Raw genomic sequence first — 57,671 nt, forward strand, 5'->3', positions numbered from 1 at the left:
GTGCCCGTCACGGCGGTGCGCTTCCAGGGCATCATCCACGACTTCGTGATGCTCAACGCCCTGCGCTCGACGTACGCCGCCGAAGCCGCCATCACGCAGGCGATCAACACCTTGCGCAGGGCGTTCGCGACAGCCTGAGGGCTGCGCCGCAGGGGATCGCGGTCATCGTGCGAGATCGCGATCGCCGCGTCACCGTGGACAGTCGCCGCCGGCTCGCCCACCTCCAACATCGACGCAACGACGACGCCTCCGGCTCCGCCGGACTGCTCGACGTCGCGCTGCGTCATCGCCCATGCCGTGGGCGCCTGCGCGCACGACCTCGGCTCCCTCACGTAGCCGACCGGGGCGGGCGCCCCTTGTCGTGTGGGGTGCCCGTGGCCACACTCGTGGGTGGAAGGTTTTCTCTGGTTCGTCTGGTTCGGGGGACAGGATGAAGCGAACAGTGGTGACCGACACGGTGGGCACCGGGAGGCCCCGGTTACCGACGTGGTTCCAGCGTGACGGTCAGCCGTCACGCAAGGACACCGGCATGGAGGTGACCAGCACATTTGGGTCGGTGCGGGATGTCGGGCCCTCGCTGGCGGAGGCCGTCGACGCCACCGGCGGGCTGCCGGAGGAGTCGGTGCTGTGGATCGCCGCGCAACTCGCCGGTGTCCTGGCCGGGTTGCATCAGACCGGTCGTGGACACGGCGACCTCAGGCTCTCCACCGTGCTGCTCACCAAGCAGGGTGTCCGACTGACCGGTATGGGCGGCCACCCGGTCGGGCCGCACGAGCCGTCCACGGACATGGCCGCCCTGGGCACGCTGCTGGCCACGGCGTACACCGGCAGACGCGGTGCCACCGCCCCCACCGCGTCGCCGGCCCCGGACACCGGCCCGTCCGTCGAACGCGCCCTGGAACCCGCCCCCGAGCCCGCCCTCGAACTCGATCCCGACGTGGGTGTGCTCCCGGTCAGGCTGCGCCAGGTCGTCGCCCGCTGCCTGGCCGAGGAGTCGGCCGCCCCGCCGACCCCCCGCCAACTGCTGGAGACCATCGGCCCGCTCACGCCCACCACGCGTCCCTGGCCTTCGCCGGTGTACGAGTTGATCACCCGCCGGGAGGTGGTCGTACCAGAGGTGGGCGTGCCGGAAACGCTCGTGCCGGAGCCGGTCGTGCCGAAGACGCCCGTCCCGGAGCCGGGCGCGACCTCGGGCACCCGCACCGCGGACCCGACCGACCTGGTTCCGCAGCCCGACCCGTCGTCTGTTCCGTCGTCTGTTCCGCCGACCCCCATCGACGTGCCGCCGACGCCCACGCCCACGCCGGCCTCGCCCCGGTTCTGGCTCGCCGCCCTGGCGGTGTTCGCTCTCGTCGCCGTGATCGCCGTGGCCCTCGTCGTCCTGGCCCCGGGCCGGGACAGCGGTCCCCTCACCCGCGTCACACCGTCGCCGAACGCCCCGACACTCCAGGAACCAACCCCGGAACCGACCTGGAGTGCGGACAGCGAGTCCCCGGAGCCGTCGGTCCCGCCGCAGGACGAGGTGACGGATCTGCCGGAGCCCAGCGCCGAGGCGCCGACGCCCGTCGAGACGCAGCCGACCAGACAGCCCGGCGCCATCGCCGACTGTGCGGGTAAGACCCTCGTCGAACCCATCGAGCTGCTGCTGTTCTGCGGCGACGGCGCAGGCATGCTCGACAACCTGACCTGGACGAACTGGGGAGAGGAGACGGCGACCGCCACCGGGTGGAAGTGGGAGCGGGTGTGCGAGCCCAGCTGCGTCGAGGGCACCGAAGCGCGCTCCCCGGCCACGGTGACCGTCTCGGGGCTCACCGGCGGACGCTATACGTTCATGCAGGTCAGCGCACCGCAATCGCCGATCAGCCCGCTCTCCCACTTCACGCTCGACGAGTTCGGACCGACCTTGAGGGACTGAGGGAGGGCCCGGGCTCGCGCCGTGCACGGTGAGCTCACACCCCCCACGCCGTGAAGGCCGCCCAGTGGACCGGCGAGGCGAAGGGGCACGCGTCCCGGCCGGTCGCGGGCGGGGCCAACCGCCGGGTCAGGGCCGCCAGATGGGGGTGGGCGGCGGTGTACCGGGCGAGGCCGTCCCAGGTGAGACGGCGCAGCCAGGTCCTGGAGTGGCGCAGTGCGGGGGCGGGGAGTTCCCCCGGTGAGGCGGCGGTGGGGGCGAGCAGTTCGTAGAGGCGTGTCATCAGCAGGGCGGTCGCCACGTCGCTCACCTGCCACAGACTGGTGACGACGCAGGCGGCTCCCGCCTGGAGGAAACCGGCCGGGAGCCCGACGAACTCGTCGGGGGTCTCGACGATCTCGTAGTGGCCCGACTGGCAGGCTCCGGCCACCGCGACGCGGCAGTGCGGGAGTTGGCGCCGCACCAGCGTGTCCATGTCCAAGCGGCCGTCGGCGAGCTCCAGTGAGCCGCCCCGGGCGCGGAAGTCCGCGCTGCCGTGACAGCCCAGGTGGAGGTGCGTCGCCTCGGCGAGATGGTCGAGCAGCCAGTTCACGGTGGCGTCGGACCCCAGCGCGCAGACCGTCTCGCCCCGTGGTTCGAACAGCGTCCGGATCTCGGCGAGCTCGCTGCGAGCGCCGGGCAGCGAACCGTCGGGGTCCGTCACGGCCACCAGCCGGGGCGCCGGGGGCGCCGGCCGCGCGGCTGCGGCACGAGAGGCGGCGTACACGCCGGCCGACGGGGTGAGCAGCGCCGTCCCGAGATCGTCGAGCACCTCGTCGGTCTCCGGGCCGAGCGGTACGGCGTTCAGCGGTACGTGCCCCAGCAGCCCGGTCGGCACGACGACGGCCTCGTGCCGAAGATCCTCCGCCAGGAGCCGGGCGACGGGCCGCAGGAGCGGGGCCAGGGCCCGCAGCCGGTCCAGGGCCGCCGGGAGCACCCGGTGGCGTTTGAGCGTCCCGAACTGCTGGACCACGAGCAGTCCCACGCCGGCGTCGGCCGTGTCCACGGTCAGCAGGTGGACGATCGAGGTGCTGCTCACCTCGGGTACGGGGACGGCGCGTACGGCGTACACGTCGTGGACGACGAGGACATAGCTGCCCCAGGGCGCGTTCACCAGGTAGGCGAGCGGCGTGCCGTCGGCGGCGCCCACGATGTCCGCGAGTTCGGTGGTGCGCAGGAACCCCTCGAAGCCGGGGATCGCGCGGATCTCCTCGATCACCGTGCGCACGGCCCGTTCCGCCGCCGCCTGCGCGCCCGCCACGGGCGCGAACCCGGTGGACGGACCGCCGGGCGGGGCCGCGGCCGGCTCCGCGACCAGGGACCCGTACCGCTCGCGTGCCCGCCGGTAGCGGCGGACCAGGGCGGGGTCCACCTGCTCCAGCGCCGCCAGGTCCACCGCGCCGCGCCCGGCCACCACCGACAGTTCGCAGGCCAGCCCCCGTTCGATCGCCTCGACCGCGCGCTCCGGGCGCCCCGCGCGGGCCAGCAGGTACGCGGCCCAGCGGGCGACGCGCTTCGCCTGGGAGAGCACGCTCCGCCGGCCGGCGGCGGTGACCTGGGCGTCGTAGAGCGCGTGGACGGCGGTCAGCATGTCCTGCGCCACGTCCGCCGCGCCGGTCCAGTCCTGGGCCGTGGCCAGCGCGTCGAGTACCTGCCGGGCGATGGACAGGTGCAGGGACGGGGAGACGAGCGGCGGGGCGGCGGCCAGGGCCGCACGGCACAGCCGGAGGCTCTCGGCGCCGCCCGGCCCGTCGAGGAGGTCGGCGACCCGGGCCAGCAGCCAGCGGAGGCGAGCGGTGTCGACGAGACCCGGGTGCGAGGCCTCCAGGGCGAGTGCGGCGCCGGCCGCCTCCCGGGCGCCGTGCGGGTCGGGAGCGTCGCCGGTCAGCAGCACGTCGGCCAGATTGCACTGCAGCCGGGACCACAGCACGGGGTCGTCCCCCGGGCGCAGGTGGCGCAGGGCGTCCCGGTAGCACCGCTCCGCCTCCCGGACGTCGTCCGGCTCGGCGCGCCGGTGCAGCAGCAGCCCCAGGTTGAGCAGGGAGTACGACCAGTTCACCCGACCGCGCTCGGGGGAACGTTCCTCCAGCCCGGCCCTGATGTGGTCGATGCCCGCAGTGAGGTCGGCGGCGTCACCGCCCGGGCGTTCGGCCAGCAGCAGTCCGTAGTTGGTCTGGATCCGCGCCCAGTATTCGGGATGTGCGCGGCGGTCCAGGGCGGTGGCGCGGGCGAGCAGATCGCAGGCGGTCTCCCAGGACTCCAGCCGGTCGCCGTCGTCGCGGAGGTGCTGGGCGGTGGCGAGGTTGTTCGCCACCTGGATCCACTCCAGGCCGCCTTCGGGCAGCCGCTCCAACGCGTGCTCCAACACGTGGAGCGCCTCCGACAGTTCGACGTCGAGGCCGGCGTGCACGGCGCGTACGAGGCGTTCGCCGAGCCGGGCGGCGAGTTCCGTCTCCACCGGCTCCTCGCCGAGCTGTTCGGCGAGCGCCAGCGCCTCGCGGTTGAGCGGGATCGCCTCCAGAGCGTCGGAGGCACGCACCGCGTCGTACATCGAGTACAGCCGGACCCGTAGATCGCCGGCGAAGTCGCCCAGGGACGCGAAGTAGCGCTCCAGGACCGCTCCCGGAGGCAGCTCGCTGTCGCACAGGTCGTCCAGGAGCCGTTGGCGCAGGCGCAGCGTCGGCTCCAGCGGGGTGCCCGCGGCAGCGCTCAGCTCCTTGCGCCCGGCGTCGCGCACCCGTGTGTCCTCGGTGAGCTCCGGGTGGGTGCGGACCAGCTCGGCGAGCTGGTCCGGCAGACTGCCCGTGACCGCGCGCAGCAGCTCGCCGACCTGTGCCTTTTTCAACCCATCGGCCAGGTACAGGAGGAAGGCCCGGTGATTGGCGACCGTCGGAGTCCCATACGACGCCAGTTCGCGGGCGGCCCGCTCGGGATCGGCGAGGTCCCGGTCGAGGTCGCGGGCCAGCACGAACGGCAGCTGCCTGCGCGGCAGCGGGATCACCTGTCCGGCGACGGGGTCGCCGCGGAAGGCCCCGGCGCTCGCGGCCTGCTCCAGCACGGGCAGCGCGGACGTCGTCACGTCCCCCTGGAGCTCCGTGACGGAGGTCGCGTACAGCGCCGGGGCCGTCGTCCCGGGGCGCAGGACCAGCACCGGCGCCTCGATGTGCGCCCGGGCGCCGCAGTCCGGGCAGTCCACCCAGGACAGGCCGGGACCGAAGCCCTCGGGATCGCCGGGGCTCTCCAGGACGTCGGCGCGCTCACGGGCGTCGACGATGCGCCAGGCCGGAGCCCGGCTGGGCCGCTCGCACTGCTCGCACCGCCAGGCGTAGGGCTCCCGCACCGAAACCGTCACGGCCGGCCCCGCGCTACTTGCCGCTGGTGAAGTGGGAGAGCAGTGCCGTCAGCAGGCGGCCCATGGCCGCGTCCCGCAGGGCCCGCTTGTGCACGGTCAGGCTCCATCTGCCGCGCGGATCCCGCTTCACGACGACCTCCGTCTGCAGGAGGGTGACGACCAGGACACCGACCGGGACGACCACGGGGTCGAAGCGGTCGATCGACGACGACGCGTACGCGACGGCTTCGCCGACCACCCCTCCGCCTTCCTCCTGCTGCGCCGCGTACACCAGCGCGGCGCGCGCCAAGTCGCCCTCGGCGACCGGGGGTTGCCCCGGCGGCAGGTACTCCGCCGCATCCGCCGCGTCGACCGCGCCCCGTAACTCCTCGTCCGTCGCGGGCAGGTCCTCGGCCGAGGACAGCAGCCCGCGATCCTCCAGCAGCACCGCCAGCGCCCGGACGGCCTCCGCGTCGGAGAGCGCGTCGATCGCCTTCGTCAGATCATCGTGTGGTGACATGGTCCGATTGTGGCTCTTCGGGCTGCGGTTGTGGGGCTTGTCGGACACATGACATGCAACTGGCGGGCGACGGCGCGGGCGGTGGCGGGGGCCCGGCGACACCGGCGTCGTGCGGGCCCCGGAGAAACCGCTGTTCACCGGCCTGCCGGTGGGGCGCGATCCGGTCACGTTGCGGCCGGGCGTGTCTTGCCTGTGCCGGGTGCCTGGCGCACGCTGGTCCTATGGGTGTGCAGGACGGCCCCACGCTCATCACCTCCGTGCAGCGGGCCTTCCGCCTGCTGGAGGCGGTGAGCGCGCACGACAATGGCGCGCCGGCGAAACAGCTGGCACGCGAGACTGGGCTGCCCCTGGCCACCGCCTACCACCTGCTGCGGACCCTGGTCCACGACGGCTACCTGCGGAAACTGCCCGACGGCGGGTTCATCCTGGGGGACCGGCTGCAGAACCTGCACACCACGGGCCGGGGACAGGCGCTGCTCAGCCGGGTCCGCCCCACCCTCGCCGCGCTCCGTGACGAGCTCACGACCGCCGCCTACCTCACCTTCTACGAGGAGGGCGAGATCCGGGTCGCCGAGATCGTCGACGGCCCCCGGACGCCCCGCGTCGACCTGTGGGTCGGGTTCGAGGACGCGGGCCACGCCACCGCCCTCGGCAAGTCCGTGCTGCGCGAGCTGGACGACGAGGCCCGCAAGGACTACCTGTCGCGTCACCCCCTCGCCGACCTCACGCCGAGGACCATCACCAGCGCCCCCGAACTGCTGCGGCGACTGGACGCCTCACCCGTCGCCCCGGCCGTCACGGACCTGGAGGAGTACTCCCTCGGCACGGTCTGTGTCGCCGTGCCCGTCTACAGCGGCGACACCCTCGGCTCGCTCGGCGTGTCCCTGCGGGCCGACCAACTGCCCAGGCTCGAGGAGATCCGGGCCCGGCTGATCCCGACCGCGAGCCGCGTGACCAGGGGTCTTTCCCTCACCGGCTGATCGTTCACTATCTGAAAACCTGCTCCTTGTGAGTGGACGGGCCGACCACGTTTCATAGGATAAGCGGACATTTCATGAGCGGCCGACATGCAGGTCGGCCCGGCGCACAGGTGAGGACTGCGGACGAGGCATGAGTCAGGCCAGGAACCATGGCGGCGACCACTTCCCGACGCGGCTGTTCGGATACCGAGGGGCAGGCGCCCTACTACCCGTCCTGATCGTTTTCGTCGTCGTGCTCGCCGACCTCCTCGGCGGGGCGGGGATGATCTGGCTGCCCCTGCTGGCGGCCGGACCGGCGCTGGCCGCCACCACCAACGGGCCGCGCGGAGTCCTCTGCGTCGGCCTCCTCGCCGCGGCCCTCGGCGCGGCGCTCGGCACCCGGGACGGCGCTCCCGGCCATGAGGTCGGAGCCGTCCTGGCCGCCCTGGTGGCCGTCACACTGGCGAGCGCCCTGGCCGGCGCACTGCGCACCCGCCGGGAACGGGTCCTCGCGGCCGTCCGGTCCGTCGCCGAGGCCGCCCAGCACGCGCTGCTCAGGCCGGTCCCGGCCACCGTCGGCCCGTTCGAGGTGGCCGTCCGCTACAGCGCCGCCGCCGCGGAGGCCCGGATCGGCGGCGACCTCTACGCGCTGGTGCCCACCCCGTACGGCGTACGGCTTATCGTCGGCGATGTGCGCGGCAAGGGGCTGCCCGCCGTCGGCACCGCAGCGCTCGTGCTCGGCGTCTTCCGCGAGGCCGCCTACGACGAACCCGATCTCCTGGCCGTCGTCGACCGCATCGAGCGCAGCCTCGCCCGCAACCTCGGCGCCGACGACTTCGTCACCGCCGTGGTCGCCGGACATCCGCGGCCCGGCCAACTGGAACTGGTGAACTGCGGTCACGCGCCCCCGCTGCTCATCGGCGCGTCCGGCAGCGTCACCGCGGTGGAGGCCACCCACCCGGCCCCGCCCCTCGGCCTGCGCGCCCTGACCGACCAGCGGCCCAGCCTCCAGGTCCTGCCCTTCGCCGACGGAGACCAACTGCTGCTCTACACGGACGGGGTCATCGAGGCCCGCGACCGCGACCGCGAGTTCTACCCGCTCGTCGAGGGCCTGGCCCGCCACCTGTCCGACGAACCGGCGCGCACCCTCGACGCGATCCACGACGACCTGCTGGCGCATGTCGGCGGCCGACTGCACGACGACGCGGCGCTGCTGCTGATCCGCAAGCCGGCCGTCGCCGACCCAGCCGTTCCCCAACAGGCGCTGCCCGGAAGGCTGTTGGGGGACCAGGCTGCGTGACCGTTGTGGCGGATGTTGCAGACTGGGTCCATGACACGCATGCGGAAGATCGCCGCCGCGCTGTTGGCCACCTCGGCCGCGCTGCTCGCGATACCCCCCACCGCCTCGGCCGCCTCCGTCCCGCAGGGACCGGAGCACATGTACGGAACACCCGGCACCTTCGTCAGGGAGAGCTTCGACCGCCTCCCGCTCGGCCCGGTCACGGCGGGCCGCGGCTGGACGACCGACACGTCCAACGGTTCGCTGACCATCGAACCCAGCACCACCGGCCACGGCCGCGAACTGCGGCTCCACACCGAAGGCAACGGCCGCGCCTTCCTCGTCCTGAACGACCTCGCCCCCGCCGGCAACAGCTTCTGGGCCCGGCTGCGGCTGCGCGTGGACCGGTTCCCCACGGCCCCCGACTGGGCGCACTGGACCGTCGCCGAGGCCTCCGGCTCCGACGCCCCCACGCTGGTACGCCCGTTGGGCGGCCAGTACGCCCCCACCGACCGGGGCAACTTCTGGGGCGTCGGCTCCGATCTGGGCCCCACCGGTGACTGGACGAACTGGAAGACGTCCGCGCCCGCCACCGCCGGCGCCTGGGCCTGCGTCGAGTTCCATCTCGACGCGACCGACAACCGCGTCACCGTCTACCAGGACGGCGTCGAGCAGTCCGACCTGACGGTCTCCACGAAGAATCACGGCGGCACGGCCGACGACTTCGTCTTCCCGACCTTCGACAAGCTCAAGCTGGGCTGGCAGCTGTACCAGGCGAACCCGACCCCCTCCGCCTACGACGTCCGCATGGACGACGTGGCGCTGAGCACCCGGCGCGTGGGCGGGTGCGCCTCATGACCCGGGGCCTGTCGCGCCGGGCACTGCTGGGCGGGACGGTCGGCGGCCTGGCCCTCGCCGCCGCCCTGACCGGTTCGGCCGCAGCGGCTCCCCAGACCGGACGGCGGGGGGCCGTCGGTTCGGAGCCGTACGTTCCGCTGGCCGTGGGCGCGGGCGGAGGCCCGGCCGGTACGGACCGGGTCCATGTGCTCAAGATCGGTCCCGACACGGCGCACACGGTGCTGGTGATGGTCCCGGGCCAGTTCGGGGCCGCAGGCGACTTCCGGCTGGTGGCCCGGGACCTCGTCGCCGCCGTGCCCGGGGTTCAGGTGTGGGCCTTCGACCGGCGTGAGGAGAACCTCGCCGACCGCTCCGGCTTCACCACCGCGGACCCCGTCGGCTACTACCTGGACGGCCACTACCGCTCGCAGGACCCCGCCGCCTCCGGCTACGCGGCGGGCTGGGGCCTGGCCCGCACCCTGGCGGACCTGGACACGGTCGTATGCGCCGCCGCCCGCGGCGGCCGCCGGGTCGTGCTCGGCGGCCACTCCTGGGGCGCCACCACCGCGATGACCTACGCGGCCTGGGACTTCGACGGCCGCCCCGGACACCGGGACCTCTCGGCCCTCGTCCTGGTCGACGGCGGGGTGCGCGGGGCGTTCGACGGGACGGGGGAGCCCGTCCACAACACCCCCGACGAGGTACGGCAGCGCCTGGCGGCCATCGACGGCGGCGCCGTCTTCGACCTGACCCTGAGCGGCGTCGGAGTGGGCTCCCGGGCGGAGAGCACCCAGATCTGGTACCAGCTCGCGGGCTGGTACGCACGCCTCGACCCGGCCGGCCGCTCGGTCCTGCAACCCCGGCTGCCCGACGCCCTGCGGCCGCCGTACCCGGTGACCAACGCCGCTTTGCTGGGCATCTTGGCGGACGCGGGATTCGGCTGGCCCAACTCCATCACCGTGCACTCGGGGCGCCTCGCCGACAGCGGTGACGTACGCGGGTGGATCGACACCGGCATCACACCGATCAGCCGGGTCGCGACGGCCTACGCGGGCGGCCCGGAACCGGCCGTGTGGGAGTGGTACTGGCCGGCCCGGCTGTCGGTGGACCTCGATGTCGCCGACCCCTACGCGGACACCGACCTGGCCCGCTCGCTCGGTCTGCGGCTGCGGCACACCGAGTCCCTCGACACCCCGCTGTACGCCTTCCAGACGAGCTACGCCCAGGGCACCATCGTCTCGGCCGCCCGCGAAGTCGTCGCCGACTCCCGTATCCCCTACGGCACTTACGCCACGGACGACGGGATGAACCACCTCGACCCGCTGTTCGCGGACACCGCGCACAACACCCTCACCCACACCCTGGCGCCGTTCCTCGCCGAGCTGAGGTAGGACACCGCGCATCGGCGGGGCATCGCGTCGATGCCCCGCCGATGACCGGCTCCGGCTGTTCGCCCGCGGGGCGGTCGCCGTCAGAACAGGAAGCTCCCGTAGGGGCCGTTGAGTATCTGGTTCTTCTGGCTCTGGTTGAAGTGGGTGTTCGGGTAGTCGTAGAAGGACGCGGACATCGGGGTGCCGTCGGTCGAGGACGAGTCCGGCAGGCCGAAGGCGTGGCCGAGTTCGTGCACCATTCCGCCGTACCAGCGGTTCATCGACTGCCCGCTGGTGCCGGCGGCGCCGTCGGCGTCGTGTCCGCTGAGGACGACCCAGCCGGGGCTGGCGCCCCCGCCCGCGCCCTCGCCCTCGGCGCTGATCTCGCCCACGTTGAGCCAACGGCTGTCGGGGTTGTTCAGGCCGAACTTCCGGGCGAGTTCGTTCTGCATGTTCGTGACGGCCCACCAGTAACGGTCACCGCCGTTGGGCGTGTTCTCGTACCAGCTCCGCGGCTGGTCACCGTTGACGACCTCGACCACGGGGTTGTTGAGCTTGAAGGTCTTGCCGAGCTCCTGCTGGTAGTAGCGCTGCGCCTCCCGCATCACGCCGGCGATGCCGTCGGGGTATCGCTGGTCGAACGGGACGTCGGAGGGCTTCAGCCAGTACACCCGGACGGTCTTGGTCGGGGGCGTGGTGGGGGTGCCCCCGCCGCCGGCGAAGTTGGGCAGCCGCCACGTCCGCGACGCCGCGTTGGTGCAGGGCACCTGGACGAGGCCGGTGTTGCCTGCGGAGGAGTCGCCCGACGGGGCGACGCACTTGCCGGAGTGCACCGCCTGCACGCTGAACACGTTGTTCGTCCCGCTGACCGTCACGGGAACGAGCCGGAACTTCTGGCTTGCTCCGGTGCCGCACGTCCGCTGAACGATCGTGGCGTTGTCGGCGCCGGACGCTCCGTTGACGTCTACGCACTTTCCGCCGGCCGACGTGCCGATGCCGTACTGGTCGGTGGTCCCGCTGACCGGGGTGAAGGTGAAGGTCTGGTTGGCCTCGCCGTGGCAGGCCCATTGGATGAGCTGGATGCCGTCGGCGGTGGAACTGCCCGGAACGTCCAGGCAGTTGCCGCCGTTCTGGTTGACCGCGGTGGAGGTGAACGCCGTCGCGGCGTGGACGGGCGGCGCGCTCGCGACGGTGCCCATGACCGAACCGATCAGGACAGCCAGCACGGCCGGCCAGAGGGACAGGAACCGAGATCGTCTCATCGGACTACTCCCCTGAGGGTGCGGTCAGCGGGACGCCGAGGGCCACCGGCGTGCCGAAGTTCGGCGTGCCGTCGGCGTTCCAGGTGAACTTCTGCGCCCTGGTCGTACGGTTCATGTCGCAGCCACCGCCCGCGGAGTTGTTGGCGTGGTAGACCATCCAGTCCTCGGTCCCGTCGGGCGACTTGAAGAACCCGTTGTGACCGGGACCGTAGACGCCGTTGGCGTTGGAGCGCTGGAAGACCGGGTTCGGCGACTTCACCCACGACGAGGAGTTGAGCGGGTCACCGCCGTTGTAGGTGAGCATGCCGAGCTTGTAGTCGGGCGTGGAGCAGTGACTGGCCGAGTAGACGATGAACGTCTTGCCGTTGCGCTGGAGCACCTCGCCGCCCTCGTTGACCGCACCGCCCACCGTCTCCCAGCTGTACGTCGGCGTCGACAGCACCCGGCGGGTGCCGCTCGCGGTCCACGGGTTGGACAGCGGCCGGATGAACATCGGCTGCGAGCCGTTGTAGAAGGTGCCGAGCAGATACAACTGGCCGTTGAGCTGCAGAATGCTCGGGTCCAGCTCCCAGGTGTTGTCCTGCGTCGGGTCGAGCAGGTCGGCCTTGAAGCTGTAGGGCCCCATCGGGTCGAGTCCGGCGCTCTCCAGCACGTGGATCCGCTGGGTGCCCAGGTCGTACGGCTCCCGCCCGGCCGTGTAGTAGAAGTACCAGCGCTTCCCGTTGGGACCGTCGAGCAGGTGGAACTCCGGCGCCCACATCGTGCCGGCGCCGTTGGGCCGGCTGAGGTTGAAGATCACCTGGTCGGTGGCCGTGGCGAGCCCGGCGAGGGTGCTCGCCTTGCGCATGGTGACCGTCGAGTTCCAGGTGGTCGTGGCCAGGTAGTAGTACCCGTTGTAGTACGTGAGCCACGGGTCCGGGCCGTGCTGGGAGAGCGGGTTGGTGAACGTGTGCGGGCTGGTGCCGCCGCCGCTGAACGCGGGCAGCCGCCACACCCTGCCGTTCGCGGCGGCACACGGCAGCTGCACCAGGTTGGTGTTGGACGCCGAGGACCCGCCGCTCGGCGCGACGCACTTGCCCGAGCCGACCGAGACCAGGTTGAAGGTCTTGTCGGCGCCGGAGACGGCCACGGGCACGAGCCGCCACTGCTGGTTGGCCTCGCCGTGGCAGGGCCACTGGATGATCGCCGCGTCGTCGGCCGTCGAGGCGCCGTAGACATCGACGCACTGACCGGACTGCGTGGTGATCGTGTAGGTGTCACTCGTCCCGGAGACCAGGGTGTAGCCGAAGCTCTGGTTCGCGCCGGAACTGCAGGCGAACGCCCGCAACTGGGTGCCGTTGGCGGTCGAACTGCCCGGCAGGTCCAGGCAGTTGCCGCCGTTCTGGTTCACGCCGGTCGAGGTGAACGCGACGGCGGCGGACGCGGGCGGCGCCACGAGGAAGGCGACCGCCACGGTGAGCAGGGCGATGAGTGCGGACAGGCATCTGGAACGGGTCACGGTCCGTACACCTTTGCTTCGAGGAGGCCGACGGAGTTGGTGCCGTTGCCGGTGAGCAGCACCCGCAGCCGGGTGGTGCTCGTGGCGGTGAAGGTGACGGCGTTGTACTGGTTCTTCACCAGCGGATAGCCGCTCGCGCCGGGCACGTCGACGTAGGCGCTGCCGTTCCAGTACTGCAGCTTCCAGGAAGCCGGCATGTCGATGCCCTGATCGTCGTCGAAGAAGTACACCTCGGCCTTGTTCAGGGTCTGCGCGGCGGGCCAGGTCAGCTCGGCCCACTGCTGTCCGGTCTCCGGCCAGGTCCCCCAGCGCGGGTTCACCGTGTCGTTGGACGACGGCGGGTCGATCCCGTCGTTCACCGCGGCGACGCTCTCCCAGGAGGAGGTGTACGACGCCGAAGCCGTCGCCGAGGTCGCCAGGTTGGCCGGTGGCTGCGGTGGCTGGACCCCGCCCCGGTTGAACACCTTGACCTCGGTGAGGCCCGTCTTCGCGCCGGAGGCGTTCGTGGCCAGAACCCGCACCCGCTGGGCGTTGATCGCGGGGAACTGCACCAGGTTGTAGTTGGCGCGCGGTACGGCGGGACTCTTCGTCTGGCCGGGGACGTTCACCCAGGAACTGCCGTCGTAGTACTGGATGGCGTACGCGGAGGGCGCCCGGTAGGTCGCACTCGCCGGACGGCTGTCCTTGAAGTACAGGCGCACCTCGTTCAGCGTGCGGGCGGCGCCGAAGTTCAGCTCGTACCAGTCCTGGCTGTTGGCGGATCCGCCCGCACCCCAGAACGGCTCGTTGGTGGGGTATCCGTCGACCGCGCCGGCGGTGCTGCTGCCGGATCCGGTGTACGACGCCGTCGCCGTCGCCCCGGTGGCCAGGTTGGTGGGGGCGCCGGTCAGGTCCACGCCGGCCTTGGCGAGCATGTCGACCATCCGCGGGCTGTTCTGCACGACCTGGTTGGGGGCCTGCAGGCCGGCGACGGCCGTGTGGTAGGTGACCGTGCCGCTCGTGGTCACGTCCCCGGTCGCCGGGTCCCAGGTGAACGGCACCAGCGAGCTGACGGTCGCGGCCCGGTTGCCGTTGACGTAGATCGAGTAGCCCTCGGGGACACCGGGGTAGCGCACCACTCCGTCGGCCGGGTCGTCCCAGACGATGCTCAGGTCGGCGTTGCGGTAACGCAGGTTGTTGACGGTGAAGTGGTCCCAGCCGATGTTGATCGGGGAGAGCTCGACCTTCGCGTCGTTGCGGGGCCGCAGCCCGGCGACGTCCTCGACCACCGTCCAGTTGCTGCTGCCCAGGATGTTGTGGTGGATCCAGGAGCGGTAGTCGATGCCGCTGCCGTTCCAGTCGGCCCAGAACTCGTTGGCGTCCGGCCACTGGGTGTTGCCGCCGATGTACTGCGCCCAGGTGTTCCAGTAGAGCAGCTTCTTGTAGTCGGTCGCGTTCATCCAGGAGTTGGGGTAGTTGCGCAACACCGACGAGTAGAGCCGGAACTGGACGGTGGAGTTGATGGTGGAGAAGTTGTTGGAGCCCGGGTTCCCGGCGTCGGCCGCCGCCTTCTTGTCGACCTGGTTGGCCGTGTAGAAGGGGAAGACGGGGTACTGTGCCGGGTCGTCGTACAGCCGCAGCGCCTGCTTGTACGTCGCGGTGTTGGGGACGGCCCCGACCGAGAACGGGTAGTAGTTGTTGATCTCCTTCCAGGGCACCCACTCGTTGGTCGACTTCAGTCGGTGCTCGAACAGCTGCCGGTTGGGGTTCCACAGCACGTTGACGATGGCGTCCTTGATCTGCGTCGCGAGCGTGCGCATCTCGGTCGCCTTGGCCGTGTTGCCGGTCGCCTCGTAGGCCTGGGCCGCGGCGAGTGCGCCGCTGTACTGGTAGGCGGACTCCGCGCGGTCCATGTTGCCGGGCTTCCAGTGGAAGGAGACCGCGTCGGCGTCGTTGCCCGTCAGAGCGCCCCAGTCGTACTCGATGAGCTTGTTGTTGTCGTGGTCGTAGTAGGCGAGCTGGCCCTTGACGTCACCTTCCGCATAGTGCGCGAGGTTGCCGGCGATCGCGGGCTGCCCGCCGTGGATCTGGTAGCTGCGCCAGGCGGCCTCGGCGATGTACTGGGTGTAGCTGTTCGACCAGTTCTCCGGGTCGCCGGGGTTGTCGAGGAACCGGCCGCCCTTGGACACCTGGCCGACGCTCAGCCAGTCGCCGTAGGCATAGGCCGGGTTGCGCAGGTACTTGAGGTCGTCGATGTGCATCGGCTGGGTGAGCGCGATCGCGTTGTTGTAGCCGAGGACGCCCTCGGTCGACGTCGGGAACTGGAAGGTCTGCCCGGGGATGTCGGCGTCGAGGTTGTTGAAGCGCATCAGCCACCAGCGGTAGTAGATGTTCTTCTTGATCGCGCCTTCGGGGACGTCGATGTACGGCACGTTCTGCGCCCACCACAGGTTGTACGCCCTGACATGGGTGGCGAAGGCGGTGGCGTTGGAGTAGCCGGCGTAGGCGTTGTACTCGGTGAGCGACTCGGGGATCTCGTCGGTGACGAAGCCCATCACCACCTTGGCGGTGACCGTGGCGCCGGCCGCGATCGTCACCGAGCGGTTGAGTCCGCCGTTGGCGGCACTGAAGCCGTCGCCGGTGAGCCGGGGGCGGATGGTCGTGAGGTTGTTGTAGGCGTTGACCTGGCCGGTCAGCTCACTGCCGGAACCCGAGGCGGCGTACGGCGAGGTCGCCCGCAGCTGCAGGGTGGTGGAGGCGCTGCCGTTGTTCTTGATCGACAGGTTGGTCACGGCCACGTTGTTGTCGGTGATGAACTTGGTCTGCGTGACCGCGACCGAGCCGGCTGTGTGCACGCTCTTCCAGTAACTGGGCGCCTGCCAGCGCTGGGAGACCTGTTCGGTGAACGTGCCCGGGCTGATCGCGACGGTGTAGGCGTTGTTGTCGTTGATGCTCTCCCAGTAGGCGACATGACCCCCGAAGCCGAGGACCGAGGGGTCGTGGGTCTTCATGAACAGCGCGCGCCCACGGCTCATCAGCCAGGGCCCGGCGGGGTCGTTGCCGGAGCGGGCCAGCAGACGGTCCATCCAGAAATCGGTTCCCGAACTTTCCGCGTCGTAGATGCTCCGCATCATGTCGCCCGGGGTGTAGGCGACGGGCGGGGCCGGGATCGCGGGACCGTTGAACGTAGGGAACCCGATGGTCTGCGCGGCGGCGGCCGGGTTCACGGAACAGACGGAACAGAGGATGAGCACGAGGGCGACGAGGAGGCGCTTCATGAGGTGCTCCCTCTCCGGTTGAGGGCAGTGGGCGGCGGGTGGTGGGCAGCGAGCAGCGAGCCATGTCATGTGCCTGACATGCGCGCAAGGAAACTCACCTAAAAGGTTTTCGCAACGTAGGAGCGAGCTGATGAGGTGTCAAGAGATGGCGTCAACCCCCGCGCCCCCCCCGCCCACGCCGTACAGCGCGACACGCCCCGGGACGACACGGCCCGTGACGACGCGGCCCGGAACCTTCGGCGCTCGGGGCACCACAGCCAGGGACGGCGTGGCCCAGGATGACAGCCCGGGGTGGTGCGGATCGGGGCCACGCGGCCCGGGGTTGTGCGGCTCGTGACCCGGCCTGGGACTTTCGGCGCTCGGGGCGCCACGGCCAGGGGCGGCGTGGTCCGGGACAGCAGCCCGGGGTGGTGCGGATCGGGGTCACGCGGCCCCGGGGCCACGCGGCCCGGGACACCACTGCCTGGGACGGCACGGCCTGGGACTTTCGGCGCTCGGGGCGCCACGGCCAGGGGCGGCGTGGTCCGGGATAACAGCCCGGGGTGGTGCGGATCGGGGCCACGCCGCCCCCGGGGCCACGCGGCCCGGGGGCGACACGGCTCGGGATGGCGTGGTCCGGGACGGCGTGGCTCGGGACGAGTGGTGGTCAGGACGCCGCGGGTCGGGACGGCGCCGCTCTGGACGACGTGGCTCAGGACAGCGGTGCCGTCGAGCCTCGGATGATCACACGGCAGCGCACGGTCTCCACTCCTGAGCGCCGGCCTCCGCCGATCGCGGTGAACAACGCGTGGGCCGCCGCCCGGCCGACCTGCTCCAGGTTCATGTCGACGCTGGTCAGCGGCGGGCGCGAGGAGGAGGTCAGAACCTGCCAGTTGTCGAAGCCCATGACCGCCACGTCCTCCGGCACGCGGTGACCGCGCTCGCGCAGGACGTCCATGACGCCCCGGGCGATCTGGTCGCTGCCGCACAGCACGGCGTCGACGTCGGGATGCCGGTCGAGCAGCAGCGCGGTCGCCGCCCGCCCCCAGCCCTCCGACCAGGCCCCGAAGCGCGGCTCGCCGACCAGCGCCAGACCCGCGTCGGCGAGCGCGGCCCGGGCGCCCTCGGCCCGCTCCTGCGCCGCGAGGTACCCCGGGTCGCCGGTGATGTGCGCGATCCGGGTACGGCCGCAGGTCAACAGGTGCTCCACCGCGATCCGGCCGGCGTCGACGCTGTCGGGGACGATGGACAGATCCGCCGGATCCTCCGACGGCGCGTACGCGTAGACCACGGGGACGGGCAGCTCACGGCCCAGGGACGGGCGCGGGTCGGTCCGGCTGCCGACCACGATGAGCCCGTCCACGCGGCGCCCGAGCAGCGCACGCACATGGTGCTGCTCCCGGATCGCGTCGCCGCGCGCGTCGCACAGGAAGACCGCGACCTCGCCGGCCCCGAAGGCGTCCTCGGCGCCCATCAGGATCGGGATGCTGAACCGGCCCTCCAGGTCGCTGGTGAGCAGGCCGACGGTGCCCGACCGCCCGACGAGCAGCCCGCGGGCCAGCTGGTTCGGCCGGAAGGCCAGCCGTTCGGCGGCCTCGATCACCCGCTGCCGGGTCTCGGCGCGCACCTGGCTGCGGCCGTTGAGGGCCTTGGAGGCGGTGGCGATCGACACGCCGGCGAGCCGGGCGACGTCGCTGAGTGTGGCGGGATGCGAACGAGAGGGGCCGACGGCCGGTGTCATGGATGTTCTCCTGTCTCGCGTCGCGTGCGTCGTAAACCGTACGCGAGAAGTTTCGGCCGGGGTGCGTCCAGGGAGTTTTCACAGGTTTCGGTGGAGCCCGTGCAGCAACTTCTGCAGCCGCTCAGTGCAAGGGGATTGACGGGCAGTGAGCCGAGTTCTAGCTTTCAGAAAGCCTTTTCGGTTCCTTTTCGTCGCAGAGCCCACACTCAGGGGGATCGCCATGAGGAGCACGACCGGACCACGTAGACCCATCCGCCGGCTCGCCACCGGCGTCGTCGCGCTCCTCGCCGCCGCGAGCCTGGTCACGGCCTGCGGGTCGGGGGACGGCGGCTCGGACAGCGGGGGAGGGGGCAAGCCGGCGGACGCCACGGGCGTCGACGACGGCGCCACCCTGACGATGTGGACCCGCGCCGCGACCCGGCCGCAGAGCGAAGCACTGGTGAAGGCCTACAACGCGCACCACAAGAACAAGATCGAACTGACCGTCATCCCGACCGACGACTACCAGGCCAAGGTCGGCGCCGCGGCCGGCTCCCACGACCTCCCCGACCTCTTCGCCTCCGACGTGGTGTTCGTGCCGAACTACACCACCAGCAGGCTCTTCGCCGACCTCACCGCGCGCATCGACGCGCTGCCGTTCGCCGACAAGCTGGCCCAGTCGCACATCAAGGCCGGCACGTACGAGGGCAAGAAGTACGTCGTCCCGCACACCCTCGACCTGTCGGTGCTCTTCTACAACAAGGACCTCTACCGACGGGCGAAACTCGACCCCGCCAAGCCGCCCACCACCCTCGCCGAGTGGGACCGGCAGGCCCGGGCCGTGGACGCGCTGGGCGGCGGCGTGGACGGCACCTTCTTCGGCGGCAACTGCGGTGGCTGCGGTGTCTTCACCTGGTGGCCGTCCATCTGGGCCGGGGGAGCGGAGGTGCTGAACGAGAAGGGCACCGAGGCCGAGCTCGACTCCGCCACCGCCAAGAAGGTCTACGACACCTACCGGGGATGGGTGAAGGACGGCATCGTGGCCCCCGGCGCGAAGGACGAGACCGGCACCACCTGGACCGGCGTCTTCCCGAAGGGGAAGGTCGGCGTCATGCCCATGCCGTCGACGACCTTGGGCCTGATGCCCAAGAACCTGGACCTCGGCGTCGCGCCCATCCCCGGCCCCGACGGCGGCAAGTCCACCTTCGTCGGCGGCGACGCCATCGGCATCTCCGCCACCAGCAAGAAGGCCGACCAGGCCTGGAACTTCCTCGCCTGGTCCCTGGGCGACGACGCGCAGGTGAACGTGGTCGCCGCGCACAAGGACGTGGTGGCGCGCACCGACCTCGCGTCCAACAAGTACTCCGCCGCGGACCCCCGCCTGGTCGCGATCAACCAGCTCGTGGCGGACGGCCGCACCCCGTACGCGTTGAAGTTCGGCCAGACCTTCAACGACCCCAACGGGCCCTGGCTGTCCCTGATGCGCGACGCCGTCTTCGGCGACGGCACGTCCGTCGAGAAGGACAACAAGGCCGTCACCGCCTCCCTCGCCGACTGAAACGGCACGGCGCCGGACGCACCGGACCCCGGCACGACCCCTCCCACGTCACCCGGCAGAGGAGAGCCATGCAGGTCAAGGCGCCCGACCGGGCGACCGCCGAGCACCAGGCCCCGGCGGCACGCCCGGCCCGCCGACCCCGAACAGCCGCGCCCCGGTGGCGCTCCCGCAAGATCCAGGGCCTCGGGTACGCCGCCCCCACCGCCGTGTTCGTCGCCGTCTTCTTCCTGCTGCCCCTCCTCCTCGTCGGGCAGATGTCGCTCAGCGACTGGCCGCTGCTCGCCAGCGACCAGGGCGCCAACGCCCCCGAGAACTACACCGACATCGGCGACAGCCCCCTGTTCTGGCCCGCCGTCCGCTTCACGCTCCTCTACACCGTGATCGTCACGGTCATTCTGCTGGGCCTGGCTCTCCTCCTCGCCCTGCTCGTGCAGGAGTCCCGACCCGGCGCGGGCTTCTTCCGCACGGTCTACTTCCTGCCCGGCGCCCTCGGACTCGCCTCCGCGTCCCTGCTCTTCTGGGGCCTGTACAGCCCCACCACCGGCCCGCTCAGCCGCACGCTGGAGAAACTCGGCCTCGTCGACGACCCGGTGTCCTTCCTCGGCACGCCGACCTCCGCGCTGCTGTCGACGGTGTTCCTCGTCGTGTGGAAGTTCGCCGGTTTCTACATGCTGATCCTGCTCGTCGGCCTCCAGCGCATCCCGCACGAGGTGTACGAGGCGGCCCGGATGGACGGCGCGAGCCGCGGCCAGATCTTCCGCTCCATCACCCTCCCGCTGCTGCGCCCCTCCCTCGCCCTGTCCCTGCTCCTCTGCGTGAGCGGATCACTGCTCGCCTTCGACCAGTTCTTCGTCCTCACCAAGGGCGGACCCGACAACAGCACCGTCACCGTCGTGCAGTTGATCTACCGCGAGGCGTTCCAGCGGCTCAACCTCGGCACCGCCGCGGCCCTGTCGATCGTCGTGCTGGCCGCGCTGCTCCTGCTGAACGTCCTGCAGTTCCGCGGGCTGCGCCGCGCCGACGAGTCATGACCCGCTCGCGAAAGGAGACACCGGTGCTCACCCGAGCCCTCGGCCGGACGCCCCACTACGTCGTCGCCGGCGGACTGGCCGTCATCTTCCTCTTCCCGCTGCTGTGGAACGCCTGGGCCTCGGTCAGCGCCCAGCCCGGCACGGCCCAGGAGTCCGGCTACGGTCTGGGCAACTACCGCACGCTGCTCGACTACGACGCCGGCCTGTGGCGCTACCTCGGCAACAGCACCGTCGTCGCCGCGCTCACCGTCGCCCTGACCCTCGGGGTCTCCCTGCTCGGCGGCTATGCCTTCGCCCGCTTCGACTTCCCCGGCAAGAACCTGCTGTTCCTGCTGACCCTGGCCATCCTCATGGTCCCGTACGCCACCCTCCTCATCCCGCTCTACGTGCTGCTCGGCAGGCTCCATCTGCAGAACTCGCTGCTCGGGCTGAGCCTGGTGCTGGCCATGTTCCAACTGCCGTTCGCCACCTTCATGATGCGGATCGCCTTCGAGGCGGTCCCGCGCGAACTGGAGGAGTCGGCGCTCGTCGACGGGTGCGGCACGGCCGGCGCGCTGCGCCGGGTGCTCCTTCCCGCGGTGCGGCCGGGACTGATCACCGTGGGCCTCTTCGCCTTCCTCGCCGCCTGGAACGACTTCATCGCGCCGCTGATCCTCATCTCGGACAGCGAGAAGGCGCCCCTGCCGCTGGCCGTCGCCAACCTGCGGCAGCAGAGCATGGGCGCCGTCGACTACGGCGCCACCGAGGCCGGCGTGGTGGTCCTCGCCGTGCCCTGTCTCCTGCTCTTCCTGCTGCTGCAACGGCACTACGTGCGGGGCTTCATGTCGGGCGCGCTCAAGGGCTGACCAACCGGATGAAAGGCATCAATGGGTGAGCGAGAACAGAGAGTTGTCGACGATGCTGCCCGTGGCACCGACCGCAGGGCGGTTGCGCCCGCTGGGCCTGGACGAGGTCAGGATCACCGGAGGCTTCTGGGCCCGGCGCCGGGAGACCAACGCCACCGCCACACTCGACCACTGCCGTGACTGGATGGAACGCGTCGGCTGGATCGGCAACTTCCGGGCCGCCGTCGAGGGCAGGATCCAACGGGACCGACGGGGCCGGGAGTTCGCCGACTCCGACGTCTACAAGCTCCTCGAAGCCATGGTCTGGCAGCCCGGATACGACCTCGACCCGATGCTCACGCAGTCCATCGCCGCCGCGCAGGAACCGGACGGCTATCTGAGCACCGCCTTCGGCCGCCCCGGTCAGCAGCCCCGCTACAGCGACCTCGAATGGGGCCACGAGCTGTACTGCTACGGGCACCTGATCCAGGCGGGCGTGGCCCAGATCCGCACCGAAGGCGAAGGCGAGCTGGCGAAGATCGCCCGGCGCGCCGCCGACCATGTCTGCACCGCCTTCGGCCGGGGCGGCATCGAACGGGTCTGTGGGCACCCGGAGATCGAGACGGCCCTGGTCGAACTGGCCCGGGCGACGGGAGAGGAGCGTTACCTCGACCAGGCCGCGCTGTTCGTGGAGCGCCGCGGCCACGGCACCCTCGCCGACCCCGAGTTCGGCCGCGCCTACTACCAGGACGACCTGCCCGTCCGGCAGGCCACGGTGCTGCGCGGCCACGCCGTCCGCGCCCTCTACCTCGCGGCCGGCGCCGTCGACGTGGCCGTGGAGACCGGCGACGAGGACCTGCTCGCCGCCGTCGTACGGCAGTGGGAGGCCGCCGTCGCCCGGCGCACCTACCTGACCGGCGGCATGGGCTCGCACCACCGGGACGAGTCCTTCGGCGACGACTTCGTCCTCCCGCCGGACCGCGCCTACTCGGAGACCTGCGCCGCCGTCGCCTCCGTGATGCTCAGCTGGCGACTGCTCCTCGCCACCGGCGAGCCACGCTTCGCGGACCTGGCCGAGCGGACCCTGTTCAACGTCGTGGCGACCTCGCCGTCCGAGGACGGCCGGGCCTTCTTCTACGCCAACACCCTGCACCGGCGCCGCCGCGGCACCGTACCGTCCGCGGACGCCGACAGCCCGCGCGCCGAGTCGAGCCTGCGCGCCCCCTGGTTCGCGGTGTCGTGCTGCCCCACCAACGTGGCACGAACGCTGGCCCTGCTCCCCGCCTACCTCGCGACGGCGGACGATCACGGCATCCAACTCCACCAGTACGCCGACGCGGAGATCACCACCTCCCTCGCGGGCGGCCACGGCGTCGCGCTGAGCGTGCGCACCGACTATCCGTCGGGCGGGAGCGTGACCGTGCGGGTCGACCGGTCCCCGGACCGCCCGTGGACCCTGTCGCTGCGCGTCCCGGCGTGGACCGCGGGCGCCGCCGCCCGGCTGGTCGACCCCGACGGCGTACGCCGTGCCGTCGCCCCGGGCACGGCCACCGTCACCCGGCTCTTCCGGCCCGGCGAGGAGATCCGGCTCGAACTGCCCATGGCCCCGCGCTGGATCGGGCCCGACCCGCGCATCGACGCCGTGCGCGGCGCCCTCGCCGTCCAGCGCGGCCCGCTGGTGTACTGCGCCGAGTCCGTGGACCTGCCGGACGGCCACGAGGTCGACGCCGTACGGGTGGATCCGTCCGCCGAGCCGCAGGACGGGCCCGACGGCACCGTCGTGGCCCCCGGCGAACTCGCCGCCGTAGCAGCAGAACCGCCCGAGGACCCCTGGCCGTACCAGCCGCTCGACCAGGTCGCCGAGCCCGCCGCCGAGCCCGCCGGCATCGTGCTGGTGCCCTACCACTCCTGGGCGAACCGCGGGCCCTCGACGATGCGCGTGTGGCTGCCGACGACGACCCAACCGCCGACCGCGCCCCCCGGGAGGTAGCCCGTGCACGGACCGGGAAGAAGACGGCACCGCCGCAGAGCCCTCGCCGGCGCGCTGGCCCTGGGGCTGCTGGCCTCGCTCGCGGCCGGCTCGCCGGCCGGCGCGGCGGACAACTCGGCGATCGGCTACCCGGTCTACTCCGGGTCCGCGCATCCCGTGCCGGAACTGCCCGCCGGCTTCAGCACCCACGGCACCCTGCGCGCCCAGTACGAGGCCGACCGAAGAACCGGGAACGGCACCGACTTCTGGATGGACCGGATGCTGGCCCGCAAGGGCGAGGACCCGTCGGGCGACTGGCTGTTCACGCGGGGCCGGGCGGTGTTCATGAAGGAACACGACCCCGCCCTCCTCGGGTTCGGCGGCAAGGTCGCGTACTGGGAGAGCATCGACGACCGGTCCGCCTACACCGTCGACCTGACCGTGGACGGCGAGGATCTCACCCTCCACGAGAACGTCGACGCCCGTATCCAGACGCCCAGTTACTGGCGCAGCGAGTTCACTCACGAGGCCACCGGGCTGAAGGTGACACAGACCAAGTTCATCACCGACGCCGACGTGGCCGTGACGAACCTGGCGCTCACCAACACCGGCTCCGCGCGCCGGGAGGTCACGCTGCGCGCCTCGTCGCCGTACGCCACGAGCGCCGAAGGCCGTGAACTCGTCGGCGCGGCGCCCGCGAAGAACAACCTCACCACGGTCTTCCCCCGTTTCAGCGGCGACGGCATGGCCCCCGCTCCCGACGGCGAGAGCCTGACGCGCACCCTCAGCCTCCGCGCGGGCGCCACCGCCACTGCCAAGGTCCAACTCGGCTTCGTCACCGAGGAGATCGCCGCCTCCCGGTCGGCGTACGACGCGGTGCGCAGGGCGGCGCCCACGGCCGCCTTCCGCGCTCATGTGCAGAAGTACAACCGCTGGTGGGCCGAGAACCTGCCCTACCTCGACTCGCCCGACGACAACATCGACAAGACGCTCTACTACCGCTGGTGGCTGCTGCGTTACAACTACCTGGACGCCGACATCCCGGGCAACGACTACCAGTTCCCCACCTCCATGGAGGGCGTGCTCGGCTACAACAACGCCATCGCCCTGACCGTCGGCATGTTCGTCGACGACCTCAAATACCTGCGCGACCCGAGCTACGGGTACGGGCCCTGGGTGTCGGCCGGCGAGGTGTCGAAGAACGGCAAGTACACCGACAACCCGGGCGACCCGGAGAACTGGTCCAACAGCTACACCCAGTACATCTCCGAGGCGGCCTGGCGCTCCTACCAGGTGCACGGCGGACCGGACGGCATCGTGAAGAACCTCGCGCGGTACGCGGAGCAGGACGTCCGCGGCCAGCTGGCGAGCTACGACCACGACGGCAACGGACTCATCGAGTACGACTGGGGCGCCATGACCGGCAACGACGCCGACGCGGTGTCGTTCCACTGGAAGCCGGGCAACCTGGACCGCACCGAGTCGGCGTACGTGTACAGCAACGCCACGGCCGCGGCGAACGCCTACGACCTGCTCGGCGAGCGGGCGAAGGCGGACGAGCTGCGGGGGATCGCCGGCCGGGTGAAGGACGCGGTGCTGAAGTACCTGTGGGATCCGAAGGACAAGCTGCTCAAACACCGGCACGTGGCCACCGACACCCTGGTGCCCTGGAAGGAGATCAACAACTACTACCCGTACAGCGTGGGCCTGATGCCCACGGCGGACGAGGACCCCCAGTACCTGGAGGCCCTGCGGCTGTGGGCCGACGCCGGGCAGTACCCCGTCTTCCCGTTCTTCACCGCTGACCAGGCCGACAAGGCGGAGGCCGCGGAGCAGGGCCACCCGGGGAGCAACAACTTCTCCGTCATCAACTCCACCGTCACCTTCCGCTTCCTCTCCTCCGTGCTGCGCAAGTACCCCAACCGGTACATCGACAGCACCTGGTACAAGAAGCTGCTGTCCTGGAACGCCTGGGCCCAGTACGTCGACGGCGACAACCGGTGGCCCGACCAGAACGAGTTCTGGGCCGACGGCAGCGCCGACCCGCAGAAGATCGGCTACCGCTCCTGGATCCACCACACCATCCTCGGCACCACCAACTGGACCGTGATCGAGGACGCCATGGGCTTCCGCCCGCGCACGGACCGCAAGGTCGAGCTCTCGCCGATCGACGTCGACTGGGACCACTTCGCCGTCACCGACATCAACTACCGGGGCACCGACGTGGCCGTCCTGTGGGACGAGCCGGGCGACGGGAAGCGGCCGTACGGCAAGCAGGTCCCCGAGGGCTACTCCCTCTACCTCGACGGGAAGCTCGCCCTCACCGCCGACCGTCTCACCCACCTCGTCTACGACCCCGTCACCCGCAAGGTCACCTTCCCCGACGGGGGAGGAGCCAAGGCCCGAACCACCGGTCTGCGCACGGCCGTTGCCGCACCGCAGGACGTCCGGTACGGCCCGAAGGACCGGGTGACGGACGTCTTCGCCAAGGCGGGCCGGGACCTGACCGGCGCAGCCAAGGAGAACCTCGCCGCCGGAGCCACCGTCCGCGCCTCCCACGAGGAGCAGGGGCACGGAGCGGCAGGCGCCGTCGACGGCTTCACGATCAACGAGCCGTTCTGGGGGGCCCGCGGTTCAGGTGACTCCGAGGACTGGTACGAGATCGACCTCGCACGGCCGCGCAGGGTCGACGACGTCAGGCTCTACTTCTACAGCGACAAACGGCCCGGCGGCTACGCCGAACCCGCGCTCTACACCGTGCAGTACCAGGACGGCGGCGGGCAGTGGACGGACGTGGCCGGACCGGTCAAGTCACCGGCCCATCCCCGGGCCAACCTCAACCAGGTGCGCTTCAAAGGGGTGACGACCGGCAGACTGCGGGTGCTGCTGCGTCACCGCGACGGTCACAGCAGCGGGCTGAAGGAGGTCCAGGCGTTCGCCACCGGCGTCCGACTCCCGGCCGCCCGCAACCAGCCCCCGTACGTCGAAGCCTGGCGCGACACCGCCTACAGCCGCCCCGGCCAGGCACGGCTCACGGGAGTCGTCGAGGACGACGGCCTCCCGGCGAGGAAGCTCTCCGCGTCCTGGCGGGCGGCGGACGGCCCCACGGACGGCGCGGTCATCTTCGAGGACCCGCAACGCCCGACGACCGTCGCCCGCTTCACCAAGCCGGGCGTCTACACCCTCGAACTCACCGCCACCGACGGCGCGTTGCAGTCCTCGAAGAAAGTCGTGGTCAAGGCGACGGGATTGGCCGGCGGGCAGGTGAACGTGGCGCAGTCCGCGACGCCGTCCGCGTCCTACACCTCGGGCTGGGAGTCGGTGGCAGCCATCAACGACGGCCGGGAACCGGCCTCCTCGTCCGACGCCCCGCGCTGGGGCAGCTGGCCGCAGAAGGACACCCAGTGGGTCCAGTACACCTGGGACGCTCCGGTCCGTGTGAACGGCTCCGACATGTACTTCTTCCGCGACGCACAACCGGGCGCGGACGACGGGGTGGGAGTCCCCGCCTCCTGGGTCATCGAGTACCGGGACGGCGACACCTGGCGCGAGGTCGCCTCGCCCAGCGGCTACGGCACCGACGAGGACCGCTACAACCGGACCGCCTTCGCGCCCGTCACCACCACCGCGGTGCGGGCCCGGCTGACCGGCCACGCCAACCTGGCCCTCGGCGTGCAGGAGTGGAAGGTGTACGCCGAGCCGCCCGAGTCCGTGCGCGAGGTCCATGTCCCCACCCTCCACGGCACCGTCCCCCGACTGCCCGGCCAGGTGACGCTCGTCTACGCCGACGGCTCGACCGCGCGCTCTCCCGTGGCCTGGCCCGCCCTCACCGAGGACCAGGTGGCAAAGGGCGGCACCAGCGTCCGGGTCACCGGGCTCGCCGACCTGACCGCGCTGCCCGTCACCGCGACCGTGTGGGTGCGGCAGACCGACGCCGTCGAGATCACCGCCCTCGCGGAAGAGCACCTCACCACGCGGGCCGGCACGGCGCCCGCCCTTGCGGACACCGTCGTCGCCACCTACAACGACGGCTCCAAGGACAGCCGGGCCCCGGTGACCTGGGACCCGGTGGAACCGGACCGGTACGCCCGGCCGGGGACCTTCGAGGTGAAGGGAACCGTGACCGGCACCACCTACCGCGCAACGGCCACCGTCACCGTGATCGCCGCCCCCTCATGAGGGCGCGGTCACGCACGCAACCGTCCATGCCCATGCCCACCGACGCCCCCACGATCGGAGCCCGAGCATGTCCCAACCCCCCACCCGCCGCCACCTGTTGAGGCTGGCCGCCGGGACCGCGGCCGCCGTCCCGCTCCTGCACGCGACCGAGGCGGCGGCCCAGGCCGACTCCCTCGCCGCGCCGACCGGCACGGCCGCGGCGCCTGCCTTGGCCCCCGCGGCCCCGCCGACCTGGGCGGTCCAGCCCTTCGCGCTGGACCAGGTGACCCTGGGCGACGGCGTCTTCCGCCGTAAGCGCGACCTGATGCTGGACTTCGCCCGGGCCTACCCCGCCGACCGCATCCTGGCCGTCTTCCGGGCCAACGCCGGCCTCGACACCCGCGGCGCCCAGCCGCCGGGCGGCTGGGAGACCTCCGACGGCAACCTGCGCGGCCACTTCGGCGGCCACTTCCTCACCCTGGTCTCCCAGGCGTACGCGGACACGCGTGAGGCCGCGCTCAAGACCAAGCTCGACTACCTCGTGGCCGCGCTCGGCGAGTGCCAGCAGGCGCTGGCCGACCACGGCTCGCCGAAACCGAGCCACCCCGGGTACCTGGCCGCCTACCCGGAGACCCAGTTCATCCTGCTGGAGAGCTACACGACCTACCCCACCATCTGGGCGCCCTACTACACCTGCCACAAGATCATGCGCGGTCTCCTGGACGCGCACACCCTGGCCGGGAACGCGCAGGCCCTCGCCATCGCCTCGAAGATGGGCGACTGGGTGCACAGCCGGCTCGGCCGACTGCCCAAGGCGCAGCTGGACCGCATGTGGTCGATCTACATCGCCGGCGAGTACGGCGGGATGAACGAGGTGATGGCGGACCTGTACGCCCTCACCGGACGCGCGGAACACCTCGCCGCCGCCCGCTGCTTCGACAACACCGCCCTCCTGGACGCCTGTTCCGGCGGTCGGGACATCCTGGACGGCAGGCACGCCAACCAGCACATCCCCCAGTTCACCGGCTATGTGCGGCTCTTCGACCACACCGGGGACGAGGAGTACGCGGCGGCGGCCCGCAACTTCTGGGGCATGGTCGTGGGCCCCCGGACGTACAGCCTGGGCGGCACCGGCCAGGGCGAGATGTTCCGGGCCCGCGGCGCCATCGCGGCCACCCTGGGCGACAACAACGCCGAGACCTGCGCCACGTACAACATGCTCAAGCTGAGCCGGCAGCTGTTCTTCCACCAGCCGGACCCCGCCTACATGGACTACTACGAGCAGGGCCTGACGAACCACATCCTGGCCTCCCGCCGGGACGCGCCCAGCACGGACAGCCCCGAGGTCACCTACTTCGTCGGCATGGGACCCGGAGTGGTGCGCGAGTACGACAACATCGGCACCTGCTGCGGCGGCACCGGAATGGAGAACCACACCAAGTACCAGGACTCGGTCTACTTCCGCTCCGCGGGCGGCGACGCGCTGTACGTCAACCTGTACCTCGCCTCGACGCTGCGGTGGCCGGAACGCGGGCTCGTCATCGAGCAGACGAGCGCCTACCCGACCGAGGGCGTGCGCACCCTGACGTTCCGTGAGGGCGGCGGCAGCCTGGACCTGAAGCTGCGGGTGCCGTCCTGGGCCACGGCAGGGTTCACCGTCACCGTCAACGGGGTCCGGCAGCAGGTCCAGGCGACGCCCGGCAGCTACCTCACCCTGAGCAGAACCTGGCAGCGCGGCGACCGGGTCACCGTCTCGGCCCCCTACCGGCTGCGCATCGCACGGGCGCTGGACGACCCGACCGTCCAGTCGCTGTTCTACGGGCCGGTCCTGCTGGTCGCGCGGAGCCAGGCGACGTCGTTCCGGCAGTTCTCCTTCTACAAGGACTTCACGCTGCGGGGCGACCTGGCCGACGCCGTCCGCCCCGAGGGCCGCCCCCTGCACTTCACCACGCACGGCCTGACGCTGGCCCCGTTCCACCTCGCGGACGACAGCCGCTACCACGCCTACTTCAGGCGCGCGGAACCGTCCGTCGTGTTCGGCACGACCGACTCGGGCGTACCGAACCGCCCCCGCGCCGACGGCCTGACCTTCCTCGACGTCCTCTGGGGACAGGCGCCGTTCGCGAGCACCGCCCGCTTCGTGGGCGCGGTCCGCACCCTCGCCGACACCTGGCTGTCCGGCGGTCTGTTCACCCGGGCCGAACGAGACCGCGTCGTCGCGGCCGCCGGCAGCGCCCGGCTGAAGCGCTGATCTGGAGGGAGACGCACGTCACAGGCGGCCGAACCCGGCCGCCTGTCACATTTCCCCGGCGCGTTCCGTCAGTGCTGTGTAAGCGTCGACACGGCAAGGAGATCATCATGGAAGCGCGTCTCAACCTCTTCGGCAGCCCCCTCGCCGGCGCCCTCCTCAAGCATTTCGGTGCGGCAGGCAAGGCCGTCACGGACTCGTCGCTGCCGGCCACGACCCGGGACCTCGTACTGCTGCGGGCCAGCCAGATCAACGGCTGCGGCTTCTGCACCGACATGCACAGCAAGGACGCCGCGCACGCCGGGGAGACCTCGGTGCGCCTCAACCTGGTCGCTGCCTGGCGCGAGGCCACGGTGTTCACGGACGCGGAACGGGCCGCCCTGGAGGTGACGGAGCAGGGCACCCGCATCGCCGACGCGGCCGGCGGCGTCCCCGACGACGTCTGGGCGAACGCCGCCAAGCACTACGACGAGGAGCAGCTCACCGCCCTGGTGGCGCTGATCGCGATCATCAACGCGTTCAACCGTTTGAACGTCATCGTCCAGCAGCCGGCCGGCGGCTACCGGCCGGGCCAGTTCGCCTGACGCACGCCGCCGGACGCACGCCGTACGAGGCCTCCGGTCACCGATCCACGGCGGCCGGGGGAACGGCTTCACGGAATATGCACACCTTCACACCTGAACTTTAGGTTTCAAGCGCTACGCTCGTCGGCAATTCGAGTGGTCGAGGAAGCCCCCACGCGCCCGGCCGCTCGCTTTCCCCCCATGCTCAGGAGACGCGCGTGCGCGACGGCGACGTAGTGGTGATCGGTGGCGGCTACGCGGGCGTGCGGCTGGCCAAACGACTGGACGGGACGGCGCGGGTCACGCTGGTGGACCGCAAGGAGGTCTTCTTCCACCGTATCGCCTCCCTCCGCGCGGGCGTCCGCCCCGACTGGTCGGTCACCCCCTTCATCCCGTACGACCGACTGCTGCGCGACGGCCGGATGGTCGTCGGCAAGGCCGTCCGCATCGACACCGGCGCGCGGCAGGTCGTCCTGGCGACGGGGGAGCGGCTCCCGTACGACGTCGTGGTGATCGCCACCGGCGCCGACTACCCCGAACCGGCCCGCTTCACCGGCACCACCGCCGAAGAGACGCTGAAGTCCTTCGCCGGTCACCAGCGCAGGGTCGCCGCCGCCGAGCACGTCCTCGTCGTCGGCGGCGGACCCTCCGGCGTCGAGCTCAGCGCGGAGATACGCCTCGCCCGGCCGGACGCCCGGGTCACCCTCGCCCACTCGGGGGCGACGCTGCTGAACTCCACCGGCAGCGGACGGGCCGGAAGCAAGGCGCTGGACTGGCTGGAGTCCCACGACGTGGAGGTCCGCCTCGACTCCTTCATGTCCCCCGGCAACGACTTCGGCACCTACCGTGACGCCCACGGCAACGTCATCGACGCCGACCTCTCCTTCTGGGCCACCGGCACCACGCCCAACACGTTCTGGCTGCGCATGGGCGGACACTCCGACTGGCTGAACTCCGCCGGACACGTCAAGGTCGACCGGCGGCTCAGGGTCGAGGGACGACCGGACGTCTTCGCCGTCGGCGACGTCAACGACGCCACCGAACTCAAGATCACCCCCGCCGCCCTCGCGCAGGCCGACCTCGCCGCCCACAACATCCGCGTCCACCTGCAGCACGCCGGCAAGCACCGCAAGGAGCCCCGCCTCTACCGACCGATCCAACGCACTCCGCTCATCGTGCCGTTCGGACCGGCCGACGGAGTGACGCTGCTGCCCGTGCCGGGCGGCGAGAGCGCGGTGCTAGGCGGCCGCACCTCCGTGCTGGCCAAGGCGAAGACCCTGATGACCCCGTACATGAGGCGTCAACTCGGGTACACCGCCACCTGAACCGCCCGTGATCGGGCCGCGGCCCTCGCCGGTGACGGATTTTTGGCCGAAACGGCACGCAGGGGTTGAGCAAGCGCTCTCAACTGGCCTGAACCGAAAGAAAGTTCGCCTAGGTTGGGGCACTGATCGCCAACGTACCTGTGCAGGAGGCTTTGCTGTGTCGGACTCCCCCTCCCAGACCACCGAGACCGCCGGAACACCCGGCCGGATCGACACGTCCAAGCCGCACTCGGCCCGGTTCTGGAACTACTTCGTCGGAGGCAAGGACAACTACGAGGTCGACCGGGAGATCGGCGACCACATCAAGGAGATCTTCCCCGGCCTCGTCGACGTCGCGGTCACCAGCCGGCACTTCCTGGGGCGCGCGGTGCGCCACCTCGCAGGCGAGCAGGGCATCCGCCAGTTCCTGGACGTGGGCACCGGCCTGCCCACCGCCGACAACACCCACCAGGTGGCCCAGCGCGTCGCCCCGGACGCCCGGATCGTCTACGTCGACAACGACCCCGTCGTGCTCGCCCACGCGAACGCCCTGCTGACGAGCACGCGGGAGGGCAAGACCGCCTATTTGGACGCGGACCTGTACGACCCGGAAGCCGTGCTGGCAGCCGCCGCGGGCACCCTGGACTTCTCCCAGCCGGTCGCCCTGATGATCCTCAACACGCTGGGCCACGTCGCCGACTACGAGCAGGCCCGCGACCTCGTCCGGCGGCTCATGGCCGGGCTGCCCTCGGGAAGTTACCTGGTCATCAGCGACAGCACAGCCACCAGCGAGGGCATGATCGCCGCGTCGGAGGCGTACAACGCGAGCGGCGCGGTGCCCTACTACGTGCGCAGCATCGACGAGATCGGCGGCTTCTTCGAGGGGCTGGAGCTGGTGGAGCCGGGGATCGTCCAGGTGCCCGAGTGGCGCCCGAACCCCGATGATTCAGCCAACTTCGCCGCCTCCGTCGACGCCTACTGCGGCGTGGGCCGCAAGCAGTAACCGGGGGCCGCGGACCTGGACGGAGGGTTCGCGGTCGTCCGAACCCGCCCGCCTTCGCTCCAGCGTCCTGGTCATGGAGAACAGGAAGCCGGAGCGAACGGGCAGGCGGGCCGGGGTCATCGGCCTCGGGACCTGGCAACTCGGCGACGGCTGGGTGCAGATCGCCGAGTCGGACGCGCTCGGCACGCTGCGGGCGACCATCGAGCCGGGGCCGGTGTCCGCACCTGCGCGCGGGCGCCGGCCGCCGCGGTGCAGGCAAGGGTCGGCGTCGTCGCGTGGGTGCTCCTGGCCGACGTGCTGCTGTCGGGGCGGTACACGGCCGACGCCGAAACGTCGACGTGGACGACCACCCCTGGTGACACCGCACGCCGCCCCAGGCCCGGTTGTTCAGACCAGGGCCGGCCGGGGCTGTACCCCCTCGTCCCCGTCGCTGCGCTGCGAGCCGCTGTTCTGTATGAGCGGGAGGGCGTCGAGGTACTGGGGCGGAAGGTCGAACGCGTCGGTGAGGATGGTGAGGTGGGGTTGCAGACTGTGCGTGAGGGAGTCGACGGTCGAGGGCAACTGGTGCACGTGGTGGGCGGCGATGTGGTTGTCGGCGAGGAGCATGCCGGTGTGGGGGGTGAGGTGGGTGAGGAGGTAGAGGGTGGTCAGTTGGGTGAGGAGTTGGCGCGTGGGCTCATGGCCGGTGCGGTCCAGCGTGGCCAGGAGGGCGTCGGCCGCACGCACGGTGGTGTGGGCGTGGGCCCGCTGGAGCGCGGGCGTCGAGGCCGTGTTCCAGCGGGCCTGGGGGTCGTGGGCCGGGCCGTGACGGAGCGCGCTGTGGGCCTCGGCATGGAAGGCGTGCTCGGTGTGGGCGACGAGGTCGCGGAGGTAGCGGGGGTTGGTGAGGTGCGGCGGGCCCGCGTCGGGGAGGGGCGCGGCCGGCGGGTGGTGGAGCAACTCGGCGGCCGCCTTGGTGGTGATGAGGAGGTTGTCGCCCTCGGCGGTGATGGTCCCCTCCACGTACTCGGGGAAGCCGGCGAGATGGTTGGCGGGGAGGAGGCCCTGCGCACCGCAGCGTTCCCGGGCCTCGAGGGTGATCGTGCGGGCCTGCCAGGTGATCCAGGCCTTGGTGAGGGCGATGAGGCGTTCGACGTGGTCGCGGTCGTCGGCGGGGTGCCGGCTCCATTCGGCGGTGAGGGAGCGATGGAGCAGCGTCATGGCGTAGGTGGTGGCCACGGCCTGGAGGAGCCTGCTGTGGTGGGTGCGGTGAGTGTTGACGGGGATGCGCCGCCCCGGCCGGGACCCGCTGACATGGCGCCGGTTGCCGTACTGGACGGCGATCGCGAGGGCGGCCCGTGAGGCGCCGATCGCCGCGGCGCTCATGCAGAGTTTGCCGGCGGTGACCCGCGCGATGGAGGTCAGGAAGCGTTTACGGCGGTTGCCCAGGGCGCTGGTGAGGGTGTTGTCGGCGTTGAGGCGACCGTGCTCGCCCTGCAGCAGCGCCTGGCGGGGCAGGGGGAGATGGTCGAACGAGGTGAGGCAGTGGTCGACGGGGGCGTTCGGGCGCAGCGGGAGCGGGGTGACGGTGATGTGGGGCAGCGGGCCGTCGCGATCGGTGAGCGGGGTCAGGAACAGGAAGACGCCCTGGTCACGGCCGTCGATGACGAGACGGGCGGCGACGACGGCGGACTTGGGGCCGCCGATCGTGCTGGTGTTGGGCATGAACTTGGCGGCGCCCGGGTGGGGGGTGTGGAGGACGAAGCCGCCGGTCTCGGGATCGAGGGTGGCGGTGGTCTCCAGGGCGGGGGCGTCGTTGCCGTGGTCGACCTCGGTGCACAGGAACGTGCCCGTGCGTCGGAGGGCGGTGAACTCGGCGTGGTCCCTCAGCGGACTGTCGTCGTGGTCGAGGAGACTGCCGAGGAAGAGGTTGTAGTGGATGCTGGCGACGGTCGTCAGCCCGCCGCCTCCGTCGACGATCGCGGCCCACTCGTGCAGGGCGGTGAGCAGGGCCGGGTCGGTGGCGAGGGCCTCGGGGTCGTCGAGGGTGTCGTTGACCAGGCGCAACCAGGCATAGGACTGCGCGGCACGCTGCTCGGGGGTGAGTCCGGGCTGATGGCGGAAGGTGTCCCGGGCGATGAGACGGCGCCATGGCGCGTGGACGCGTTCCTGCTCGCCGTCCTGGTCGAACAGCAGCCGGGTCAGCTCGCGGGCCGTCGAGGCGTCGGCCCGCGCCGGGTCGCCGGGGCGCGGGCCGTGAGCGGCCGCGTCCTCGTTCGGGCCCGGTGCGGTGGCGTCCTCGGCCTGGCCCGGTGTGGAGGCCTGTCCCGGGACGTGGTCGGCGCGGTGCGGCCCGGTGGGGCGCTCTCCGCTGTGGAATGCCAGAAGGGCCATGACCCTCTCCCCGTTGTCGCAGATCCGGAAGCTGGTTGTCTGGATGTGCAGTGAGCCAGAAGATACGGACCTACCGGTTTTCTTATCAAGTCAGAAATCGGCAATGTGCGGTGGCGTCGATGGCGGGATTTGAGGGGTGCCTGTGTCGCAAGAGGGAGGTGGGTACGCCTGGTGCGGGTGATGTCTGGCGGGAACGAGAGGCGGAATCAGGAACTCCGGCCGGTATTCAGGGGGTTGTGCTGGTGGGCGCCGGTCGCGGTACTGCAAGGGTGGCCGGACGCGGGGCGCGGGCGCGGTGCCCGTGCGGTGGCAGTGGACAGACCTGCCGGTATATTTTCCGGAGCCGGAATCACGGGGAGCAACCTCGGAGGTGGGGGCGTGGCGCTGCAGGAACGGGCCGTACGGACGAGGCGGGCAGTCCTCGTCGCGGCCGCGGCGGTGTTCGCGGAGGTCGGGTACGAGGCCGCGACGATCGCGGAGATCCTGGCCCGCGCCGGGGTGACCAAGGGAGCCCTGTACTTCCATTTCTCCTCCAAGGAGGAGCTCGCGCAGGCGGTTCTGGCCAGCCAGCTGGAGGCGGTGCCTGCCGTGCCGACCCGGGAGTTGCTGCTCCAGCAGGGACTGGACGAGGCGTTCGTGCTGGCCCATCTGCTGGCGGTGGGCGATCCGCTCGTGCAGGGGAGCATCCGGCTGACGGTGGACCAGGGGATGCCCAGCGACAAGTTGGACCGACGACTGCCGATGAGCGGATGGATCGCTCACAACGCGGACGTGCTGAGGCGGGCGAAGGAGAAGGGCGAACTGCTGCCGCATGTCGACGTGGCCGCCGCGGCGCGCATGTTCGTGGGGGCGTTCACCGGTGTGCAGGTACTGTCCAAGATCATGACGGGCCACGCGGACCTGCCGGAGCGGGTGGCGGACCTGCAGCGGCACCTGATGGCGGGGATCGCGGTGCCCGCGGTCCTTCTGCAGCTGGACACGGCCGCCGACCGGGGGGCCAGGGTCTACGAGGAGGCAGTGAAGGCCAGTTGGGGCACGGGCGGCAAGCAGGCGGCCGGCTGACCGCCGCACCGGCGTAGACCGGTCGTCGTCGGCGGTCTTCGGGTCCTGGTCTTCGGGTCCTGTAGTCGGGGTCGTGGTCGTCGGGTCATTGTTCTCGTGTGACGGTGGTTGCGTGGTGAGGCGGTGGTTGGTTTCGGGGCGGCTGGGGGAGTGGTGGGGATGAAGGTCGTCCGGGGCGTCGTCGTGCGTTCCCGGCGGGGAGGGCGGGGGAAGCCCCTTTCTCCTGGGCAAGCGCAAATGCCGATGTGTGCAAGACGAACCCAGGGAGTACGACGATGGATACGACTGCCTGCCCTTATGCCCTGGATGTGACGGGGCGCGATCTCGCCGGTGAGGCGGCGATGCTGCGGGCCAAGGGACCCGCCGTCCAGGTGGAGTTGCCGGGCGGTGTGGTGGCCTGGGCGGTGGTGCGCCAGCAGTACGTGGAGCGGCTGCTGACCGATTCCCGAGTGTCGAAGGACGCGCGTCAGCACTGGCCCGAGTTCATCGAGGGGAGAATCACCGAGGAGTGGCCGCTGTACCCGTGGGTGGCGAACGAGAACATGCTGTTCGCCTACGGCGCCTCGCACACCAGGCTGCGCCGGCTGGTGGCGGGGGCGTTCACCGCGCGGCGCTCGGAGGCGATGCGGCCGCGGGTCGCGCAGCTCGCGGCCGAACTCGTCGACGGGCTCGCGGCCGTCGAGCCGGGCGCGCCGATCGACCTGCGGTCGTCGTTCGCCGAGCTGCTGCCCATGCGGGTGATCTGCGAGCTGTTCGGAGTGGCGCAGGGCGAGGCCACCGACGCGCTGTGCACGGCGTTGCACACGGTGTTCAGCACGACGATCAGCGGGCAGGAGATCGAGGCGGCGCGGCTGGAGGCCTTCGTCCTGCTGTCGGAGCTGGTGAAGGCCAAACGGGCCGAGCCCGGCGACGATCTGACGTCCTTGCTGATCCAGGCGCGCGATCAGGACGACCGTCTCAGCGAGGAGGAGCTGCTCGGCACCCTCTTCCTCATGATCGCCGGCGGGCAGGACACCACCGCCGCCCTGATCACCAACGCGGTGGGGGCGCTGCTGCGGTGGCCCGAGCAGCTGGAGCACGTGAGGGAGGGGCGGGCGACCTGGGGCGACGTGGCCGCCGAGGCCATGCGGGTGCACACTCCCGGGGCGTACTCGCCGATGCGGTTCGCTGTCGAGGACATCGACCTGGACGGTGTGCTGATCCGCAAGGGCGAGGCCATCCTGGTCTCCTTCGCGGCCGGCGGCCGGGATCCCGAGCGCTACGGACCGGACGCCGACCGGTTCGACCTGCTGCGCAAGGACCGCGACAGCCTCGGCTTCGGTCATGGACCGCACCGCTGCATGGGAGCCCCGCTCGCCGGCGTGGAGGCGGAGAGCGCCTTCGCCGCACTCTTCGACCGCTTCCCCCGGATGGAACTCGCCTGCGATCCGGAGGAACTCGCGCCCCTGCCCAGCTTCCTGATGAACAGTTACCGGTCGCTTCCCGTGCTCCTCGCCCCCGCCCACGTCTGACCTGCGAACCCCCTCTCCCCGCCGGGGAGCGTCTTCTCGCACCGGGTGACGCTGCCGGACCCGCCGGTCCGGCAGCGCCTTCGTCGGAGTCGTCCGCGCTGGGAAGCGGCAACGCGGGGACAGAAAACGAACAGGCACGCACGGACTATAAAAATACCGAACGTGCGGTTTACTCCGGGGTGTTGGTGATGGGATGCTCTCCACGATTCGGCGGGGCGCAGGGCGCGGACCTGCGTTGTCCGTGCAGGCCGGGTGGGGGAGGAAGACATGATGGTCAAGCAGGCACGGGCGGTGCGCACGCGCCGGTCCCTTGTCCGTGCGGCGGCCGAGGTGTTCGCCGCCGAGGGCTATGCCCGGGCGTCCCTCCCCGCCATCAGCGAACGGGCCGGGGTCAGCACCGGAGCCCTGCACTTCCACTTCTCCAGCAAGGACGACCTCGCCGGGGCCGTGGAGCGGGCGGCGGCGGACTCCGTGGAGCAGCTGGCGGAGCGCTGCCGCGGCGCGGCGGACACCCGGCTGCAGTCACTCGTCCACATGGCCAGCAGTCTGCTGCTCGCGGTGGTCGCCGATCCCGTGATCAGGGCGGCGTTCCGGCTGAGCGGTGACCCTTCCCGTAAGAACGGGGCGCAGATGCTGCGCTGGTGGCATGGGTGGGTGCACGATCTCGTCGTCCAGGCGCAGCACGAGGGGGAGCTCGCGCAGGACGTCTCGGCCGATGCGGCGGCGACCGTGATCGTGGCGGCGACGACCGGGTTCGAGGTGCTGGGCGCGGCGGACTGCGAGTGGCTCTCGGTGGAGCGCATGACGCAGTTGTGGACGTTCGTTCTGCCGCGGCTGACGGCCTCGCCCGACCCGGCCCCGTTCCTGTCGGGCATCGGCGCGGCCGTGGCCGAACAGACGGAGTAGAACCCGCGGACAGCGGTGACGGTCAGCCGAGGGGGTCCGGGCGGCCCGGTGCTTCCCCCTGGGCGATCTCGATGCCCGTGTGCAGGTCGGTGGCCGCCTCGACGGCGGCCGCGGTCGACAGCGTCACGCACATCAGGAGCACCGACGCCGGCAGCAGGCTGACCACGACCCACGGACGCGGGCGGCGGGCGCCGGGCGCGGTCGGGTGCGTGGCGAGGAGGGCGGAGACGCGGCGCGGGACCGGTCCGGCGGTGACCATGAGGGACAGCCGGGGCCGGGCGCAGGCGTCCGCGGTGTGGGCGGCGAGGGCCGCGCGGGCGATGGCGCGGGCCGTGAGGGTGCGGTCGCCGGTCGTCAGGGCGGCCGATTCGTCGGCCCAGCGCTCCAGGGCGTAGTCGATCGGTGTCCGCAGGCCGTGCAGTGCGGGGTGCAGGACCGAGGCGAGTTCGGCCACGGCGAGGAAGGCGTGGTGGCCGTGGGCGAGATGGGCGCGCTCGTGGGCGAACAGCACCTCGCGTTCCGGCGCGCTGAGGGAGCGCAGCATTCCGGAGCTCACGACGATCCGGCCCGGACGCCCCGGAAGCGCGTAGGCCTCGGGGCGGTCGTCCTGCCGTACCCAGAGGTCCCCGGCGCTCGGCCCGCCGCCGAACTGTCGCCGGGCGGCGCGTAGTTCGCGGACGTGACGCCGGATGCGGTGCGGCACCGCCGCGGCCAGGGCCGTCAACGCGACGGCCGCCACGACGGCGGCCGGCACGGTCGTGGGCGAGTCGCGGCCGAGAAGCGGAGGGGAGAGATGCCCGAGCGCCGCGACGAACGGCAGACGCAGCGCGCCGGCCAGCGCGAGCAGGCCCAGGGCCGCGGTGCTGGACAGGGCGAGGACAAGGGTGAGGGCCGTCAGGATCCAGGCGGCGGCGCGGGGCGAGCGACACTCCGCGACCCGCCGGGCGGCCGGCACGGCGAGCAGCGGCACGACCAGCGGAATCCACACGGCGTAGATCACGCGGTGCCTCCGGGATCCGCCCGGCCGTCGTCGAGCAGGGCTCGCAGGAGCGCCTCGTCCTCGGGACCGAGGCCGGAGACGAAGCGGGCCAGGACGGTCCCCCGGTTCGCGTCCTTGTCCAGTTCGGCGTGCATGCGGCGGGCCGTCAGACCGGGCGGGTCCTGGGCCGGGGCGTAGGAGTAGCCGCGGCCCGCGGGGGTGCGGGTGACCGCGCCCTTGGCGTGCAGGCGCGTCAGGATCGTCGTCACCGTGGTGCGGGCCAGGTCCCCGCCGAGCGCAGCCTGCACCGCGACCGGCGTGAGGGGCGCGTCGGCGGCCCAGAGCGCGGCCAGGACACTCGCCTCCAGCTCACCCGCGGGCCGCCGGTCGGGCCGTCCGCCGGCCGGCCGGGCTTCGTGTCCCTCTGACATGGAAACGCTCCTCGGCTCTCTTTCGTCTGCAGAGCGGTGAACCGGCTACGCGGTTGTAGTCGCCACGACTGTAGCCCGCTCGACTCTGCCGGTGACCACCGTCTCGGTGAGCCTGCCGGCCATCCAGAGCGCGTTGCACGCGTCGGCCTCCCAGTTGACCTGGGTGTCGTCGGCGTTCCAGCTGCGCCCTACCTCGGCGAGCGCTCGGGGCGCCACGGTGAGCCAGAGCATGGCGCTCACGTCCTGTCCGAGGGGCTCGTGGTCGACTGCACGTCGAAGTACAGCACCGGAGGAGCGCAGGGAGTCGAGCCGTCGCTTGATCGCCGACTCCGATTTCACACCCGGAGAATACGGCACCTGGATGGGCGTCAACCTGGTTGATGCTTGACGCTGCCCGGCGAGATCGAGCGTCCGGCGGGGTGGGGACCTCTTGCGTCGCAGTGGCGAAGAGGGTCAAGGTGGGGGCGCCGGCGCTGCCGGGAACCAACACAGAGTGCGAGCAAGTCGCCCGTCCCGCGGCCCGGTTGGGCCGCCGAATGGCACGTCTCCTGACCAGGGAGCCTTGAACGGCAAGCCGAGCGCAACAACGAGCGCCCGCCGGGTCCGGCGCGGAACTCGTCGACCGACATCCCTTGCTCCCCGGCCTCGGAGGTTCGCGATGCGGCACGTGCGGCAGTTCCTACGACTCGGCGTCAGTGCCCTCGCCCTCGCCTCCCTCGCGGCGCTCTCCGCCTGCACGGACAGCTCGTCCTCCTCCGACGGCGCCTCGGGCGGCCCGGCCACCCTCGACCTCGCCGTCCCCTCGGCCGTGATCGCCCCCAAGGAAGAAGTCGCCACCTACGCGGTGGGCGACGCCGAGGGCTACTTGTCGGGGGAGCGGCTCAAGGTCAACGTGATCAACACCGACGGTTCGGTCGCCGCGGTCCAGGCCGTCGCCTCGGGCAGCGCCGACATCGCGCCGGCCGACGCCGGAGCCATCCTGGCCGCGCGGGAGAAGGGCGTCCCGGTGAAGGCCGTCGGCGGCCTGGTGCGGAACTGGCCGTGGCGCATGGCGGTTCAGCCGGACAGCGACATCAAGACCGCCGCCGACCTCAAGGGCAGGAAGGTCGGCGTCATCAGCCTCGCCTCCGGCTCGGCCATCTATGCCCGCGCCTACGCCGCCGACGCCGGACTCGACGCCGCCAAGGACGTCGATCTGCTGCCGGTCGGTGTGGGCGCACAGGCCCTGTCCGCTCTGGAGAGCGGCAAGGTCGACGTACTCGCCCTGTACACGCAGGCCTTCACCACGATCGAGAACACCGGCGCCGAGTTCCGCTATTTGGACAACTCCGCTGCCTTCGACGGCATCCGCTCCCTGACCTTCGCGGTGACCGAGAAAACCCTGAAGGAGAAGAAGGACGTCCTCACCCGCTACTTGCGCGCCTCCTACAAGGCGCTGCTCTTCTCCGCCGTCAACCCCGAGGCCGCCATGCGCGACGGCTACCGGGCGTTCCCGCAGCTGCTGACCGGCAAGAAGGCCGACGACCGCATCGGCGACGACACCAAGACCCTCCAGGCGTGGATCAAGACCGCCGTCCCGGCCGTCGGCGAGCCCGCGAGCTTCAAGGACTGGGGTGCGATCAGCGACGCGGAGTGGAACAGGACGGTCGCCTACACCAGGACGTCCGGCCAGATCACCAAGGACGTCCCTCTCCCGGAGCTGTGGGACGACAGCCTCCTCAAGGGCGCGAACGACTTCGACTCCGCGGCAGTCGTCGAGAAGGCGAAGGCCGCCGAGCAGTGACCGGGACACATCACCAGGGAGGCGAGGGGGCCGGCATGGCGATGAGGATTCCGGGACGACGCCGACGCAGTGGGCGAGGCGGTGGCGCGGTGGCACCGACCGATGCGGACGAAGACCGCTGGATCGAGGTCACCGCGCTGCACAAGACCTACCGGCCGAGCAGGTCCGAGCCGACCCACGCGCTCTCGGACGTCGGCTTCACCGTCCGGCGCGGCGAGTTCGTCTCGGTCGTCGGTCCCTCGGGATGTGGCAAGACCACGCTGCTGAAGATCCTCGCCGGGCTCGTCCCCGCAAGCCGGGGCGCGGTCCGTGTCGCGGGCCGCGAGGTGAGCGGGCCGCTGCCCGAGGTGGGCATGGTCTTCCAGGCGGCCACCCTCCTGCCGTGGCGCACCGTTGTGCAGAACGTGATGGTCCCCGTGGAGGTGCGCGGGCTCGACGCCCGTGTCCACCGGGAGCGCGCCGAGCGGTTGCTCGCGATGGCCGGACTCGACGGCTTCGAGGAGAAGTACCCCCATGAACTGAGCGGCGGGATGCAGCAGCGCGCCGGAATCTGCCGGGCCCTGGTGCACGACCCGGCCGTGCTGCTGATGGACGAGCCCTTCGGCGCGCTCGACGCCATGACCCGCGAGTACATGAACGTCGAGCTGCTGCGGATCTGGCGGGAGAGCGGCCAGAGCGTCGTGTTCGTGACCCACTCCATCCCCGAGGCCGTCTTCCTCTCCGACCGGGTGGTGGTCCTCAGCCCCCGCCCCGGGCGGGTCGCCGAGATCGTCGACATCGGGCTGGAACGCCCGCGCGAGATCAGCGCCATGGCCTCGGACCGGGCCGGGATCTTCGTCGAGCGGATCCGCAGGCACTTCAACGCCACGAGCGTGATCGACCGATGAGACCCCGCAGGAGACCCCGTACCGGCAAGCGGCCCCGCCTGGATCCGAGAGAGCGCCCCGAACTGCTCCTCGTCCCCGCCGTCTTCGTGGTCGTCATGCTGGTGTGGGAGTTCGCGGTCCCCGCCTTCGGCGTCGACGACTACCTGCTGCCGCGGCCCTCGCAGATCCTCGACGCGCTGCGCAAGCAGCTGGCCGACCCGTTGTTCTGGGGCCACCTGAAGGTCACGCTGCTGGAGTCGCTGTACGGCTTCCTCCTCGGCGCGGGCGCGGCCCTGGTCCTCGGCGCCGCGATCTCACAGGTGCGGCTGATCGAGCGCACCTTCATGCCGTACGTCGTCGCCTTCCAGACGGTGCCCAAGGTGGCCCTCGCGCCGCTGTTCGTCGTGTGGTTCGGCTTCGGCATGACGAGCAAGGTCGTCATGGCCGCGGTGATCTCGTTCTTCCCGATGCTGGTCAACGTGATCGAAGGGCTGCGCTCGGCGGACGCCGACCGGATCCAGATGCTCACCGTGTTCGGGGCCGGCGCGTTCCAGGTGTTCCGGATGGTGCGGCTGCCGAGCGCGCTGCCGTTCATCTTCGCCGGGCTCGACATAGGGATCGTCTTCGCGATCCTCGGCGCCGTCGTCGGCGAGTTCATCGGGGCGAAGGAGGGCCTGGGATACCTCCTGCTGCAGACCAACTACAACTTCGACATCGCCGGGATGTTCGCCGTGCTGGTGGTGCTCTCCGCACTGGGGCTCGTCGCTCACTTCGGCATCCGTTTCGTCCAGAGGCGCGTCACCTTCTGGTCCGAGGACAGCCGCGTGATCGGGGCATGAAGCGAAGGAGGCCACGGTGACCGAGTACGACCTGGTGCTGAAGAACGCCCGTGTCGTCACCCACGACCACGACGACGCCCGGCCCGCGGACATCGCCGTCAGCGCAGGGCGGATCGCGGCCGTGGCCCCCGGCATCCCGACGGCAGGCGCCCGCCGGGTCGTCGACGCCCGCGGCAGACTGGCGTTCCCCGGCGTCGTCGACGCCCACCAGCACTGGGGGATCTACCACCCCTTGGCCGAGGACGCGGCCACCGAGAGCCGCGCATGCGCACAGGGCGGGGTCACCAGCGCCCTGACCTACATGCGGACCGGGCGCTACTACCTCAACAAGGGCGGTGCCTACGCCGACTTCCTCCCCGAGGCACTGGCCGCCGCCTCCGGCCGCGCCCACGTCGACTACGGCTTCCACCTCGCGCCGCTCACACGCGCTCACATCGACGAGATCCCCGACCTGATCGAGCGGTTCGGCGTCACCTCGTTCAAGATCTTCATGTTCTACGGCGGTCACGGCCTGCACGGCAGATCCGCCGACCAGAACGCCTTCCTGATGCTCCCCGACGACGAGCGGTACGACTACGCACACTTCGAGTTCGTCATGCGCGGGGTCCAGGCCGCCCGCGAGCGCTTCCGCGACCTCGCCGACGAGATCTCCCTCTCCCTGCACTGCGAGACCGCCGAGATCATGACCGCGTACACCAGACTCGTCGAGGAGGCGGGCGACCTCACCGGGCTGGCCGCCTACAGCGCCTCCCGGCCCCAGCACTCCGAGGGGCTCGCGGTCTCCGTCGCCGCCTACCTGGCGCACGAGACCGGGCTGCCGACGATCAACCTGCTGCACCTGTCGTCCCGCAAGGCGGTCGACGCGGCCGTACGGATGAGCCGGGCGTTCCCGCACATCGACTTCCGGCGCGAGGTGACCGCCGGACACCTGCTCGCCGACATCACCACCGCCCACGGCCTCGGCGGCAAGGTCAACCCGCCGCTGCGGCCCCGCGAAGACGTCGAGGCCCTCTGGGAGTACGTCCTCGACGGCGCCGTCGACTGGGTCGTCAGCGATCACGCCTGCTGCCGCGAGGAGGTGAAGTTCGGTGACCTCAAGGACGACGTCTTCCTCGCCAGGTCCGGGTTCGGCGGGGCCGAGTACCTCCTCCCCGGCCTGATCACCGAGGGGACGAAGCGCGGCCTGCCCCTGGGCCGGATCGCCGCGCTGACCTCCTGGAACCCCGCCCGGCGCTACGGGCTGCGCGCCAAGGGCAGCCTCGCGCCCGGCTTCGACGCGGACATCGCCCTGGTCGACCCCGACCGCACCTGGACCGTGCACGCCGCGGACTCGGAGTCCACACAGGGGTACACCCCGTTCGAGGGCTTCGAGCTGACGGCCCAGGTCACCGACACCTTCCTGAGAGGCGCCCACATCCTGCAGTCGGGCAAGGCCGTCGGCCGGCCCGTCGGCGCCTATCTGCACCGCCCGACGGCGACCCCGACAGCCGGGCCCGCGCCTTTGACATGATCGACGGCAGTCCGTACCGCTGTCAGGCTGGAGCCGCCGATGGATGTGACCGAGTCAGGGCATGCCGCGCGGGTGCGCGCTTACGCGGCCGTGGGGGCACGACTGTCGCTCTTCAGCGACCGTCGGCTTCAGGACGCGGTGGCCGCGGCGCCGGGTCTGGGCTCCGGCATCGGCGGCAGGGCGGCGCAGCTGGAGGTCGACGGGACACGCGTCTTCGTCAAACGGGTCCCGCTGACCGACGTCGAGCTACGGCCGGAACACCTGCGGTCCACCGCCAACCTGTTCGAGCTTCCCCTCTTCTACCAGTACGGGGTGGGGTCGGCCGGGTTCGGCGCCTGGCGCGAGCTGGCCGCGCACCTCCTGACCACCGGCTGGGTGCTGACCGACGAGTACGCGGGTTTCCCGCTGCTGTACCACTGGCGGGTGCTGCCGGACAGCGCACCCGCCGGTTTCGTCGACGGGCTCGGGGGCGTCGAGAAGGCCGTCGCGCACTGGGAGGGCTCGCCGGCCGTGCGCCGCCGACTGGAGGCCATCGGCTCCTCCTCCGCCAGCCTGGTGCTGTTCCTGGAGTACGTGCCCCGCACGCTCGCCGGGTGGCTCGGCGAGGCCCGTGACACCGCCTGGCGAGGTCCGGCCGGCGAGTCGCCCTGTCGATGGGCCGAGGGGGAACTGGTGCGCGGGACGGAGTTCATGAGCGCGCGCGGCCTGGTCCACTTCGACGCGCACTTCGCCAACGTGCTCACCGACGGCCGACGGGTGTACTTCGCGGACTTCGGGCTCGCGTCGAGCCGCGGCTTCGACCTCTCGCCCGCGGAGGACGCCTTCCTCACCGACCACCTCGTGTACGACCGCTCCTACGCACCGAACCACCTGCTGCGCCATCATGTGCCGGACGAGGTGCGCGGCGGCGCCGACCACAGTGCCTTCCTGCGCGCATGGGCCGACGGTCACCGGCCCGAGGGCGTTCCGTCCGACATCGGTGCGATCCTCGACCGTCACGTCGCGCACGCGGTCGTCCTGGACGACTTCCACCGTCGCCTGCTCACCCAGAGCAAACGCACTCCGTTCCCCGCGGCCGAGCTCCAGCGGGCCCTGGCCTGACCCGGCCCTCAGTACACCGGATCCGGCTTCATCAAGCCCATCGCTATGAGCGCCCGCGAACCACCGCTGACCGCCATCGTCAGGAGAGCCTCGGGAACCTTGAACGCGGGCGGCAGGCTCATGATCGTCTTGCGTGCCGTCCGGTGATCGCTGTGCGGTCCGAACAGCCGGTAGACATGGGGCGTTTGAGAACCGCACCACAGTCGGTGGACCAGCAGCGGGTTCAGGAACACGGCCGGACGCCACGGGGAGCAGCCGATCACCCTCGAGAAATCGATCATGTAGTGGTTGTAGTGAACCAGGGTGCGCAGCTCGGGGTTTCCGTGGAAGAACTCGTTCTCGTAGGCTGCCTGTCGTTCGATGAGCCCTTGGAGTTGCACGCGGTCCGGCAGCTGCTTCTTTCCGCTGAGCAGGAGAGCGAAGTAACGGCTCTGCATCTCGGAGCAGGCCGGGACCCCGCCGGCGGCCGGCCGCGCCCACCCGATGAGAACCACGCCCGTGCCGAGATCCGGGTGGATCATGTGCTTGTACAGCCTGCGCACATCGGTGATGTGCGCATCCTTGAGAATGCTGAAGTCCTCGATGTACCCCGTGTTCAGCATGACGACGTCGACGGTCTCCCGCCGACCGTCCTTGAACAGGACGTAGTCCTTGCCGAGACGCTCGATGCCCGTGGCGTTGACGGTCAGCGTGCCGTCGACGACCCGGTGGATGAAGGCTTCGTTCTTGGTCAGGAAGTGGTTGAAGAAGTGCTTGTTCTTCGAGTTCCACTCGGCCACCGCCCTGGCGGCGGCCGTCTTGCCTCGGGTCTTGTTCCGTTTCATCCCGAATCGCATGCCCGCGGTGGCGGCCGCCAACGGCACCGAATGAAGCAGATGTGAGGTGTAGGCGTCATTGGTGAACGGCCGGCCTCCGGGATACCGCTCGATGATCGGCTGATGGCGGCGCACCGACAGCGTGCAGCTCGCCGACACCTGCGCGATCTCGTTCACGACGTCCGCCGCGGTCTCCCCGATCCCCACACACAGGACGCGCTTGCCGCGGAACCGCTCGGCGTTCCGGTAATGGGCCGAGTGCACGATCTCGCCCGCGAAGTCCTCCTGCCCGGGAAGATCGATGTAGTTCGGGACCCGGTGCGTGCCGGTGGAGATGGCCACCGCATCGAACTGATGCGCAACCCGCTGCTCGGGGTCGTCGGCCGGCGCGACCTCGACGGTGTAGCCGCCGCTGTCGTTCCTCGAAATGCTGAGCACATCGGTCCGGTACTGAATGACGGCGCCGACGCCGAACTTCTCGGCGAAGTCACGCAGGTACTGACGGTATTCGGCCGCGGACCAATACCGTCGCTCCTGGTTCTCCGGCGGAGGAAAGCTGGAGAAGGTCATCATGTAGTTGGAGATGGTCAACATCGTCGAGTCGTAGGCGCCCGCCTCGTCGGAGCCGACCTCGGCGCGAAACACCCCGCCGAGCTCGTCGCTGTGCTCGAAGCAGGTCACCGCATGACCTTCGTCCAGGAGCTCCTTCACCGCAACCAGACCCGATGGACCGGCGCCTATGACACAGACTCGCTTCCTCATTCTTACCTCTCGACCTCGGATGCTGTTTTCTCGGCTGGTTCTGTCAGCGGCTTTCGAAATGGACCGGCAAACTGTCGTAGCCGGTGAGGAAGTTCGAGTAGAGGGGGCGGGGCGTCCCGCGCAGCTCCATCCGGGTCACGCCGGCCACCAGGGCGCTCAGCAGGGCCCGTAGCTCGGCCCGGCCGAGGAAGGCGCCCAGGCAGTAGTGCGGGCCGTGCCCGAACGAGAGGTGTTTGTTGGGCGAGCGGGACAGGAGGAAACGGCGTGGCTGGTCGAACACCGACTCGTCGTTGTTGGCCGATATGTTCCACAGGGTGACGATGTCGCCGTCGCGCACCTTCGCTCCGCGGATCTCGAAATCCTCGACGGCGGTCCTGGCCAGGTGGATCCCCGGTGTCGCCCAGCGGATGATCTCCTCCACCGCCGAGTCGAAGGAGACCTCGCCCGTCTGCAGAGCGTGCCACTGATCGGGGTGCTCGATCAGGGCGAGCACCGCGCACATCGCCGATATCCGGGATGTCTCGTCGCCGCCCAGAATGAGGCTGTAGCAGTTGACGGCGACTTCCTCGACGGTGAGCAGACGGCCTTCGACCTCCGCGGTCGCGAGCATGCTGATGACGTCGCCGCCCGGAGCGTCCCGCCGTTCCTGCGCCAACTCCATGAAATAGAGCACGATTTCGTTGCGGGCGCTGAGCGCGTCGAGCTCACTGCTGTCCGCGTTGCCTGACGACAGCGCCATCTTGTTCCACTGCAACAGGTTCCCGCGGTCCGCGGCCGGAATGGACAGCAGGTCGCAGATCGTGTTCATCGGGATCTGCTCGGCTACCTCCGCGGCGAAGTCGAACGTGCCCATCTCGACCACCGCCGACACCAGTTCGGTCGTGCGGCGCCGGATCTTCTCGACGACCTCGCCGAGGACCCGAGGTGTGAACGCGCTGAACATGAGATTGCGCAGGCTCCGGTGGCGCGGGCCGTCCGTGACCGCCAGCATGCTCCCGCCCGCGGAGTCGTCGCCCCGCAGCACGACATCGAGAACGTTTCCCCGGGCGGAACTCAGAGCTGCGTTGTGGTACAACGACTGGACGTCCGCATAACGGGACACCACCCAGAAACCGGGATTGCGGTCAGTGGGTTCATGCCAGTAGACGGGACGCTCTGCTCGCACTTCACGCCAGAACTCGTGGACGTCGTTCTCAATAAAAGCGGCCGGATCGGTGAGGTCCAGGGAACGAACATTGAGAGCGGGCTGACTCATTGCCTGATGGTGACAGGAGCCGCCCGCCCGCTGTCCGGAATCTTGCTGGTTCCTTTCCACCGGCAATCCGGCGCCCCCGCACGGCGCACGGGTCTTGCCGTTCTCTTTCCGGTCGGCCCCCTGGACGGCGGCGACGCCCCAGGCTTGGCGCCAGACGATTCCGATCGCCCAGGGGAGCTGACGGTGAGTAGCGAACTCTCGAACACCGAGGACGGGGTGCGTGCGCAGCCCATGCGCCCGGCCGGCCCGAAGGCGCGGATCGCGGACTGCCCGCTGGCACGCAGCGTCGAGGGCATCGGCCACTGGTGGACCCTGGAGATCCTCCACGAGGTCTACGACGGCCACGACCGGCTCGAGTCGATCCGCCGCAACCTGGAGACGCCCGCCGACGTGCTGCAGGAGCGGATCGCCGCACTCGTGGCGAAGGGCCTTCTCGAAACCGACGACGGGGCGGCGGACCCCGAGGACCGGGTCTACCGGCTCACCGACAGCGGCCGTGCCCTGCGCCCGCTCATCGTGGTCATGGCGACGTGGGGGAACCGTCAACTCGCTCCGCAGGACCGCAGTCTCATTCTGGTCGACGCCGAGACGGGCGTGGCGGCAGACCCGGTCGTGGTGGACCGGCTGACCGGCCGACGGGTCGACACCGCCGACTACGTCTTCGCCCGCGGCCCCAAGGCCAGCGCTTCGATCATCGCCCGCTATCCGGAGGTCCCCGAACAGCGGTGACGCGCTCGCCCGAGCCGAAGCCGCCGACCGCCCCAGGAAAGGCCGCGCCGGCTGACCGAGACGCAGCCGAAGGCCAACGCCCTCACGCCCGTTGGACCGACCGCGCCAGAACAGCCACGAAAGGCCTCACACCACGATGGACATGTCGGAATTCCTGGCCCGTGCCGCGCACGTGACCGCCGCCCTCGCCGCCGTACTGGTCCTGGCCCGTGCAGGACGGGCCGCCGCGCGGTGGCTGCGTCAGCCGGAGGTCGTCGGCGAGGTCACGATGGGCCTGCTGGTCGGGCCCGCCGTGCTGGCACTCTCCGACCGCGCCCTCTTCGACGCGCTGCTCCCGGCCCACGTACTCCACGTGCTCAAGTTCGTCGGTCAGACCGGGCTCGTGCTCTATCTGGTAGGCCTCGCCCACAAGTTGCGGCCCGGGCCGGGCGGACCCTCGCAGCGGGCCCTGACCGCCCTGGTCGTCGGCGCCTTCGTGGTACCCCTCAGCACGGGCCTGCTGCTGGTGGGGCTCATCGAGCTCACCGACGACACGGCGGCCCGCGGCCCGGGGGCGCTGCCCGCCTTCATGCTGATGATCGCGGTGTCCATGTCCATCACCGCGGTCCCCGTCCTGTCCCGGATCCTCGGCGACCGGGGCCTGAGCGATTCGACCGAGGGGCAGCTCGCCCTCTCCGCCGCCATCGTCATGGACAGCCTGGGCTGGGTCCTGCTCACGCTCGCCATCGGCCTCGGCGACGGCGACCTCTCGGGTCTGTGGCAGTCCGCCGTCGCGCTCCTCGTCGGCGGCGGCTGCGCGTTCCTGCTGCGCCTGGGGCTGCGCACCGGCCCGGCGCGTCGGCTGTGCCGGCGGGCGCCGAGAGCGACCGCGGCCCTCCTCGGCGCCGCCGCGCTCGGCACGGCGCTGCTGACCGAGCACCTCGGCATGACCGCCATCGTCGGCGCCGCGCTGGTCGGCCTCGCGATCCCCGGCGAGCACCTGGCCCCCTGGGCCGAGCCGGTCGCCACGGTCGCGCGCACCGGACGGCTCCTGACGCCGGTCTTCTTCGTGGTCACCGGCGTCACCGTGCTCATCAAGGCCTTCAGCTCGGCGTCCTGGACGCTGATCGCCGCCACACTCCTCCTGAGCTGTGTGGGCAAGCTGCTCGGCGGCTATCTCGGGGCCCGGCTCTCCGGCCTGCGACCCGGCTCGGCGCGCCGGATCGGCGCCCTGATGAACACCAGAGGGCTGACCGAACTGATCGTGATCGAGGCCGGACACCGATCCGGCATCCTGCCCGCGCCGATGGTCCTCGCCCTGGTGATCATGGCCCTGGTGACCACGGCCATGACCGGACCGCTGCTCACGCTCGTCGACCGCACCGAGCGACGCGACAAGGCGCCGGTCCGTCCCCCACTCCACCGCTCCGTAGCGTCGGAAGGCAGCACCCCATGACCGAACACCCGGCCACAGCCGCCTCGCCCCAGCCGACGGTGGCCGATGCGACGCCCGACGAGTTCCGCACCATGATGAGCGGCTTCCCCACCGGGGTGTGCGTGGTCACCAGCGTCGACGGGGCCGGAGCGCCCTGGGGGATGACCTGCTCCTCGGTGTGCAGCGTCTCGCTCGATCCGCCGACCCTCCTGGTGTGCCTGCGCGCCGGCAGCCCGACACTGGCCGCCGTCCTGGAGCACGGCGCCTTCACGGTCAACCTGCTGCACGAAGGCGCCCAGGACGCCGCCGAGTTGTTCGCCTCGGGCAACCCGCGCCGGTTCGACCTTCTCCCGTGGGAACAGGACCCCGACGCCTCGGGGCCCCATCTGGTCCATGACGCCCACACGGTGGCGGACTGCACCGTGTCCCTGACCCAGACCATCGGCGACCACGTGACCGTGTTCGGCCGGACCCGCAGGATCGTGCGCCGCCGTCCGCGGTCGCCCCTGATGTACGGGCTGCGCCAGTTCCGGCCGTGGCCGGCCGGCTGACGCACCACCTCACGCCCGAAGGGTCCGGCCACCTGTGCGTGGCCGGACCCTTCGTCAACTCCGCTTCCCCTGCGGCGAGCTACGAACGCATCCCCTTGAGGCTGTGAACGTGTTCGAGGTATTCCCAGTGGCTCGGCAGCGTCTCGACCAGGGACTTCGCCTGGTCTCGGACCAGTCGTAGCTCCTTGTTCGCGGCGACGTCGTCCATCAGCCCGAGGCCGGGCAGCGGCTGAACGTCCAGGCCGCCGAGACCCAGAATCATCGCGGTGTAGGAGTAGGGCTCGAACCCGTGGTAGTAGGGGAAGACCGTGTCCTCGTCGGGCAGCTTCGCCTTCCACTGCTCGATGCGTCCGGCCAGGGCGTCCGGCATCTGACGGGTCTTCGCATCCCGCCAGTACTGGTTGTCGTCGCGCTTCGCGGCGACGTAGTGCAGCACGAGGAACTCCCGCACGCCGTCCATGACGTTGGCCACCTGCCGGTTGTACGACCTGCGCAGCTGATCGTCCTTCCGGCCGCCCGGGAAGTGCTTCACCAGCTGTTCGATCGCGTTCTGGATGAAGAAGATCCCCGTCGACTCCAGCGGCTCGACGAACCCGCTGGACAGACCGATCGCCACGCAGTTGTTCACCCAGGAGTTCTCGCTGCGACCGATCCGCATCCGGATGTGGTTGGCGGACAGGTCGTTCGCGGCGGGCCCCATGAACTCGCGGAGCGTGCGCTCGGCCTCGTCCGGGGTGCAGTAGTCGCTGGCGTAGACGTAGCCCGTGCCGATCCGGCCGAACAGCGGGATGGTCCAGATCCAGCCCGCGGCCTGAGCGGTCGCCCTGGTGTATGGGCCCATCCCCTGGTCGGCCATGTCCATGGGCACCCGCAGTGCGACCGCGCTGTCGTTCGGCAGGGTGTCCTGATAGGACAGGAAGGGAACGCCGAGCTTCTTGTTGAGCAGCATCCCGCGGAAGCCCGTGCAGTCGATGAAGAGATCGCCGACGAGGTCGCCGCTCTCCTTCGTGCGCACGTGCGTGATGTCGCCGCGCTCGTCCACCTCGGTGTCGACCACGTCGTCCAGCACGTGCCGGACCCCGCGATCGGTGCCGTACTTCGTGAGCAGCTTCGCCAGCAGCGTCGCGTCGAACTGATAGGCATACGGAAACTGAGTCTGCTGTTCGGCCATCGTCGACCGGGACGCCTGCGCCGCCTCGCGCTCACCGAAGTCGAGCGCCAGCAGGCTTCCCTCGAGCTGTCGAGGCGAGCGCTTGGCGTCGCAGAGCGCCGCGATGAGCGTGCAGTCCCGGTCGTAGTCCGCGCTGGGGCGCTTGTGCAGCCACCAGTCGGCGAGCGAGACGCCTTCCACCACGCGGGGCCGTTCGAAGGGATGGTAGAAGTGATGCCCTTCGGCTCGCCAGTTGTCGTAGCGGATCGCCAGTTTGTACGTGCCGTGACACTCCGGCATCCAGTCGGTCTCTTTGAGCCCGAGATAGGAGAAGAAGTGGCGGATCGTACTGAAGGAAGCCTCACCGACACCGATCGTGGGCACGTTCTTGGATTCGACGAGCGTTACCGAGAGCTGATCTCCGAACGCCGCTTTGAGATACGACGCGGTCATCCAGCCCGCGGTCCCGCCGCCGACGATGACAACACTGCTGGCCATGATTTCCTCACTTCTCTCGTGCTGACCCGACTTCACCTTCGTCATCGGTTCATCCGGCTGAATTCGGCCCACCGTCGCCGCATTCGTCGACGAACTCCAGGAGCCCCCGGACCCCGGTCTCGAGCGCCGTCGGATCCACACAGAACGCGATCCGGACCAAGTGCCGTGCCCAGGGCGCATAGTCGTGGGACCGGACCCGACCCCGGTCGTCGACGTCGGGACGCATCGCGAACCCGTCGCCCGGTACGACGGCGACGCCCTTGCTCTCGAGCAGCCGGGTCGCGAACGTCTCGGCGTCCAGCCCGGTCCGGGCCACGTCCACCATCGCGTACCACCCGCCGGCCGGCAGTTCCCGCAGCAACCCGGCCCGGATCAACGGCGACAGGGCCACGTCCCGGTTGCGCTGCACCAACTTGCGGTTGGTCGCCGTCGCGTCGGACCGACTCTCCAGCGCGGCGATGCCCGCGTACTGCACCGGGGTCGACGTGCCGATGATGTTCGCCTCCTGGACGACCTTCATGACGTCGGCGGCGCGGTCGTTGGCCAACGCGATGTAGCCCAGCCGGTAGCCGGTCATCGCGAAGCTCTTGGAGAAGCTGAAGACGCTGTGCACGATGCGCTCGGCGACCGGGACGTCGCGTTCGAGCGAGGCGACCGAGATGTGCTCGCGCTCGTAGAGGAAGTGCTCGTACGCCTCGTCGCTGATGACGTGCCAGCCGCGGCTGCGCGCCAGCTCCAGCAGGGCGCCGAGTTCGCCGCGGTCCAGGACGACGCCGGTCGGGTTGGCCGGTGAGTTGATCAGCAGCACCTGGGTGCGCGGTGTCGCGGCGGCCGCGATCACCTCGGGATCGGGCCGGAGATCGGCCCCGAGCGAGTACAGCACCGGCCGGAAACCGGCGAGCAGGCTCTGCTGGAGGTGGACCGGCCAGTGCAGTTCCGGCAGCAGGATCTCGGCGCCGGGCTCGGCCAGCGACTGCAGCAGGGCGGCCAGGCCCTGACACGAACCCGGCGAGATGAGGAGCCGGGACACCGCACTGTCCACGTCGTTGTCCGACCGCAGCTTCTCCACCAGCGCCGCCCGCAGCTCGGGCAGGCCCTCCACACCGGTGTACTTGGTCTCGCCCCGACGCACGGCGTCGACGAACGCGTCGGCGACGTTGTCGGACGGGTTGAAATACGGGTCGCCGACGTGCAGCTTCACCACCTCGACGCCGGTCTCCTCCTCTCTCTTCTCCGCGGCTCGGAAAATTCGGTGCAGACACGAAGAAGGAATGGATTCAGCGGCGGACAAGATTTCCTGACTCACGCTCGTACCACCTTTGTTCCGTTGAGAGTTCATCGGACTCGCAAGATGCGTCATGCCGTGCGGCCGCCGTCGACGGGGATGACCGCACCAGTGATCCAGCCCGACAATTCCGCGTCGAGCAGCACACACACCCATCGGCCGATTTCCGTACCGTCGCCGAACCGTCCCATGGGAGTCGACGAGAGGAGATCGGCGCGCAGTTGCCGGGTCCCCGTCTCGTCCAGCCCGGTCTCGCTCCACATCGGGGTGTCCACGGGACCGGGCATGATGGCGTTCACCCGCACGTCCGGCGCGAACTCCCGCGCCAGCGAACGAGTGAGGCTGTTGAGGGCCGCCTTGGTCGCACCGTAGAAAGCACGCCCCGGCATGGACAGCGCACCGCCGACCGACGAGATGTTGACCACGCTGCCGCGGCCCGCCCGCAGCAGCGGCAGCGCGCAGCGGATCAGTTCGGCCGGCGCACGGACGTTGACGGCGAACATCGCGTCGAACAGCGCAGGGTCGATCTCGTCGAGCCGACCGAACCGGGCCAGACCCGCGTTGTTGACCACCGCGTCGACCCCGCCGAAGCGGTCGGTCGCCGCCGCGATGATCCGTTCGGCGGCGCCGGGCGCGGACACGTCGGCGGCCACCACCGCGACGGCCCGCCCGTACTGGTCCGCCAGCTCCCGCAGCGGTTCCTCGCGGCGCCCGACGATCGTCACGTTGGCGTCCGACTTCAGCACGCATTCCGTGATCCCGCGGCCGATGCCGGTGGCCGCACCGGTGACCACGACCGACTTTCCGGCCAGCGTCATCGCAGCACCTCGCGCTCCGCGAGAACCTCGACGACGTCGGCGATCAGTTCGGTTGGGTCTGAGAGGAGTCGGAAGTGTCCGCCCGGCCGGGCCCGCACACTGAACCGGCCGGTACCGACCGCCGCCCAGTCGCCGAGCCGCGCACCGTCGACCAGTGGATCCTCGGTGTTGTAGTAGCAGCGGACCTGGCACTGCAACGGTTCGGGGTGCGGGGCCGGCCGGTAGGTCTCGTTGAGCGTGATGTCCGACCGGACGACCGGCAGCAGGAGTTCCCGAAGCTCGGCGTCGTCCGCGACGACCGGATCGATCCCGCCGAGTTCCCGCAGCGCGGACCACAGTTCGTCGTCGCCGGCCCGATGCGTGGTTCCGCCCCCCGCCTGCGACGGCGCCGGCGCACCCGACACGAACAGACAGCGCGCGGCTCTTCCGTTGTCCTGCAACACCCTCGCGGTCTCGTACGCCACCAGCGCGCCGAGGCTGTGCCCGAACAAGGAGCAGCGGGCCGCGTCCAGCCGTAACAGCTCCTCGGCGACGCACGCCGCCATCTCGGCGACGCTGCCCGCGGGCGGCTCGGCCATCCGGTCGGCGTGCCCCGGATACTGCACGGCGAGGAGCTCGGCATCCGCGGGCATCGCCGACGACCAGGCCCGATAGATCGCCGCCGAACCACCGGAGTGGGGAAAGCAGACCAGCCGGTCGGCCGGGCGCTCCACGCTGTTGAGGGCCCGCACCCAACCTCGGTCGCGCGTTCGTATGCGATTCACGCCACCGAGCTTCACCGATGCCTCCGGCCTGCCCGGGGCAATCTGTCAAAGCTCTGTCGGGGGCCGACGCGGGTCGCGGGCCGTTGCCCGAACCTGAAGACGTCGCAACCTAGGAGGACACATGCTGGACGGGTTCGTGCCCTGGCCACCCGACTTCGCCGAGCGCTACCGCCGCGCCGGCTACTGGAACGGTGTCTCTCTGCGGCAGCTGCTCACCGACAGTGCGGGGCGTCACCCGGACAAGATCGCTGCCGTGGACTCGACACGCCGAATGACCTACCCGGAGTTGGTCGACGAGGCCGACCGGGTCGCGTCCGGCCTGCTCGATCTCGGCATCGGCAGGCGCGACCGGGTGGTGGTGCACCTGCCGAACAAGATCGAATTTCTGTCCACCGTCATCGCCCTGTTCGGCATCGGCGCGATCCCCGTGCTGGCGCTGCCCGGCCATCGCCGCGACGAGATCCTGCATCTGACGCGCGCTTCGGAGGCGGTGGCCTACGTGGGCCCGGACCGGTTCCAGGGCTACGACTACCGGGCGCTGGCCCGCGAGGTACGCCATGAGGCACCGGGCCTGCGCCACGTCGTGATCGCCGGCGAGGCGGCCGAGTTCACCCCGCTGTCCGAGCTCGCCCGCTCCGGGGTACGGGAACTGCCGCCGGTCGACTCGTCCGAGGTGGCGCTGCTGCTGTTGTCGGGCGGAACCACCGGGGTGCCGAAGCTGATTCCCCGCACCCACGACGACTACGCGTACAACGTCGCCGCCTGCGCGCGGGTGGTGGAATTCGACGACAGCGGTGTCTACCTCGCCGCCAACCCCGTGCCGCACAACGCCGCACTCGGCTGCCCCGGCGCGCTGGGCGCGCTGCTCCTCGGCGGAAAGACCGTCCTGGCCGCCAATCCCAGCCCCGACCACGTCTTCCCGCTGATCGAGCAGGAAGGCGTCACCCTCACGACCCTCGTGCCCGCGCTGGCCCTGCTGTGGGCCGAAGCCGCGCAGACCACCCCGGTCGACATGAGCGCCCTGACCATCCAGGTCGGCAGCTCGAAGTTCGGCCCCGCCGCGGCGGACCGGGTGAGCACGAGTCTGGGGTGCCGCCTCATGAACGTCTACGGCATCGGCGAGGGGCTGATCACCCACACTCGCCTGGACGACTCACCGGAGGTCGTCTTCGGCACCGAGGGCCGACCGGTGTGCCCGGACGACGAGATCAGGATCGTCGACACCGACGACCAGGACGTCGCCGTCGGCGTCACCGGCGAACTGCTCACCCGTGGCCCATACACGATCCGGGGCTACTTCGCCGCGCCGGAGCACAATCGCCGGGCGTTCACCCCGGACGGTTTCTACCGCACCGGCGATCTGGCCCGGATGACCGACGACGGAAACATCGTCATCGAGGGCCGACTGAAGGACATCATCCATCACCTGGGCGAGAAGGTCTCGGCCGAGGAGGTGGAAGGCCATGTGCTGACCCACCCTCAGGTCCGGGACACCGCGGTGGTCGGCATCCCGGACGACGATCTCGACGAACGTCTCTGTGTGTTCGTCGTTCTCGCCGGTGACGCGGACACCGCGGCGGCGCCGATTTCGCTGCGCACGATCAGGGAACACATTCGTGCTCGCGGGCTGGCGTCCTACAAGTTGCCG

General features: G+C 70.8%; 42 protein-coding genes and 1 pseudogene (1 of these 43 running past the window's edge). 27 read left to right on the forward strand and 16 right to left on the reverse strand.

From position 1 onward, the window contains the following. Both ACIBAF_RS32985 and ACIBAF_RS32990 read left to right on the forward strand, forming a co-directional pair. Positions 1 to 138: pseudogene (locus ACIBAF_RS32985) on the forward strand (esterase); the annotation flags it as partial. A 391-nt stretch (positions 139 to 529) separates the two neighbouring features. Continuing rightward, entirely contained in the window at positions 530 to 1,915 is a 1,386-nt protein-coding gene (locus ACIBAF_RS32990) for a hypothetical protein (protein WP_399467865.1), read from the forward strand. A gap of 34 nt (positions 1,916 to 1,949) precedes the next feature. On the opposite strand, the gene ACIBAF_RS32995 is transcribed toward ACIBAF_RS32990, so the two are convergent. Continuing rightward, positions 1,950 to 5,303: a CHAT domain-containing protein gene (locus ACIBAF_RS32995; protein WP_399467866.1), complete on the reverse strand. Its 3,354-nt coding sequence runs from the start codon at positions 5,301 to 5,303 to the stop codon at positions 1,950 to 1,952. A 13-nt stretch (positions 5,304 to 5,316) separates the two neighbouring features. Continuing rightward, positions 5,317 to 5,802 (reverse strand): hypothetical protein, encoded by a 486-nt coding sequence (locus ACIBAF_RS33000; protein ID WP_399467867.1) that lies wholly within the window; start codon positions 5,800 to 5,802, stop codon positions 5,317 to 5,319. 221 nt (positions 5,803 to 6,023) lie between these two features. Between ACIBAF_RS33000 and ACIBAF_RS33005 the strand changes: the two genes are divergently transcribed. The 4 genes from ACIBAF_RS33005 (at position 6,024) to ACIBAF_RS33020 (ending at position 10,268) form a co-directional block, all read left to right on the forward strand. Beyond that, positions 6,024 to 6,782 (forward strand): IclR family transcriptional regulator, encoded by a 759-nt coding sequence (locus tag ACIBAF_RS33005; protein ID WP_399467868.1) that lies wholly within the window; start codon positions 6,024 to 6,026, stop codon positions 6,780 to 6,782. Between the two features lie 130 nt (positions 6,783 to 6,912). Further along, the gene (locus tag ACIBAF_RS33010) at positions 6,913 to 8,061 is read left to right on the forward strand and encodes a PP2C family protein-serine/threonine phosphatase (protein ID WP_399467869.1); all 1,149 of its coding nucleotides are present in this window, start codon (positions 6,913 to 6,915) and stop codon (positions 8,059 to 8,061) included. A 30-nt stretch (positions 8,062 to 8,091) separates the two neighbouring features. Further along, on the forward strand, positions 8,092 to 8,898 hold the full coding sequence (locus tag ACIBAF_RS33015; protein ID WP_399467870.1) for a hypothetical protein: 807 nt from the start codon (positions 8,092 to 8,094) through the stop codon (positions 8,896 to 8,898). After that, entirely contained in the window at positions 8,895 to 10,268 is a 1,374-nt protein-coding gene (locus tag ACIBAF_RS33020) for an alpha/beta hydrolase (RefSeq protein WP_399467871.1), read from the forward strand. Before ACIBAF_RS33015 ends, ACIBAF_RS33020 begins: the two co-directional genes overlap by 4 nt. A gap of 80 nt (positions 10,269 to 10,348) precedes the next feature. Here ACIBAF_RS33020 and ACIBAF_RS33025 read toward each other — a convergent pair whose 3' ends face one another. The 4 genes from ACIBAF_RS33025 to ACIBAF_RS33040 all read right to left on the reverse strand — a co-directional run bounded on the left by ACIBAF_RS33025 (position 10,349) and on the right by ACIBAF_RS33040 (position 17,984). After that, the gene (locus ACIBAF_RS33025; RefSeq protein ID WP_399467872.1) at positions 10,349 to 11,509 is read right to left on the reverse strand and encodes an RICIN domain-containing protein; all 1,161 of its coding nucleotides are present in this window, start codon (positions 11,507 to 11,509) and stop codon (positions 10,349 to 10,351) included. Positions 11,510 to 11,513: 4 nt separating this feature from the next. Continuing rightward, positions 11,514 to 13,007 carry a family 43 glycosylhydrolase gene (locus ACIBAF_RS33030; RefSeq protein ID WP_399467873.1) on the reverse strand — a complete coding sequence of 498 codons (1,494 nt, stop codon included), beginning with the start codon at positions 13,005 to 13,007 and terminating at the stop codon, positions 11,514 to 11,516. Then, entirely contained in the window at positions 13,004 to 16,264 is a 3,261-nt protein-coding gene (locus tag ACIBAF_RS33035; RefSeq protein WP_399467874.1) for a discoidin domain-containing protein, read from the reverse strand. The genes ACIBAF_RS33030 and ACIBAF_RS33035 overlap by 4 nt, the downstream gene beginning before the upstream one ends. 691 nt (positions 16,265 to 16,955) lie before the next feature. Continuing rightward, the gene (locus ACIBAF_RS33040; protein WP_399467875.1) at positions 16,956 to 17,984 is read right to left on the reverse strand and encodes a LacI family DNA-binding transcriptional regulator; all 1,029 of its coding nucleotides are present in this window, start codon (positions 17,982 to 17,984) and stop codon (positions 16,956 to 16,958) included. 220 nt (positions 17,985 to 18,204) lie between these two features. On the opposite strand from ACIBAF_RS33040, the gene ACIBAF_RS33045 reads away from it, so the two are divergent. The 9 genes from ACIBAF_RS33045 to ACIBAF_RS33085 all read left to right on the forward strand — a co-directional run bounded on the left by ACIBAF_RS33045 (position 18,205) and on the right by ACIBAF_RS33085 (position 32,621). Continuing rightward, positions 18,205 to 19,521 carry an ABC transporter substrate-binding protein gene (locus tag ACIBAF_RS33045; protein ID WP_399467876.1) on the forward strand — a complete coding sequence of 439 codons (1,317 nt, stop codon included), beginning with the start codon at positions 18,205 to 18,207 and terminating at the stop codon, positions 19,519 to 19,521. 68 nt (positions 19,522 to 19,589) lie between these two features. After that, entirely contained in the window at positions 19,590 to 20,552 is a 963-nt protein-coding gene (locus ACIBAF_RS33050; protein WP_399467877.1) for a carbohydrate ABC transporter permease, read from the forward strand. A gap of 23 nt (positions 20,553 to 20,575) precedes the next feature. Further along, complete coding sequence (locus ACIBAF_RS33055) at positions 20,576 to 21,397, forward strand: carbohydrate ABC transporter permease (RefSeq protein ID WP_334574321.1); 822 nt, start codon at positions 20,576 to 20,578, stop codon at positions 21,395 to 21,397. Positions 21,398 to 21,449: 52 nt separating this feature from the next. Beyond that, the gene (locus ACIBAF_RS33060; RefSeq protein WP_399467947.1) at positions 21,450 to 23,366 is read left to right on the forward strand and encodes a glycoside hydrolase family 127 protein; all 1,917 of its coding nucleotides are present in this window, start codon (positions 21,450 to 21,452) and stop codon (positions 23,364 to 23,366) included. A 3-nt stretch (positions 23,367 to 23,369) separates the two neighbouring features. Next, the gene (locus ACIBAF_RS33065) at positions 23,370 to 27,524 is read left to right on the forward strand and encodes an Ig-like domain-containing protein (RefSeq protein WP_399467878.1); all 4,155 of its coding nucleotides are present in this window, start codon (positions 23,370 to 23,372) and stop codon (positions 27,522 to 27,524) included. Positions 27,525 to 27,591: 67 nt separating this feature from the next. Further along, entirely contained in the window at positions 27,592 to 29,754 is a 2,163-nt protein-coding gene (locus tag ACIBAF_RS33070) for a glycoside hydrolase family 127 protein (protein ID WP_399467879.1), read from the forward strand. A 107-nt stretch (positions 29,755 to 29,861) separates the two neighbouring features. Further along, the gene (locus tag ACIBAF_RS33075) at positions 29,862 to 30,335 is read left to right on the forward strand and encodes a carboxymuconolactone decarboxylase family protein (RefSeq protein WP_399467880.1); all 474 of its coding nucleotides are present in this window, start codon (positions 29,862 to 29,864) and stop codon (positions 30,333 to 30,335) included. A 197-nt stretch (positions 30,336 to 30,532) separates the two neighbouring features. After that, complete coding sequence (locus ACIBAF_RS33080; protein WP_399467881.1) at positions 30,533 to 31,639, forward strand: NAD(P)/FAD-dependent oxidoreductase; 1,107 nt, start codon at positions 30,533 to 30,535, stop codon at positions 31,637 to 31,639. A gap of 157 nt (positions 31,640 to 31,796) precedes the next feature. Further along, complete coding sequence (locus ACIBAF_RS33085; protein WP_399467882.1) at positions 31,797 to 32,621, forward strand: SAM-dependent methyltransferase; 825 nt, start codon at positions 31,797 to 31,799, stop codon at positions 32,619 to 32,621. Positions 32,622 to 33,008: 387 nt separating this feature from the next. On the opposite strand, the gene ACIBAF_RS33090 is transcribed toward ACIBAF_RS33085, so the two are convergent. Continuing rightward, positions 33,009 to 34,994 (reverse strand): acyl-CoA dehydrogenase, encoded by a 1,986-nt coding sequence (locus tag ACIBAF_RS33090; RefSeq protein ID WP_399467883.1) that lies wholly within the window; start codon positions 34,992 to 34,994, stop codon positions 33,009 to 33,011. 378 nt (positions 34,995 to 35,372) lie between these two features. Between ACIBAF_RS33090 and ACIBAF_RS33095 the strand changes: the two genes are divergently transcribed. The 3 genes from ACIBAF_RS33095 to ACIBAF_RS33105 all read left to right on the forward strand — a co-directional run bounded on the left by ACIBAF_RS33095 (position 35,373) and on the right by ACIBAF_RS33105 (position 38,473). Beyond that, positions 35,373 to 36,056 (forward strand): ScbR family autoregulator-binding transcription factor, encoded by a 684-nt coding sequence (locus ACIBAF_RS33095; RefSeq protein ID WP_399467884.1) that lies wholly within the window; start codon positions 35,373 to 35,375, stop codon positions 36,054 to 36,056. A gap of 275 nt (positions 36,057 to 36,331) precedes the next feature. Continuing rightward, on the forward strand, positions 36,332 to 37,567 hold the full coding sequence (locus tag ACIBAF_RS33100) for a cytochrome P450 (protein WP_399467885.1): 1,236 nt from the start codon (positions 36,332 to 36,334) through the stop codon (positions 37,565 to 37,567). A 267-nt stretch (positions 37,568 to 37,834) separates the two neighbouring features. After that, positions 37,835 to 38,473, forward strand: coding sequence for a ScbR family autoregulator-binding transcription factor (locus ACIBAF_RS33105; RefSeq protein ID WP_399467886.1), 639 nt, complete (start codon positions 37,835 to 37,837; stop codon positions 38,471 to 38,473). A 22-nt stretch (positions 38,474 to 38,495) separates the two neighbouring features. Here ACIBAF_RS33105 and ACIBAF_RS33110 read toward each other — a convergent pair whose 3' ends face one another. Genes ACIBAF_RS33110 through ACIBAF_RS33120 form a run of 3 tightly spaced genes read right to left on the reverse strand, consistent with a single transcriptional unit; the run spans position 38,496 to position 40,222 of the window. Next, positions 38,496 to 39,473: a M56 family metallopeptidase gene (locus ACIBAF_RS33110; RefSeq protein ID WP_399467887.1), complete on the reverse strand. Its 978-nt coding sequence runs from the start codon at positions 39,471 to 39,473 to the stop codon at positions 38,496 to 38,498. Then, positions 39,470 to 39,883, reverse strand: a complete 414-nt coding sequence (locus ACIBAF_RS33115) for a BlaI/MecI/CopY family transcriptional regulator (protein WP_399467888.1) — start codon at positions 39,881 to 39,883, stop codon at positions 39,470 to 39,472. The genes ACIBAF_RS33110 and ACIBAF_RS33115 overlap by 4 nt, the downstream gene beginning before the upstream one ends. Before the next feature lie 45 nt (positions 39,884 to 39,928). Continuing rightward, positions 39,929 to 40,222, reverse strand: coding sequence for a hypothetical protein (locus ACIBAF_RS33120; protein ID WP_399467889.1), 294 nt, complete (start codon positions 40,220 to 40,222; stop codon positions 39,929 to 39,931). 319 nt (positions 40,223 to 40,541) lie between these two features. On the opposite strand from ACIBAF_RS33120, the gene ACIBAF_RS33125 reads away from it, so the two are divergent. From ACIBAF_RS33125 to ACIBAF_RS33145, 5 genes are read left to right on the forward strand one after another with little or no spacing between them, the layout of a single operon-like run. Then, on the forward strand, positions 40,542 to 41,666 hold the full coding sequence (locus tag ACIBAF_RS33125) for an ABC transporter substrate-binding protein (RefSeq protein WP_399467890.1): 1,125 nt from the start codon (positions 40,542 to 40,544) through the stop codon (positions 41,664 to 41,666). A gap of 35 nt (positions 41,667 to 41,701) precedes the next feature. Next, on the forward strand, positions 41,702 to 42,553 hold the full coding sequence (locus tag ACIBAF_RS33130; protein ID WP_399467891.1) for an ABC transporter ATP-binding protein: 852 nt from the start codon (positions 41,702 to 41,704) through the stop codon (positions 42,551 to 42,553). Further along, positions 42,550 to 43,371, forward strand: a complete 822-nt coding sequence (locus tag ACIBAF_RS33135; RefSeq protein ID WP_399467892.1) for an ABC transporter permease — start codon at positions 42,550 to 42,552, stop codon at positions 43,369 to 43,371. The genes ACIBAF_RS33130 and ACIBAF_RS33135 overlap by 4 nt, the downstream gene beginning before the upstream one ends. A 16-nt stretch (positions 43,372 to 43,387) precedes the next feature. Next, positions 43,388 to 44,881 carry a dihydroorotase family protein gene (locus ACIBAF_RS33140; protein ID WP_399467893.1) on the forward strand — a complete coding sequence of 498 codons (1,494 nt, stop codon included), beginning with the start codon at positions 43,388 to 43,390 and terminating at the stop codon, positions 44,879 to 44,881. Positions 44,882 to 44,920: 39 nt separating this feature from the next. Next, positions 44,921 to 45,982, forward strand: coding sequence for a protein kinase family protein (locus ACIBAF_RS33145; RefSeq protein WP_399467894.1), 1,062 nt, complete (start codon positions 44,921 to 44,923; stop codon positions 45,980 to 45,982). Between the two features lie 8 nt (positions 45,983 to 45,990). Here ACIBAF_RS33145 and ACIBAF_RS33150 read toward each other — a convergent pair whose 3' ends face one another. After that, complete coding sequence (locus tag ACIBAF_RS33150) at positions 45,991 to 47,559, reverse strand: flavin-containing monooxygenase (protein WP_399467895.1); 1,569 nt, start codon at positions 47,557 to 47,559, stop codon at positions 45,991 to 45,993. Between the two features lie 43 nt (positions 47,560 to 47,602). Beyond that, complete coding sequence (locus ACIBAF_RS33155; protein ID WP_399467896.1) at positions 47,603 to 48,814, reverse strand: cytochrome P450; 1,212 nt, start codon at positions 48,812 to 48,814, stop codon at positions 47,603 to 47,605. Between the two features lie 183 nt (positions 48,815 to 48,997). On the opposite strand from ACIBAF_RS33155, the gene ACIBAF_RS33160 reads away from it, so the two are divergent. The 3 genes from ACIBAF_RS33160 to ACIBAF_RS33170 all read left to right on the forward strand — a co-directional run bounded on the left by ACIBAF_RS33160 (position 48,998) and on the right by ACIBAF_RS33170 (position 51,508). After that, a complete protein-coding gene (locus tag ACIBAF_RS33160) occupies positions 48,998 to 49,543 on the forward strand; it encodes a winged helix-turn-helix transcriptional regulator (RefSeq protein WP_399467897.1) in 546 nt (181 codons plus the stop codon). A 142-nt stretch (positions 49,544 to 49,685) separates the two neighbouring features. Continuing rightward, the gene (locus ACIBAF_RS33165) at positions 49,686 to 50,978 is read left to right on the forward strand and encodes a cation:proton antiporter (RefSeq protein WP_399467898.1); all 1,293 of its coding nucleotides are present in this window, start codon (positions 49,686 to 49,688) and stop codon (positions 50,976 to 50,978) included. Beyond that, positions 50,975 to 51,508, forward strand: coding sequence for a flavin reductase family protein (locus tag ACIBAF_RS33170; protein ID WP_399467899.1), 534 nt, complete (start codon positions 50,975 to 50,977; stop codon positions 51,506 to 51,508). The genes ACIBAF_RS33165 and ACIBAF_RS33170 overlap by 4 nt, the downstream gene beginning before the upstream one ends. A gap of 79 nt (positions 51,509 to 51,587) precedes the next feature. Here ACIBAF_RS33170 and ACIBAF_RS33175 read toward each other — a convergent pair whose 3' ends face one another. The 4 genes from ACIBAF_RS33175 to ACIBAF_RS33190 are packed head-to-tail and all read right to left on the reverse strand — an operon-like array spanning position 51,588 to position 56,023. Further along, on the reverse strand, positions 51,588 to 53,156 hold the full coding sequence (locus ACIBAF_RS33175) for a tryptophan halogenase family protein (RefSeq protein WP_399467900.1): 1,569 nt from the start codon (positions 53,154 to 53,156) through the stop codon (positions 51,588 to 51,590). 49 nt (positions 53,157 to 53,205) lie between these two features. Then, complete coding sequence (locus ACIBAF_RS33180; RefSeq protein WP_399467901.1) at positions 53,206 to 54,462, reverse strand: pyridoxal phosphate-dependent aminotransferase; 1,257 nt, start codon at positions 54,460 to 54,462, stop codon at positions 53,206 to 53,208. 50 nt (positions 54,463 to 54,512) lie between these two features. Beyond that, positions 54,513 to 55,259: an SDR family NAD(P)-dependent oxidoreductase gene (locus tag ACIBAF_RS33185; protein WP_399467902.1), complete on the reverse strand. Its 747-nt coding sequence runs from the start codon at positions 55,257 to 55,259 to the stop codon at positions 54,513 to 54,515. Then, positions 55,256 to 56,023: a thioesterase II family protein gene (locus ACIBAF_RS33190; RefSeq protein WP_399467903.1), complete on the reverse strand. Its 768-nt coding sequence runs from the start codon at positions 56,021 to 56,023 to the stop codon at positions 55,256 to 55,258. The genes ACIBAF_RS33185 and ACIBAF_RS33190 overlap by 4 nt, the downstream gene beginning before the upstream one ends. Positions 56,024 to 56,144: 121 nt before the next feature. Here ACIBAF_RS33190 and ACIBAF_RS33195 point away from each other — a divergent pair, with 121 nt between their 5' ends. After that, a protein-coding gene (locus ACIBAF_RS33195; protein ID WP_399467904.1) for a (2,3-dihydroxybenzoyl)adenylate synthase crosses the window boundary here: on the forward strand, positions 56,145 to 57,671 show its 5' portion. 84 nt of this gene lie beyond the right edge of the window; 1,527 of the gene's 1,611 nt are visible here — the first part of the coding sequence; it begins with the start codon at positions 56,145 to 56,147; its stop codon lies beyond the right edge, outside the window.

The organism is Streptomyces sp. NPDC051677, from assembly GCF_044453465.1.
Taxonomy (GTDB): Bacteria; Actinomycetota; Actinomycetes; order Streptomycetales; family Streptomycetaceae; genus Streptomyces.

Coding starts and splice junctions, on each gene's coding strand:
- ACIBAF_RS32990 (WP_399467865.1), top strand. CDS start 530: ATGGAGGTGACCAGCACATTTGGGTCGGTGCGGGATGTCGGGCCCTCG.
- ACIBAF_RS33000 (WP_399467867.1), bottom strand. CDS start 5,802: ATGTCACCACACGATGATCTGACGAAGGCGATCGACGCGCTCTCCGAC.
- ACIBAF_RS33005 (WP_399467868.1), top strand. CDS start 6,024: ATGGGTGTGCAGGACGGCCCCACGCTCATCACCTCCGTGCAGCGGGCC.
- ACIBAF_RS33010 (WP_399467869.1), top strand. CDS start 6,913: ATGAGTCAGGCCAGGAACCATGGCGGCGACCACTTCCCGACGCGGCTG.
- ACIBAF_RS33015 (WP_399467870.1), top strand. CDS start 8,092: ATGACACGCATGCGGAAGATCGCCGCCGCGCTGTTGGCCACCTCGGCC.
- ACIBAF_RS33020 (WP_399467871.1), top strand. CDS start 8,895: ATGACCCGGGGCCTGTCGCGCCGGGCACTGCTGGGCGGGACGGTCGGC.
- ACIBAF_RS33025 (WP_399467872.1), bottom strand. CDS start 11,509: ATGAGACGATCTCGGTTCCTGTCCCTCTGGCCGGCCGTGCTGGCTGTC.
- ACIBAF_RS33035 (WP_399467874.1), bottom strand. CDS start 16,264: ATGAAGCGCCTCCTCGTCGCCCTCGTGCTCATCCTCTGTTCCGTCTGT.
- ACIBAF_RS33040 (WP_399467875.1), bottom strand. CDS start 17,984: ATGACACCGGCCGTCGGCCCCTCTCGTTCGCATCCCGCCACACTCAGC.
- ACIBAF_RS33045 (WP_399467876.1), top strand. CDS start 18,205: ATGAGGAGCACGACCGGACCACGTAGACCCATCCGCCGGCTCGCCACC.
- ACIBAF_RS33050 (WP_399467877.1), top strand. CDS start 19,590: ATGCAGGTCAAGGCGCCCGACCGGGCGACCGCCGAGCACCAGGCCCCG.
- ACIBAF_RS33060 (WP_399467947.1), top strand. CDS start 21,450: ATGCTGCCCGTGGCACCGACCGCAGGGCGGTTGCGCCCGCTGGGCCTG.
- ACIBAF_RS33070 (WP_399467879.1), top strand. CDS start 27,592: ATGTCCCAACCCCCCACCCGCCGCCACCTGTTGAGGCTGGCCGCCGGG.
- ACIBAF_RS33075 (WP_399467880.1), top strand. CDS start 29,862: ATGGAAGCGCGTCTCAACCTCTTCGGCAGCCCCCTCGCCGGCGCCCTC.
- ACIBAF_RS33090 (WP_399467883.1), bottom strand. CDS start 34,994: ATGGCCCTTCTGGCATTCCACAGCGGAGAGCGCCCCACCGGGCCGCAC.
- ACIBAF_RS33100 (WP_399467885.1), top strand. CDS start 36,332: ATGGATACGACTGCCTGCCCTTATGCCCTGGATGTGACGGGGCGCGAT.
- ACIBAF_RS33105 (WP_399467886.1), top strand. CDS start 37,835: ATGATGGTCAAGCAGGCACGGGCGGTGCGCACGCGCCGGTCCCTTGTC.
- ACIBAF_RS33115 (WP_399467888.1), bottom strand. CDS start 39,883: ATGTCAGAGGGACACGAAGCCCGGCCGGCCGGCGGACGGCCCGACCGG.
- ACIBAF_RS33125 (WP_399467890.1), top strand. CDS start 40,542: ATGCGGCACGTGCGGCAGTTCCTACGACTCGGCGTCAGTGCCCTCGCC.
- ACIBAF_RS33130 (WP_399467891.1), top strand. CDS start 41,702: ATGGCGATGAGGATTCCGGGACGACGCCGACGCAGTGGGCGAGGCGGT.
- ACIBAF_RS33135 (WP_399467892.1), top strand. CDS start 42,550: ATGAGACCCCGCAGGAGACCCCGTACCGGCAAGCGGCCCCGCCTGGAT.
- ACIBAF_RS33145 (WP_399467894.1), top strand. CDS start 44,921: ATGGATGTGACCGAGTCAGGGCATGCCGCGCGGGTGCGCGCTTACGCG.
- ACIBAF_RS33150 (WP_399467895.1), bottom strand. CDS start 47,559: ATGAGGAAGCGAGTCTGTGTCATAGGCGCCGGTCCATCGGGTCTGGTT.
- ACIBAF_RS33155 (WP_399467896.1), bottom strand. CDS start 48,814: ATGAGTCAGCCCGCTCTCAATGTTCGTTCCCTGGACCTCACCGATCCG.
- ACIBAF_RS33165 (WP_399467898.1), top strand. CDS start 49,686: ATGTCGGAATTCCTGGCCCGTGCCGCGCACGTGACCGCCGCCCTCGCC.
- ACIBAF_RS33170 (WP_399467899.1), top strand. CDS start 50,975: ATGACCGAACACCCGGCCACAGCCGCCTCGCCCCAGCCGACGGTGGCC.
- ACIBAF_RS33175 (WP_399467900.1), bottom strand. CDS start 53,156: ATGGCCAGCAGTGTTGTCATCGTCGGCGGCGGGACCGCGGGCTGGATG.
- ACIBAF_RS33185 (WP_399467902.1), bottom strand. CDS start 55,259: ATGACGCTGGCCGGAAAGTCGGTCGTGGTCACCGGTGCGGCCACCGGC.